This is a genomic window from Bartonella gabonensis (genome assembly GCF_903679515.1).
Classification (GTDB): Bacteria; Pseudomonadota; Alphaproteobacteria; order Rhizobiales; family Rhizobiaceae; genus Bartonella; species Bartonella gabonensis.
In genome coordinates this window covers 1-57,671 of sequence record NZ_CAHOYM010000003.1, presented here as the reverse complement: position 1 = coordinate 57,671, position 57,671 = coordinate 1, and the positions used below count along the sequence as shown (strand labels likewise).

Below are 57,671 nucleotides of genomic sequence, written 5' to 3'. Positions count from 1 at the left end.
CGTTGTGCTATAACTTTCCCTTCAAGACGTTTGTCTGCTAGATCTTCTCTGAACGCATTTAATCTTGGATCTATAGAGACCATTCATTTACCTTCCATTTTTATCTTTAAATAGGTTTACAACAGTTTTACAGGTAGAACCGCTCATCTTTAAATAAAATACAGAACACAATTTAAAGTGATAAGACAATTTCTCTGAGGGTTTAAAATTGTCTATATTTGTGGAAATTTTGTGACTAATTTTTGCTTTTAAACAGATTATAAAGAGCACGAATAGTTTGTGCAGATCCACCAGTAGGAAACCCTGGTTTTTCTTTTGGAATCCAGCCATAGAGATCAAAATGCGCAAAATATTTAGTTTTTTCAACAAAAGAGTTAAGAAATAAAGCGGCAACTATAGAACCAGCAAAGTTATTTCCAGTTACATTGTTAAGGTCAGCAATTGGTGATGGTAACATTTCTTGGTAAGGTTTCCAAAGAGGCATTTGCCAAAGCGGATCGAAAACAGCGTGAGAAGATTCAGAAATTTGTTGTGCCCATAGTGAATCATTACAATAAAATGCGGGAAGATCTGGTCCTAATGCTATACGCGCTGCCCCTGTTAAAGTAGCCATACAAAGCATAAATTGTGGACTTTCTTCATCACCATAGGCGAGTGCATCAGCAAGGATAAGTCGTCCTTCAGCATCTGTGTTGCCAACTTCAACACTTAAACCTTTACGACTTTTGAGAATATCACCTGGTCGGTAAGCATTCGCAGAAATTGCATTTTCTACAGCTGGAATCAAAACACGTAGACGGAAAGGCAATTTTGCGTCCATGATAAGTTTAGCTAATCCCAAAACATGTGCTCCACCCCCCATGTCCTTTTTCATAAGCAACATGTTATTGGCTGATTTAATATCCAGTCCCCCTGTATCAAAAGTTACACCTTTGCCTACCAACGTTATTTTAGGATGATGGTCTTGCCCCCAGTGCAGTTCAATGAGTCGTGGTGCGGTACTACCTGCTCGTCCTACGGCATGAATCATTGGAAAGTTATGGGTTAAGAGATCATCTCCACAAATACTTCTGATATGAGCGCCGTATGTTTTGCCTAGCTGTCGTGCTTCTTTTTCAAGAGTATCAGGGGTCATATCATTGGCTGGAATATTGATGAGATCACGGACGAAAAAGACAGCTTCATAAATACGTTGGAGCTCATCAAAATCAACTGCATCATTGACATAGATCGACAATGTTTTGGAGGAACAGTTTTGGCGATAACGATTAAATTGATAGCTCCCCAGTGCCAATCCAAGATAGGTATTTATTTCATCAGAGGTTTCACCTTCTAAATGCCAGTGACCAGCAGGAAGTTTTTGAGCAAGCAGTCCTGTGATAAAGGGATCGTTCCCATTGCCAATTCCAAATAAAACTTTTTTTAAATGTCCCGTTTCGTGAGGAACAAAGAGTATTTGTCCTGCTTTGCTAGTAAAATCGTTAACTTTTATCCATGCTTTTGTTGATGCATCAAGTGATAAGTTGGCAAGATTTCTTTGACTTACCAAGATGATAGGGCAACTGGTATCGATACGCATTGAACTAAAATGAATGGAGCGCTGTTGCATAGTTGTGAGTTCCTTATAGTCGTCTAAGTGCGACATACTCGACCAAATGATTTTTTCCCTTGCGTAGAATGAGATTGGACCGTGGTCGTGTTGGTAATATATTTTCTTGTAAATTTTTTAAATTAATCGTTTGCCAGATATTTTCAGCGATTTTTAAGGATTCCTCTTCACATAGGAGTGCATAACGATGAAAATAGGATTCAGGATTTTGAAAAGCTGTTTTACGTAAACGTTTAAAACGCTCTAAATACCAGTGTCGAATGATTTCTGTTTCAGCATCTACATAAATTGAGAAATCAAAAAAGTCTGAAACAAAAGGAATAACTTTTCCGTCTTTAGGAAGGTCACTGACTTGCAGGACATTAATACCTTCAATAATTAAGATATCAGGATGGTTAATGGTAATGGTTTTATTTTCCAGAACATCATAGGTCATATGCGAATAAAGTGGAGCGCTAACATTGCCAATACCAGCTTTTATAGCAGAAAGGAAATTCAGCAATTTTTTGATATCATAAGAATCTGGGAAACCTTTACGATTCATACGATTTTTTTTCTGTAAGACAGCATTAGGGTAGAGAAAACCATCTGTTGTGATCAGATCAACTTTAAGGCTAGATGTCCAACGTTTCAACAATTCTTGAAGGATGCGAGCGGTGGTTGATTTTCCTACTGCTACAGAACCAGCAATTCCAATAATAAAGGGCGTTTTTTGACTCTCTTCTTGATGGAGAAACTGTCGACGTTTGTGAAAAAGTTCTTGTACTGCTTCAACATGGCATGAAAGCAGACGCGATAAGGAAAGATAAATGCGTTGCACTTCTTCAAGATCGATAGGATCATCAATAGAGCGTAAACGCTTAATTTCATCAAAAGTCAAAGTAAGAGGTGTGTCCGCACGAAACTCTGACCATTCTTGTGCTGTAAAAACACGATAGGGTGAATATCGGTCAGAAATGGATTTGACCAAATTATCTTCCTGATTAATTTTTTGTATAGTCGTATCAATCATTTTTATTTATCGAGAATTTTTTGCCGCAGCAATTGATGAAGAGCGGATAGGTGATGTTTTGTATTCAATTTATTAACTTATCGTCCAGTCTTTCCAATGTGCACGGATTTGTGCCAACGAGTGTCCTTGTGCTAAAAAAGCCCATAAAAGGAGCCGCGCTTTTACGGCTGATAAATAACCAGACATGAGAGCACCCGAAGCAATCATATCGATTTCTGAACCTTTATAGCCATAAGTTATACGAGTTGTTGAGCCATTACAACAACGACTAGCAATAATAATTGGTATTTTTTTTGCGTACTGTTGTACAAGGTCTGCTTCTTGAAAACTACAATGTCCTGCACCAAAACCAGCGATAACAAGTCCAGCATAAGACCCACTTTCAAGGCAGAGTTTCATTAATTGTGCATCAGATGATAAAGAGGAATAGAGCAGTGCAATTTGATGATCGTAGTTTTGGGGAAGATCAAACGTTGTCGGGAAAAATTTTTTGTCATTGAAATAAATGAGTTTTCCTTCTAAAATAGTTCCTACAATACCTACGAGACCTGATTGAAATGTTTCAACTTTGACGGTATGGCTTTTATAGAGCCAATAAGGTGAATGAATCGTATCATTGATGACAACGAGAACGCCTCTATTATAACTTTTTGGGGCGGCTGCGACACGCGTTGCTGCTAAAATATTAGCGGGACCATCAGCGCCTGCTTCATGAGGCATACGCATAGCACCGGTTATGATGAGTGGTTCAGTTTCCTTCCAATAAAGAGAAAGAAAAAAAGCTGTTTCTTCCAGAGTATCAGTCCCTTGCGTTAAAACAATTCCGTCTGCGCCAGCATTTATTTGTTGTTTTGCCCACTCGATTATTTCAAAGAGAATTTGAAAAGATAAAGATCCACTTGGTATTTGCATTAATGTTTGTGCATGAATATCAGCAATGTTATTTAAATCAGGAACACTTTTTATGAGGTTATCTGAGGTTAAAGTTGGTTGCATATGGCCAAAACGATCAGCGGTCATTGCAATTGTTCCACCTAAGGTTCCTATAGCTATTTTTTTCATAATTTTCCTCTATAAAGGCACAAACTGTTTACATAAAGCTATTTAGCAGTAATTTATATTGACAACAATAATATCATTTTTTCAATTTCAACAAATTGATTGATGCTGAATCATTGTGTTTTTCTGTATATGTTCTTAAATAGGACAATAGTAATTTAGTTTTACATTGTATGAAAAGATAATATTAAAAAGAAAAGTAATATTAAGGAGTCTCCTTATGACAGAACATAAGCCAGACATAATGTATGGTACAACGATTATTACAGTACGAAAAGGTGACAAAGTCGTAATGGCTGGCGACGGTCAGGTCTCTCTTGGACAGACGATTATGAAAGGCAATGCGCGTAAAGTCCGTCGTCTTGGGAAGAGCGGAGTGGTTATTGCTGGTTTTGCAGGTGCTACAGCAGATGCTTTCACATTACTGGAAAGATTGGAAACAAAGCTTGAGCAATATCCTGATCAGCTTATGCGCGCATGTGTAGAACTTGCAAAGGATTGGCGAACAGATCGCTATTTGCGTCGTCTTGAAGCTATGATGCTCGTGGCTGATAAGAAAGTAACTTTAGCTCTAACAGGGCTTGGTGATGTCTTAGAACCAGAAGATGGGGTTATGGCCATTGGCTCTGGAGGAAATTTTGCTCTTTCAGCAGCGCGGGCACTGATGGATTTGGATTTGGATGCCGAGACCATTGCCCGTAAAGCTATGGCTATTGCCGCTAAAATTTGTGTTTACACCAATGATCGTTTTACGATTGAAACATTGGATGCAGAATTATCTTCTTTAGAGAAAGCTATTTAAATGTGTGTTGTATTTTCCCCTCGTGAGACTGTTTCTGAACTTGATCGTTTTATTATTGGCCAAAATGATGCCAAACGTTCTGTAGCTATTGCACTGCGTAATCGGTGGCGTAGACAACAGCTTGATGAGCCGATGCGTGAAGAGGTTATGCCAAAAAATATTTTAATGATAGGGCCAACAGGTGTTGGTAAAACAGGGATCGCACGTCGATTAGCAAAACTTTCTGGAGCGCCTTTTGTTAAAGTAGAAGCGACTAAATTTACTGAAGTTGGTTATGTGGGGCGCGATGTTGAGCAAATTATTCGAGACCTTGTTGAAATTGCCATTTCTCTTGTGCGTGAAAAAAAACGCGATGAAATAAAAGAAAAGGCTCACGTGAATGCTGAAGAGCGCGTTTTAGATGCTCTTGTTGGAAAAACAGCAAGTCCAGCTACTCGGAATAGTTTTCGCAAAAAATTGCGTGAAGGTGAATTGGATGAGAAAGAGATTGAAATTGAAGTAGCTGATAATAACAGCAATAGTGCTTCAACCTTTGATATTCCTGGTATGCCGGGGACGCAAATGGGGATTATGAATTTATCCGATATTTTGGGCAAAATGGGCAGTCGTACAAAAGTCCGTAAAACGATAGTAAGGGATGCTTTTAAACCGCTCATTGATGATGAATCTGAAAAACTCCTTGATCAGGAACAAATTATTCAAGAAGCGCTTCGTGTTGCTGAAAATGACGGTATTGTTTTTATCGACGAGATTGATAAAATTGCAACGAGGGATGGAGGGGGAAGTGTTGCTGTTTCGCGTGAGGGCGTCCAACGTGATCTTTTGCCTTTGGTGGAAGGAACAACAATTTCTACAAAATATGGGCAAATCAAAACAGATCATATTCTTTTTATTGCATCAGGTGCATTTCATGTTTCCAAGCCATCTGATTTATTACCGGAACTTCAAGGACGTTTGCCGATCCGTGTGGAGCTCAACCCTTTAACAAGGGAAGATTTGCGACGCATTCTAACAGAACCAGAAGCAAGTTTGATTAAACAATATATTGCTCTTATGGCAACAGAAGAGGTTCATTTGGAAATTACCGATGATGCAATTGATGCTTTAGCAGATATTGCTGTAGATTTAAATGCAAGGATTGAAAATATAGGCGCACGTCGTTTGCAAACGGTGATGGAGCGCGTTTTGGATGAGATTTCTTTCACGGCACCAGATAAAGCTGGAACATCATTTAAGATTGATGCTGCTTATGTGAGAAAATCTATTGGAGAGCTTGCTGCTGATATCGATCTTTCGCGTTTTATTCTTTAGAAGTATTGCTTGTTTTATTTATCGGCGTGCTTCGATGATTTTGAAACCATGGGCTTGTTCATGTATCAACACTGTGCGGAAAATGTCTTTTAACAATGTTTCATAGGGCAAGTGGCGGTTCGCAACAAGAAGTAGACTGCCACTTGGCCTTAGGCATTTTGCAGCATTTATAATAAAATGTTTTCCTAAGGAGACATCTGTTGTTTGTTGTGTGTGAAATGGTGGATTTGAAATGATTGTGTCATACAGATTTGTGACAGGCTCATGCACAAGGTCATGCCAATAAAAATGAATTGGAAAAGAGGCGGTTATGGGTTTAAGGTGCTGTTTTGCTGCTTTCAAAGCGTTGTAGTCTGCTTCATAGAGATCAAGAGTCGTAAGTTTTACATTGCTTTCAAGTACAACATGAGAAAGATAGCCCCAGCTGGCTCCAAAATCAGCTGTTTTCCCAGAAATAACTTTGGGCAGATAAGAAGCAAGAGCAGCAGATCCTAGATCAATACGACCGTGTGAGAACATACCAGAAGTGGTTTGAAATTTATCAAAAGAAAGCGGTGGTGAGCGCAATTGTGCAATATTTTGTTTCTCTATTTGTGGAGGAACTTGAAGCCAAAATACGAGACCATGATTTTTAGATAATTTATTGGTTATGGGGACAATTGTTTTGACCCATTTCATCATTGAAGCAGCACCAGCTGTTTTATTTCCACTGATCACAATCCATCCACTAGGTTTAACGCATTCTAATAAATCAAGGAAACAATTTTGGTTAAAACCACGATATTTGCTCAGGTGTAAAAGTGCACCATCGTAAATGAGAGTTTTATCTATTTGAGGAGAGCAGTGAAATTGAGCATCGACAAATTTTAAAAAATCTGGTCGCCAAGGCGTGATAACTTTTAAATTTTGCGCCCATTTGGGAGCAGGAACCTCCGTTAAACCAAAACTTAGCCAGCATTGGTTTGGATCTGGATAAGGGAGTGCATGATTTTCAAAAGGTAAAAATGATAACACATATGGTTCTTTCAAAGAAAAATGCCACTCCAATGTTGGGATGGCATTTCATGATTACGATAAGAAGAAAAGATTACTCTTCTTTTTTCTTCCGGTGGCGCTTATTTTCAGGGTGCCTTTTTTTATCCATGCACTTTTCCTCTTTCATCGATTGATCATCGTTGATTTCTTTTCCGGTCTCTTGATCAACGACCTTCATTGATAACCGAACTTTTCCACGCTCGTCAAAGCCCATGAGTTTAACCCAAACTTCATCACCTTCCTTAACAATATCAGTTGTTTTGGTGACGCGTTCTGATGCCAGTTGAGAGATATGAACGAGCCCATCACGAGAACCAAAGAAATTTATAAATGCACCAAAGTCTGCAGTTTTTACAACTGTTCCTTGGTAGATAGCGCCAACTTCAGGCTCATCAACAATAGAATGGATCCAGCGTTTTGCTGCTTCAATGGTTTTAGCATCAGCAGAAGCAATTTTAATGGTACCATCATCTTCAATATTAATTTTTGCTCCAGTTTGTTCCACGATTTCGCGAATAACTTTACCACCAGAGCCGATAACATCACGGATTTTATCAACAGCAATATTCATCACTTCGATTCGTGGAGAAAATTCACTCAGCTCAGCGCGTGCGCTGGTTAAAGCTTTCGCCATTTCGTTAAGGATATGAATTCGTCCATCTTTGGCTTGTTCAAGTGCGATTTTCATAATTTCTTCGGTAATACCGTCAATTTTTATATCCATTTGCAAAGCAGTAATACCATTTTCTGTTCCTGCAACTTTAAAATCCATATCTCCAAGATGATCTTCATCTCCTAAGATATCAGACAGAACAGCAAAGCGTTCTCCTTCTTTAATCAAGCCCATGGCAATACCTGCAACGGGGCGTGCTAAAGGAACACCAGCATCCATAAGAGCAAGCGACGTTCCACAAACCGTTGCCATAGAAGAAGACCCATTGGATTCAGTAATTTCTGAGACAGCACGAATGGTATAAGGAAAAGATTCTTTGGTTGGCAACATGGGATGAATTGCTCGCCATGCTAATTTCCCATGTCCAATTTCACGACGACCAGGAGAACCAAGACGTCCTATTTCACCTACTGAAAATGGTGGAAAATTGTAATGGAGAAGGAATGTTTCCTTATACATCCCTGTTAAGGCATCAACATATTGTTCATCTTCACCAGTTCCCAAGGTTGCAACGACAATCGCTTGTGTTTCTCCGCGGGTAAAGAGTGCTGATCCATGTGTGCGGGGCAAAATACTGACTTCTGATTGGATAGGGCGCACGGTAGAAAGATTACGTCCATCAATACGTTTTCCTGTATCAAGAATATTTCCGCGAACAATTTTTGCTTGCAACTGTTTAAATACGGTTGCAATTTGATCTGTACTAAATTGACAGTCTTCTTCTGTTGCTGGCATAAATTTATCGATGATTTCTATTTTTAGAGCATCAATTGCGGCATAACGTTCTTGCTTATCGGTAATTGTGTAGGCCTTTCGTATACCCTGTTCGGCCATTTTCTGCATTGCTTTTTCCAGGTCAGAAAGATCTTCAGGAACAAAATCACGAGGATCTTTTGCAGCCACCTCAGCAAGCTTTATGATGGCATCAATGACAGGTTGAAAGCCTTTGTGACCAAACATCACAGCGCCCAACATAATATCTTCTGGTAATTCTTGTGCTTCTGATTCAACCATCAATACAGCATTTTCTGTTCCAGCAACCACAAGATCAAGTTTTGATTCAGGCATTTCATCGATATGAGGATTGAGAACATATTGTCCGTTACAATAGCCAACGCGTGCCCCCGCTATAGGCCCCATGAAAGGAACACCTGACAGGGTCAATGCGGCAGAGGAGGCAATCATTGCAAGGATATCGGGATTATTTTCAAGATCATGCTGTATAACGGAAACAATGACTTGTGTATCATTTTTATAACCATCAACGAAGAGAGGACGAATTGGACGATCAATCAAACGTGAAACCAAAGTTTCATTTTCACTTGGCCGACTTTCTCGTTTTAAATAGCCCCCAGGTATTCGACCAACGGCATAGGATTTTTCTTGATAATTAACGGTGAGTGGAAAAAAGTCCTGGTCTGGTTTCGGGCTTTTTGCCGATACAACGGTTGCTAAGACAATGGTTTCTCCATAGGTAGCAATCACTGCACCATCAGCTTGACGCGCTATTTTCCCCGTTTCAAGGGTGAGCGGCCGCCCAGCCCATTCAATTTCTATCTTGTGCGTTTTGAACATTTTTTATCCTTAATGACCAGTTTTTAAATCTTTGATTGCTCACATTCTGGCTTTGCGTAGCATATTTTCAAGCTCTGGGGTGGACAACAAGTTACTTCTATCTTTATTGCGATAAGTAGAGAGATAAATCGCCTTAAATGCAAAATGAGGAGCAGTCCCATCCCATAATAACTTTTCAGTTTTTTAAATTTTTATCTAAAAGAAACATGTTGAAAAAATGGGTGGTTTTTTACACCACCCCATTTTTTCTTTTAGCGACGCAAACCTAATTTTTTGATAAGTGTCTGATAACGATTTTGGTCAACTCCTTTAAGGTAATCAAGAAGGCGCCGGCGTTGAGACACCATCTTTAAAAGACCACGACGAGAATGATTATCTTTTTTATGAGATTTAAAGTGGTTTGTTAAATTAGAAATACGTTCAGAAAGTACAGCAACCTGTACTTCTGGTGATCCTGTATCACCAACTTTATTTGCGTATTCTGCGACAATAGCTTGTTTACGTTCAGCTGTAATCGACATCGTATCATCCTTTCAAAAAACAAAGAAACATAAAGTCACCCATAGCCGAGATGTCGTTCAGCTAGGGTCTGCGAGGAAAATAAGAAGAGTCGAAGACTCTTACCTATTTTCGCTCTTATATAGGAAAGAAGGTTAAAATACTAGTCCTTGACAGTATTTTGAAGTCTTTCTTTAAATAAAAGCTTTTGTTTTGAAATATTGATTTAAATAGGGTTTTATGAGAAGTTTTTTAATATTTATGCATCTTTTTGATACGAAGATTATGAGCGTGTATGGTAACAAAGGTGATAAATACCGATTTGGAGGAAAAAGATGCAGCGCGTTTCAACATTAAAACTTTTTCGTAATTCGGTATTTTGAAATTTATGGTCATCGACTCTTATTTCTAATTTAGGAGGGCTGATACAGGCTGTTAGAGCAGGGTGGTTAATGGCGTTAATTAGTTCTTCGCATTCTATGGTTGGGCTGGTTCAGAGTGCGACAACATTACCGCTTGTTATGTTTCACGTTTTTGATTGGATGTGGCACAGCCTTTTATAATCCTTCTTGGCAAGCAACGATAGGAGATATTGTGAGCAGGGAAAATATTCCTGCTGCTGTTAGTTTAAATAATGTCGGCTTTAATTTGATCGGAGTGTTGGTCCTGCTATTGGGGGGGGCATCATTGCAACTTTGGGGGCATCTGCTGCTTTTTTGTTTAATGCTATAAGCTATATCCCTCTTATTGGTGCATTATTTTTCTGGAAATCGAATTATAAAAACAACCCATTGCCAAGAGAAAGACTGTTAGGAGCTGTCTCAGATGGTTTGCGTTATGTTGCGATGTCACCTAATCTCTTGAGTATTATGGTTAGAGCGTTCCTTTTTGGTATAGGGGCGATTTCGATTTTAGCTCTTTTGCCAATTGTTGCGCATAAAGTTCTCGGAGGAAGTGCCCTTCTTTATGGTACATTACTTGGTTGTTTCGGGTTAGGAGCCATGACAGCAGGGATTATTAATGCATTTGTACGGCATCATTTTCGTTCAGAAACAATTATTGCAAGTGCCTTTATTGGTTTCGCCTTTTCTTGTTTTTTATTGGGAATAAGCCGTTCACTGATTATAAGCCATATTACTTTCTTTCCTGCAGGCCTAAGTTGGGTTTTGGTATTATCATTGTTTAATACATCTGTCCAACTCTCGACACTACGATGGGTTGTTGCACGTGCTTTAGCACTTTATCAAACGGCATCTTACGGGGGGATGGCTATTGGGAATGCAATCTGGGGAATTTTAGCTGATGGTTATTCTCCAACAATTGCTTTGAGTGTTTGTTCTCTATTCTTGATTGTTGGGGCTTTTGTGGGCGTAAAATTTAGAATTCAAGAAATTCCTCAAATAGATTTGAATCCTCTTGATCATTTTAGAAAGCCAGAACTCTTACTCGACCTAAAAGCAAAAAGTGGCCCGATCATGATCATGATCGATTATCAAATTCATGAAAATGATCTAGAAGAGTTTCTCAAAGTGATGACGCGCCGACGCCATATTCGTTTACGTGATGGGGCGCGTCAATGGGTTCTTTTACGAAATCTTGAAAGACCTGAATATTCGACAGAGGCTTATCATATGCCAACATGGGTAGATTATTTACGCCATAATCATCGTCGCACAAAAGCGGATGCTGAAGTTAATAAGCGTTTGCGTCATTTAAATTGCGCTCCTAACGGTATAAAAGTGCACCGCATGATTGAACGACAGACAATACCCCAGGTCAATGAAATGCTTTTAAAAGTCCCTGCTGATCATCTTCCTTAAGGTTAGAGAAGTTTTTTTGTAAAATATTTAATATGGTCATATTATTTTGATCAATGGGTCAGCATAAGCACAAAAAAATGAGTGATCCAATGGTTAATAAATTGATTTATGATGATACTTTTCCAAATGAAACTGTCTTGCTTTTTTAGATATTACTCAAATAGATAATGCTTACTCATATCTGGTATAGAAAATGAAACCGTTTACAAAATACTAAACTCTTTTAATCGTTGTTTCAAATATGCAGCAGCATCAGGATTGAATATTGATTTACAAGCAAGAGAAAAAGTACAATTTTATTGAGTAACAAAGGTCATTAAACAAAAATATACCAACAATGGTTTGGAGAAATATATCAGTTTTTTATTCGATACAAAAAACAACGATAAGATAATGAGCTTTAAAATTTCTTATTCTTTACAGATGTGTTTTGTTTACAAATCCTTTGCATAATATTTATGACGATTAGAATAATGGCCGATTGTAAGCATAATTATACCATTTGTAGGGGGGAACGATCGATTTTTACGAGATAGGTAGGTTGTGCATTATCTTTGTGTTTAAGTTCTAAGGTTTGAATTTTCCTATTTTAAGCAATTCTTTTAGCAAAAAATAGATTGTATACGTCTATTTTGTAAAGACCTAAATAGTGATTTAGAACGATATCAATTTTTGAACTTTTAAGATTGAGTTCAATGAATATGATTGCAATGCATTGATTATAAAAATAATTTTTTGTTTTTTATATTGAATGTAAGAGTCTAAAAATATTATCATAGGGTTATCTCATTTCAAAACTGTTTAGGTTGAAGCAATCCAAATCATTTTCTTGCACATTACAAACCGGGGCTAATGTGTGGATAAAAACGATTGAAAAAGGAATCAAAAAACTCTTATGAAGCTTTTCAAATATGAAGGTTTAAAAATTAGAGGATGGTCAAGTGTGTGATGGTACTAACTTATAGCACTATCTTTAAGTTTTGATATGAATAAGAGAGCGTAGAGAAATGAAAAGCAACATATTTCTCTTAATTTTATAGGGAATAATATCTTTCAATAAGAGATGGTTAGAAGAAAGAAACACTTAAATTGTGAAAATCCGCTTTGGTTTAAATAGACCTTTATCGAGAGTACCAATAGCAAGAAGATGTTCTTTATAGAGAACACAAATCTCCTCTTCATAAAGAAGTGTTTTATGAGCACACAAAGGAATAGAATGCCCTCTCATAACTCTCTGCGCTTGGGTTTCAGTAAGCGGATAATGAGGGAGACAATCTAATGCAGCTCCCGTTTCAATTAACAGTTCATCAAGTATCGAGAAGTCTTTTTTAAAAGAACTCTTATTTTCATCTGTGGTATTTTTATTTAGCGATATTGCTGCTTTTAGTTCGTCCCATTTAATGAGATCGTCTTCATCAAAAGGCGCGACAGCAATACGTCTTAAATCAGCAATATGCCCATAGCATCCCAGATAACGTCCCATATCGCGCGCTAGCGAGCGCACATAAGTTCCTTTTCCGCAGGTTATTTCAAAGACAGAGTACTCTTTGGTAGGCATTTCTATTAACTCGAAAGTTTCTATTTCCACTTCACGGGGCGCAATTTCAAAGACTTCCCCTTCACGCGCTAGATCATAGGCACGATTTCCAGAAATTTTGATTGCTGAAAATTGCGGAGGTGTTTGCAGAATAATACCTGTATATTGAGGAAGAAGAGCAAGTACTTCTTCTTGTGTTGGACGTTTGAGAGATGTTTTTGTTATTTCTCCTTCTAGATCATCTGTTGAACGTTCTTGCCCCCAAGCGATATGAAAACGGTAAGTTTTTTTGCCTTGCATCACGTAAGGAATGGTTTTGGTTGCTTCACCTAAGGCAATAGGGAGGAGACCAGAAGCAAGAGGATCAAGTGTACCTGCATGCCCTGCCTTTTGCGCACGAAAGAGCCATTTGATTTGTGAGACAGCTTTTGTTGATTTCATGCCTTTTGGTTTATCGAATATGACCCAGCCAGAAACAGGACGTCCTTTTTTTTTGCGTTGCCGTGCCATCTCTTTAATCCTCATCTTTATCACTATGAAGATCGCGTGCGACTTCAGGTGATCGGAGTAGGGCATCAATTTTTGAAAAATTATCAAAACTATTATCAAGTCGGAAACGCAATTCTGGCATATATTTCATTTGTCTCAATGCATGACTGATTTCTCCACGGAGAAAACGACTATGTCTATTGAGGGTATCAACGATATCGGTATGGGAAGCATTTTTAAGTGTGCTGAGAGGCGATACAAAGCAAGTAGCAATTTTTAAATCTGTGGACATGCGCACTTCAGAGACAGAAATGACAACATTCTTCAAGATATCATCAAGCAAAATATCACGCTGTAGTATATACGCTACTGCATGACGTACTTGCTCTGCTACCCTAAGTTGCCGTTGTGATGGCCCTGCATTTTTCATCAAAGTTTTATCCTTGCTCCAAGACCTCTTCTTTTGACCATCCAGATAAGGAAAAAAAGAGATATTGTGTATAGAATTTCAATAACTTTGCTCATTTTAAAACAGAGTAAAGTTATTGGATTATTTTATAATGTGCGATTAATATGTTCGATGCGGAAGGTCTCAATGATATCTCCTGCACGCATATCTTCATAATTTTCAAAGGCTATTCCGCATTCTTGACCACTTTGCACTTCATTGATTTCATCCTTAAAGCGTTTGAGTGTTTTTAGCTTTCCTTCGTGAATAACGATATTATCGCGGATAAGGCGAACACCGGCTCCTCGTTCTATTTTTCCTTCTGTAACACGACACCCAGCAACTTTTCCGATTTTTGTAATGTTAAAGACTTCTAGAATTTCAGCATTACCAAGGAAAGTTTCACGCTGTTCTGGTGAGAGGAGACCAGACATGGCCGCTTTGATATCATCAACAAGATCATAAATGATATTATAATAACGGATTTCAATTCCTTGTGTTTTAGCAAAATCACGTGCTTGTTTATTGGCTCGAACATTAAAACCAATCACAGCTGAGTTAGAAGCTTCTGCAAGAGAAATATCACTTTCGGTAATTCCTCCAGCACCAGAATGTACAACACGTGCACGAACCTCATCATTTCCTAGTTTTTCCAATGCTGAAGCGATTGCTTCAATTGATCCTTGCACATCCCCTTTAATAATAAGGGAAAATTCCTTAACACCAGTCGTTTGCAATTTTGTCATCATCTGTTCGAGAGAACCACGCGAACCTGTTTGTCGAGCAACAGCTTTATCTCGTGCTAATCGTTGACGATATACAGAAATTTCGCGTGCTTTTGCTTCATGTGTCACGACAGCAAAACGGTCTCCAGCTTGTGGTGTTCCTTGCATGCCTAAAACTTCAATTGGTGTAGAGGGAACGGCTTCTTTGACATGGCGACCATGGTCGTCAATTAAAGCACGCACACGCCCCCATTCATTTCCGGCAACAATAATATCAGAAGGATGTAATGTACCTTTTTGAACAAGAACAGTTGCAACAGATCCACGTCCACGATCCAATTTGGCTTCAATGACAACACCCTCTGCAGTTCGCTGAGGATCTGCTTTCAGGTCAAGCATTTCAGCTTGAAGAAGGATAGCTTCGAGAAGTTTATCAAGGTTTTGACCAGTTTTAGCGGAAACTTCAACGTCCAAAGTTTCACCGCCCATTGTTTCAACAAACACTTCATGTTGTAGGAGTTCTGTACGCACTTTTTGTGCATTCGCAGCAGGTTTATCAATTTTGTTGATAGCAACAATAATAGGAACACCAGCAGCTTTGGCGTGATTAATTGATTCAATCGTTTGCGGCATAACACTGTCATCAGCGGCAACAACAAGAACGGCAATATCAGTAACACGAGCGCCACGGGCACGCATAGCGGTGAATGCAGCGTGCCCCGGTGTATCAATAAAGGTAATTTTTTGGCCGTTTTGTTCTACTTGATAGGCCCCAATATGCTGCGTAATACCACCTGCTTCACCAGAAACAACATTTGCTTTACGAATAGCATCCAAAAGAGAAGTTTTTCCGTGGTCAACATGGCCCATAATGGTTACAACAGGGGGACGTGGCTGCATATTTTGAGGATTATCTGTTATATTAAAGATACCTTCCTCTACGTCAGATTCTAAAACACGTTTAACAGTATGACCAAATTCAACAGCGATGAGTTCAGCAACGTCAGCATCAATAACATCGCCAGGTTTCATCATTTGTCCTTGTTTCATTAAAAATTTAATGACATCAACAGAACGCTCAGTCATACGTTGTGCGAGCTCTTGAATGGTAATCGTTTCAGGAAGAACAACTTCACGAGAAATTTTTTCTCTTGGTTCTTGGTTTTGTGCACGCTTAAATTTTTCCTGTCTGCGCCGCATTGCAGCCATTGATCGCCCCCGTGCACTCCCTTCTTCGTCCAATGCGCTATTAAGAGTCAGTTTTCCACGGCGCCGTTCATCAGCTCCTTTAACAACTTTTGGTGCACGTATTTCTGATTTAGCAGGATTAGCACGCCGGCTATGCCGTTCCTCCTCTTTATTTTCATCTATTTTGCGTTTTTCAATCACAGTTGTGTTTTTAGGCGCAATGGGAATATCTGTCTTTTCGATGAGGGGAGGTTCAGAGAAAACAGGTGGAGTCTGTACCGGCGATTTTTCTTCCTCTTGTTTTTGAAGTATTTCTTTTTCTTTGATTTCTTGCTTTAAAATTTCTTCACGCTCTTTAGCACGCCTTGCTTCTTTTTCGGCTTGTTCTCGCGTTATTCTTTCTTGGATATGTGCTTCTTCTAACGCGCGAAGTCTTGCTTCTATTTCAGCTGATGAAAGATTGCTTTTGGCCACAGATTCTTGAGGTTTTTTTCCCTCAAAACGCGGTTTAGAGCGTTGGGGAGCCACATGCGGCTTTGTAATAGGCTGAAGGTTTTCTGCTTTTTCATCAGGTCGTGTAATTTTACGTCGTTTGGTTTCGACAACGACAGCCTTCGTACGACCATGGCTAAAATTTTGTTTGACCGTACTCGTTTCCAAGACAGACCGCTTGAGAGTTAGTGTCTTCTTGCCTGTTGTTTTGTCGTTGTTATTTTCACTCATTGTACTTCCTTCACGGCTTGTGCCGTCATCTCACCGTGCTTATTATGCTTGTCATCACGATAGCTGATCAATTTATATGTTGTTTTGAGAAATCCTTCAGCAGCCTTTGTGTCCAATAAGGCTGCGTGCATGACAGGATTAGAGCCAAAAGCCACACGCATTTCATCATTTGTAAATAAAGATATGGTTTTTATCGTCCGATTTGTTTGTTGTTGTATTGTATGAATGGCCTGTGCAATTTTTCGTTTTCCATCTTCTGTTGTTTCTTTAGCATGAAGTACAAGAACAACTTGACCAGAGCGGATAGCAGCATCAACCTTTGTTGCTCCCGTAACAACAGCCCCCGCTTTTCTTGCCATGGAAAGGCTTGAAAGAGCAGCTTTGAGTAAAAGCATATCAACAATATGCACAAGATTTGGTGCAACCTCAACATCTGTTTTAAAACTTTTCTGAAAAGCTTTCTGTTTGATCGCTTTCTCAATAACAGCGTGATGGGCAGAAATCCAAACGCCGCGCCCTGGTAATTTCGCTTTAAGATCAGGAACAATCTGGTTATTGGGACCAATAACAAAGCGGATCAGCGTTTGTGCTGAAGCATTTTGTCGGGTCACAATGCAAGTCCGTTCATTCATTTAAAATGTATCCACATCCAAATCATCTGTTTTTTCATTTTCTGCAGAATTTTCATCTTCTACAGGATTTTCTATAATAAGATCAGTTTTGTTTATCCAGCCTGCTTGTACACGTGCGGCTAAAACCATAGCTTCTGCATCCGCGCGTGTAATGTCAAAAGGGGTTAAAATACCAGAAAAATTTTTTGTTTGACCTTCTTTGCGTTCTCTCCAACCAGTTAAATCATCAACGGCATAGCCAGCGAAATCTTCTATTGTTTTTACACCATCCTCACCCACAGCAACCAGCATAGCACTTGTCATTCCAGGAAGAGTTCGCAATTCGTCAGAAACTCCGAGCTTTTTGCGTTTTTCATCAAGTTCTTTTTCTTGATGATCGAGATATTCATGGGCGCGACTTTGGATTTCAGCAGCGGTATCATGGTCAAAACCATCAATAGAAGCAATTTCTTCAAGATCAATGTAAGCGATTTCTTCAATAGAAGAAAAACCCTCTGATGCCATGACCTGTCCGATCATTTCGTCAACCTCTAAGGCTTCCATAAACAATTTACTCCGTTCAGTAAATTCTTTTTGACGATTTTCCGATTCTTCTTTTTCCGTTAAAATATCAATGTTCCATCCTGTTAGTTGCGAAGCTAAGCGAACATTTTGTCCGCGTCGTCCAATAGCAAGGCTGAGTTGGTCATCTGGTACGATAACTTCAATGCGTTCAGCATCTTCATCAAGGATGATTTTAGAAACTTCAGCAGGTTGCAGTGCATTAACGACAAATGTTGCTGCATCAGGCGACCAAGGAATAATATCAATTTTTTCGCCTTGTAATTCTGCAACAACAGCTTGTACACGGCTTCCTCGCATTCCCACACATGCGCCAACAGGATCAATGGAACCATCGCGTGAAACAACGGCGATTTTGGCTCGTGAACCTGGATCACGGGCAACCGATTTGATTTCTATAATACCATCATAAATTTCTGGAACTTCCATAGTAAAAAGTTTTACCATAAATTGAGGATGTGTGCGTGAAAGGAAAATTTGTGGTCCACGTGTTTCACGGTGTACATCATTGACAAAAGCACGAATACGGTCTCCATAGCGGAAAGATTCACGGGGAATTAATTCATCACGACGCACAATAGCTTCACCACGTCCTAGATCAACGATAACATTGCCATATTCTACACGCTTGACTGTACCAGAAATAATTTCACCAACTTTATTTTTGAATTCTTCATATTGCTGATCACGCTCTGCGTCGCGTACTTTTTGTACAATCACCTGTTTAGCAGATTGTGCTGCGATACGTCCAAAATCCATAGGAGGTAAAAGATCAGCAAAAAAATCACCAATTTTTGCATCTGCTTGGCGTTTGAGTGCATCAGACAAAGTAATTTCCATTGTATAGTCTTCAACAACATCAACGATTTTAAGCAGGCGTTGTAATTTAATTTCACCTGTTTTGGAATTGATTTCAGCACGAATATTGGTTTCTTGACCATAACGAGAACGTGCTGCTTTCTGAATAGCGTCAGCCATCGCAGAAATGACAATTTCACGGTCGATTGACTTTTCACGTGCAACAGCATCTGCAATTTGCAGAACCTCAAGCCTGTTAGCGCTTGTAGCCATCAATTTTCTCCTTCTTGGTGCCTCACGATGGGTATTTCCCAGTGATATTATTTTTAAAATTGAGCGTCTCTATTGAGTCTGTAGGATTATCTTCGGGAATGAATCGTTGACTTAAACCTTTATTTTTTTTTCAATGCATCGCGAATAAGCTCATCGGTAAGCACTAAATGCGCGCTTATGATATCACAAAAGGAAATCGAGGTATACATGGCTTCTCCGTAAGCAGCTTTATCAGTGTTTAAAATAAATCCATCTTGCGTGATATTGGTCAATGTTCCACGAAATTTTCGGCGCCCATCAATCGTTATTTTAGTTTCAATTTTTGCAAGATGTCCTTGCCAATGAAAAAAATCAGATTTTCTTACCAAAGGACGATCAATTCCAGGAGATGAGATTTCTAAATGATATTTGCGTTCAATAACATTTTCCACATCAAGGAGGGGGGAAACAGTTCGACTAACAGTTTCACAATCTTCTACGGTTAGAGAACCATCAGCACGTTCAACCATAATTTGAAGTGTTAAACCATTTTGTCCAAGAAGCTTCACACGAACCAAACGAAAACCTAAAGGCTTAAGCAGTGGTATGACAAGAGCAGCAACCCGTGCCTCGATACCATCTTCTTCAAACAGGCGCCTTTCGTCAAGATTGCTTATTTTTTCAGCTTCATTCATACATTTTATCCAAGTTATTTTCGTCAGTTTTATGATATTAAAAAAGAGCAGGCCCTACGACCCACTCTTCATCATAAGACCAAGAATTTAGCTATTGATACTCTTAAATTCAAAATTTTTCAAGATATTTATGAGAAAAGCATTTAATCATTTATTTCTTGATAAAGGTAAGATAGGTAGGTGTTCTCCCTTCGCGTAAAGCTTTTGCTTCATAGCGGGTTCCTCTCCATAGCGGATAAGGTATTTTCCAATCTTGGGGGCTTTCTGCTTGCCACTCAAAGTGATCATGGTGTGTACAATGATAGAGGGTCCAGTTTACATAACTGTCTATATCACTAGCAAAGCGAAAAATTTTCCCCGTTTTAAGAACGCGAGCAAAACGATTAAGATTTTTTATGTTGATGAAACGTCGTTTCCAGTGTTTCTTTTTCGGCCAAGGATCAGGATAGAAAAGATCTATTCCATCAAGTGAGTGATCAGGGAGCCAATCAAGCAAGCGCGTAGCATCATCATTATAGAGGCGAAGATGATTTTGATAGTGTGTATACTGTTCAAGGGAAAATAATATTTTTGCCATGCCATTGATAAAGGGCTCAATGCCGATAAAACCGGTTTGTGGAAAATGTTCCATTTCATGGAGTAAATGTTCACCACCACCAAAACCAATTTCAAGTCGAACTTCTCTTACTTTACGAGAAAATAAGGATGTAAGGTTTGAGGGAGGAGGGGCATTTAAGTCAATATTAAAATTAGGGAGAAGCATTTTTATACGCGCAAGCTGATTGTTTCGTAGCTGCTTTCCTTGTCGGCGTCCAAAAAAGGCTTCACTCTTGCGTGTGTTCTGTTTAATCATGGGATTTTGATCATTGTTTGAAGTGTTTTCACGAGATCAGTTTTTTCCCATGAAAACGAACCATCATTCTTTGGTTTTCGTCCAAAATGACCATAAGCAGCTGTTTTTGTGTAGATCGGTTTATTAAGGTCAAGATGTTTGCGAATTCCAGTGGGGGAAAGGTCCATTATTTTGCGAATGGCTGCTTCAATAACCTTTTCATTGACTTTTCCTGTTCCATGAAGATTAAGATAAATGGATAAAGGTTGCGCAATACCAATTGCATAGGAGAGTTGAATCGTGCATCGCTCTGCTAAATGAGCAGCAACAATATTCTTCGCCAGATAGCGTGCCGCATACGCTGCAGAACGATCAACTTTTGTTGTATCTTTTCCTGAAAAAGCACCACCTCCATGGGGGGCTGCACCTCCATAAGTGTCTACGATAATTTTGCGTCCCGTCAGTCCAGCATCGCTTTGAGGGCCACCAATGACAAATTTTCCTGTTGGGTTAATATACCAACTGCATTGATCTGCAATGGGAATACCATGTAAAGCTTGACGAATATAAGGTTCAACGACTGTGCGGACTTTATTGGAATTCCAACTTTCGTCAAGATGCTGCGTTGAAAGAACGATGGATGTTATCTCTATAGGTTTTCCATCTTTATAACGTACGGTGATTTGGCTTTTAGCATCTGGTCCTAATTTCCCAGTTTCCCCTTCTCCTTTATGGCGGGCTGCAGCAAGAAGTTTGAGAATCTTATGTGCATAATAAATTGGTGCAGGCATAAGGTCAGGTGTATCACGGCAAGCATATCCAAACATGATACCTTGATCACCTGCTCCTTCTTCTCCATGCCGATCCGTCGCATTATCAACGCCTCTTGCAATATCAGCGGATTGAGGGCGCAAAAGAACATCAATTTTAACAGTTTTCCAATGGAAATCTGCTTGTTCATAGCCAATGGCGCGAATAGCATGGCGCGCTGCTGTACGAAAACGCCTAGGATTAATGAGTGGAAAGCCAGCCTTATCATAGATAAATTTTTTATTTTTATCTTTTTTTAAGAGCGTATCGGGAACACGTACCTCACCGGCGATAACAACACGGTTGACACTGACGAGAGTTTCACAAGCAACGCGCACTAACCACGGATCAGTCCCAGTCTTTTGCGCTTCTCTATAGACCATATCAACGATTTCATCAGAAATACGATCACAAATTTTATCAGGATGTCCTTCCGATACCGATTCGCTCGTAAAAAGATAATCTTGATGCGGCATAGGAACTCCTTCAAAAAAGAAAACCAACAATTCAATTAATTGCGTACTAAAATTGCTACGGTTTGCCAATTCCACAGCAAATCGTCAATGCAAATTTATATAAACAAGAGAGAAAAAATATAATTTTAATTTTATAGCTTATTTGCCAAATCTTCCTCAGAAAGTGCTTTTGCTAAGTCAATGATTTTTCGACGCACTTTAGCATCAGATATATTCGTAAAAGCCCGCATGAGCTGAATACCTTCGCTGCTAGAACAAAAGTCCATAAAATTGTGATCACTTTCAGCAAAACCTTCTACTTGTTGAGAGGTAATCCCTTTATCAAAAAAGTAAGAAACAGGAACATCCATAATTTCTGCTATCGCTTGGAGACGACTGGCACCAATACGGTTTGTTCCTTTTTCATATTTTTGGATTTGCTGAAAAGTAATTCCTAATTTTTCACCTAGTTTTTCTTGAGTAAGTCCTAAAATATTACGACGTAAACGGATACGAGTTCCAACATAGATATCTATAGGGTCAGGTTTTTTTCTAGTTTCGGTCATAATGCAACTCTTTAATTTCCAGCACTTTTCTTTTAAACCAACATCAGATTTATGCGAAGTTGGTTTATCATACAATTAAAATAATATGTAATATTTTTTCCCAATATTACTGGTACACGCAACATAATACCGTACAAGGAGCACTTGAATCATCTAGACTGTTTTGTAAAACCAAAACCAATACGACACAATAGCATAAGGATGAATAAGATAAAAGTAAAGAAAGTTCTGTATTCATGGCTTCCTATAGGAGTAATGGATGATGGAATTTTTGAATCAATAATGCCCACAGCATTTTGTTGAAGAGCTACAACGATTCGTCCATAAGAATCAATAACAGCTGATATTCCATTATTAGCTGCTCGTATGAGGGGTATTCCTAGCTCAATGGCACGAAGCTGTGCTTGTTGAAGATGTTGATAGGGACCTGGTGTTACACCAAACCATGCATCATTTGTAATATTAATGATTGCTTGAGGCGGGGGACCTTTGAAAGTCATTTCATGGGGAAATATTGCTTCATAACAAATCAATGGGAGATAAGAAAATCCGTTTGGCATGACGACAGTTTTTCGCTCATGTGCAGTACTATATCCACCAATATTATCAGCGAGAATACGCAATCCAATTTTTTCCAATAAATTCTGATAGGGAAGATATTCACCAAAAGGAACTAAATGAAGTTTATCGGAAGTGTGTAAAATATTCCCTTGAGCGTTAATGACTGCAATTGTATTGAAATATTGTGTTTGGAAATGAGGGAGATCATCACTAGCGCGTATTGCTCCGATAATAGCCCATTGTTTAGGTTTTAAAAAAGAGGCAATATGCATTGTTATAGATGAGTTATCATAAAGAAGATAGGGTACGGATGCTTCAGGCCATACGATAAAATCGGGTTCTGGATTTTTACCAGTTATTGGAGTTTCACTCAGATGCATATGCGCTTCCAACATAGATTCTCGTGTATTATCGCGCAATTTTATATTTTGTTGGATGGACGGTTGAACAATGCGTACCCAATAATTGCTTTTTTGATCTTCAGCTATATTCTCTATCGTATGGAGGCGATAAAATCCAAAACCACTGTGAATGAATATAAGTGCTAAGCAAAGAGAAAGTGCTACTTTCTTTTTTTCATTTGTGAGTAAAACTGTTGGCAAACTGTAGGTTAAGACAGCAAGAATATTCATTCCGTAAAGTCCCACGATTGCATCAGACTGCATAAACATTGGGGTTGGCATGGCTGTATAGCCAAGAGCATTCCATGGAAATCCTGTGAATAAGAACGCACGAAACCACTCGGCTAATCCTAAGGCAAAAGCTAAAACAAAAAAGCGTGCGCTTCCTTTTGTCCATAATAAACCGACAATAAAACCGGAAAAAAACCAATAAAGAGAAAGGTAGAGAGGAGGAAATAAAATGGCGAGTGGGACTGCCCAACCAAAAGAATCTGGATCTGTCAACAAAGCATTGCAGAGCCACCAAAGTCCACACATAAAATAACTAAAACCAAAGGTTCCGCAGCTTAAAGCGTAGGTAAAAAAATGTTTTTTATTGTTTGGAGAGGGGCGTATTGAGTCAAGTAAAACAATAAAAATAGGAAAAGTAAAAAAGCAAAGAGGTGTTAAATAAAAGGGTGGAAGAGCAAAGGAAGTAAGAGCACCACATAGAAATATCCATGCCTGCCGCTTCCAGCCGGTAACAGAGAACAAAAAAACGATAAAATTGTTTAAAAACGCTCGACTATTCTTTAGGGATGGCATTATTTTCAAGATTCTTATTTTCTGGAATGCGAAAAATGCGCAATCGCTTAATTCGACGTTTATCAGCTTCTAAAATACGGAATTTATAACCAGGGACAGCTTCGACAACTTCACCTTTTGCAGGAATACGATCAAGAATGGAGACAATTAAACCACCAATAGTATCAACTTCATCACCATATTCTCCTACGATAAAATTAGGTCCAAGAGCTTTCTCCACATCTTCTAGTTCGGTTCTTGCATCAACGAGCCATTTATTGTTGTGTTCGCGTACGATAGCATTTTCGACATTATCATGTTCATCTTCGATATCGCCAACAACCAATTCAACAATATCCTCCATTGAAACAAGTCCATCTGTTCCCCCATGTTCATCAATAACTAAAGCCATTTGTGTTCGTGTGGTTTGCATCCGTGTTAATAATTTGCTTGCAAGCATAGAACTTGGAACAAAGAGAACTGTTCGAATTAAATCCAATTCACCGATGGGAGTATGTAAATCTGTATGATTTAATTGCAGAAAATCGGATTTCTGTTCGTTTTTTGGAGGGTTGATAATAAAGCGAGTCATATAGTTAAAAATATCGTGGATATGGATCATGCCACGCGGATCATCTAAAGTTTCAGCGTAAACAGGTATGCGAGAATGACCAATTTTTGCAAAAAATTTAAGGGCTTCTCCAAGTGAGGTGTTTATTTCCAATGCTTCAATTTCAGAACGTGGTATCATAACATCATCTACGCGTGCTTCACGCAAGTGTAAGATATTATGCAGCATAGTACGTTCTTCAGGTGAGAAGGGAGCAGTATCTTTTTCGTTGTCAGTAGTGAGAGCAACGGTAAGATCATCGCGCAGTGATGTAGGTGCACAATTACGACCCCGTAAAAATGAAAATAAATGATTTATCAGGGAGTATTTTTCTGTATGATTCGTATTTTGAGAGGGATCTTTTTCATTATTAGAAGATGTTTGATTATTATTTTGTACATTTATTTTGTTTGCCATGGTTTTAAAATCTTCTAAACTTTCTTTTTATGATAGGTGAATGAGAGGCTTTAAACGGTATGCTCGTGATATTGATTTTAAAAGTTAAATTTTATCATTTATAGATAACTCAGCGTAAGGATCTTTTATAGAGAGCTTTTGAAGAATTTCTCTTTCGAGCTTTTCCATTTGATGTGCTTCATCATCAGTTTCATGGTCATAGCCAAGCAGATGCAAGATACCATGAATGATCATATGCGTTAAATGGTCTTGAAATGTTTTTCCTTGTTTTTTTGCTTCAAGAACAACAGTTTCTCGCGCAATAATAATATCACCCAGCATGGGACCAGGAGGATTTCCAGCTTTAATTGGAAAAGCAGGAAAGGATAACACATTGGTGGATTTGTTTTTACCACGCCATTGTGTATTGATTTGTGCCATATGTTTATCATCCGTAAAAAGCAGGCTGATCTCACTTATAACATTTTCCAATGAAACATGATGCATCACTGCCGTTAATGCTTTTTTGGTGATATCATAAAGCATTTTTTCATCATTCCACCCTGAACTTTTAACCATTATATCAATAATAATCATGATGAATCAAATTCATTTTTTAATGTATCGCACGCGAGTGATTTTTTTTTATTTTGTATTTCAGAATTACGATCATAGGCATGAACGATAGCGGCAACAAGCGGGTGGCGTACAACATCTTTTTCATCAAAGCGTACAATTGCAATATTTTCTACATTTGAAAGAATACGGATTGCTTCAATAAGACCTGATTTTTGCCCTATAGGCAAATCAATTTGGCTTACATCACCAGTAACAATCATACGTGTTCCTTCTCCAAGACGTGTAAGGAACATTTTCATTTGCATGAGCGTAGTATTTTGTGCCTCATCAAGAATAACAGCAGCATGAGCAAGCGTTCGTCCGCGCATAAAGGCAAGAGGAGCAATTTCTATGACTCCAGAAGCTAAAATACGTTCTATTTTTTCAGCGGGCATCATATCATAAAGAGCATCATAAAGTGGTCTTAAATAGGGATCGACTTTTTCTTTGAGATCACCGGGAAGAAACCCCAGATGTTCTCCAGCTTCAACAGCAGGACGTGAGAGAACAATTCGCTCAATGATACCACGTTCTAGAAGCATTGCAGCATGAGCAACAGCAAGATACGTTTTTCCTGTTCCTGCTGGTCCTACACCAAACACAAGTTCAGTATGCTCCATAGCGCGTATATAAGCATCTTGTGTTGGAGTCCTTGCATGAATTATTTTTTTATGGGTGGTCAACCGTGCCGGTATATGTTTCGTTGCAGATTTGTGTGTTATTGTGTCTTCTTTCTGCTTTTGTGGTATACTTGCCATAGCAATCGCTCCTTTTATATCTGATAAAGTGAGCTCTTGATGTGTTTTGGCACGTTCATAAAGCTGTTGCAATATATATCGTGCACGCTTTATAACAGAAATATCTCCATGGATTAAGATTTCATTACCACGCGGATGAATACTAAGTTTGAGTTTTTTTTCGATATAAGCAAGATTTTCGTCAAATTTACCAAAAACTGCTTTTGCATATTTATTATTTTCGAAAATCAAAACAACTTGACTCGTATCTGAAGCGCTTGCTTGTTCCAAGGGATCATGTTTTTCAATGTCAGCATTTATTTTTTTAGTTGAAGCTTTCAGCTTATTCTCCATATCTACATAAATATTAAACATTTTTTTGAGTAAACTCTATAAAAGAAAAATTTTCTTTCATAAAAATTTATGCTTTAGATGTAATCATTTTCTTTGAAAATAAAAGAGTTTTCCAAAATCTTTATTGTGAACAATATGATAGAGGTATATTTATCTATTTGTCACTTCACCGACAAAACTATTTGAGCTTGCATTTTTAATATGAATTTCTATCACGCTACCTGTAGAGGATTCTGTATCGACAACAACAGGTAAAAGCCAAGGGGAACGGCCCACCATTTGCCCTGAGTGTCGTCCAGGCTTTTCGATAAGAACATCTGTTTTTTGACCAATTTTAGAACATAAAAATGTATTTTGCTGTTCAAGGAGAAGAACTTGTAAATGTTGAAGCCTAGCATCTTTTACAGCTTCATCAACATGATTGTTCATTGTGGCTCCCACTGTTCCAGGACGGGGGGAATATTTAAAAGAATAAGCTGAACTGTATTGTACTTGTTGAATGAGCTTAATAGTTTCTTCAAAGTCTTCATCTGTTTCTCCTGGAAACCCTACAATAAAATCACTTGAAAAGGCAATATCTGGCCGTGCAGCCCGAATTTTTTCGATAAGATGAAGATAATAAGAGCTTTTGTGTTGGCGATTCATCGCTTTTAAGATTCGATCAGATCCTGATTGAACAGGCAGATGGAGGTAAGGCATTAACATATCAAGATCTCGATGCGCGGCAATAAGACTATCATCCATATCACGCGGGTGGCTGGTTGTATAACGCAAACGCTTTAAACCATCGAGTTTTGCCAGATGATAAAGAAGATCACCAAGACGCCAAGTTTTGCCATCAGCACTTTGCCCATGCCAACCATTGACATTTTGTCCAAGCAACGTAATTTCTTTAACTCCCGCTTCAATGAGTTGACGGGCTTCTTCGGTAATTTGCTCGACGGAGCGCGATATTTCAGCACCCCGCGTATAGGGAACAACACAAAAAGTGCAAAATTTATCGCATCCTTCCTGTACTGTTAAAAACGCGCTAACACCCCGTTTTCTTACTGCACGTTTATTATGAGGTGGTAAATGGGCAAATTTATCTTCAACAGCATAATCCGTTTCGATAATTTTTTTGCCTTGTTTGGCTTTTTCTAATAAGTCTGGCAAGCGATGGTACATTTGCGGACCAATCACGAGATCCACTGTTGGAGCACGACGCAAGATTTCACTTCCCTCAGCTTGTGCAACACAACCCGTTACACCAACCATTAGAGGTTTATCAGGTGTTCTCTCTTGACGCATAACGCGCAAACGGCCGAGATCAGAATAAAGTTTTTCTGCTGCTTTTTCACGAATATGACAGGTATTAACAAGAATAAGATCAGCATCATCGGGCGTTTGTGTTGTCACATAGCCTTGAGCACTGAGACTATCAGTCATCCGTTGGCTATCATAAACATTCATTTGACACCCATAGGTTTTGATAAAAACCTTTTTAGAAGCAACAGGAGATGTATTTTTAGGATTTACTTTATTCATAGTGCTTGTCTAAATGTTTTTTACACAAATCTCAATCTATTTGCTTAAAAGTTTTTTGCATGATAATTGCATCTCCGCGACCATTTTGTGACGGGTAATAGGCCAGACGTTCAGAAATTTTTTGAAATTCAAGGCGTTGATAAAGCTTTAAAGCAGAAAGATTTGTGGCTTCTACTTCCAAGAATAATTTCATAGCGTGCTTATCGTGAAGATGATGAATTGTATGATCGACAAGTAAGGTACCAATTCCTTGTTGACGATAATGAGGGTGGACAGCAATTGTGATGATTTCTGCTTCATCAAGAATGAGACGGCATAGGCAAAAGCCTAAAATTTGATCAGATTGATCAAAGAGAAAGACTTTGTATCCAAAGATAGAGTGATCTGTTAAAAAGGTATCAAACGCTTGTTTCCCCCAAGCAGGGGTAAAACAATGTTGATGGATTTGCTGAAGGGAAGCACTATCATTAACTTGTAGTGGAGCAATTCCAAAATGCTCATTTGTCAATGAAAATTTAAACATTATTTTTTCGTGGTAAAGCAAAATTGGTTTGTTGTTTTGCATCAGCGCTGCGTAGATAGAGGGGGCAAGGAGAATTTTGGGGTTGTTTGTTCGCAGCAAGATAAGCATAGTTTACAATATCCGCTGCTTCGTAAGGGATTTTTTCTAGGATAATTTTTTCGTTTATTTTATAGTTTTCAATATGCTGCATAACGATATCAGTTGCAGGACCAATCAATTTTGTTTGTTGTGGTAAATCTTCGATGATATCTTCAATTGTTTTTAATCCTGATGCTCCTAAAGGAGTCAGATCTGCGTTAAAGTTTTGATGGTAGAACATGCCTCTTCCTGCTTCAATGACAACAGTGATTGCTGATGCAGTATTTTTATTAATTATTGTCTGTGATGCTAAAGCTTCAAGGGCGCTCACCCCAATAGCAGGTATTTCAAGCGCTAATGCCAAAGCGCGTGCTGTTGAAACCCCCACACGCATACCAGTGAACGATCCAGGTCCAATATTAACTGCAATACGATCAATTTGATCAAGCGCTATATTGGACTGCATCATTACATGTGCAATGTATCCAATAAGTTTCTCAGCATGCCCTTTGTACATGCGCTCACTGATACGCGCAATAACAGATTTATGGCGAATGAGTGCAACAGCACAATAAATTGAAGCAGTATCGATAGCAAGAATAAGCATAAGAATATTTTAGTTGAATGATATGAGAAATAAAAGATCTACTGTATTTTTAAATTTTTCCATTTTTTGGTAATTTTTACAATATCTTAGAAAATTTGCAAAACTAAAAGATATCAATATTTTACTATAGGAAGCCAAATTTCAAGATGTTTTTATCTCTATATAGAAGATCAATCAATAAGACAGAGTGAGCTTTTTTACAAAACGCAATAGCTTTTTTTATTGGGTTTTATGAGGTTTGATTGAATCTTGACGATATTTTGTTGACCAACAGAATAAGCAACACACATTTGCAAGTAGCTAAGTCACAATATTACATTTGTTATTTCTCCTATAAAAGCATGTTTCGCATTTTTTGTAAAAGCTTTATTTTTATGAGAGAAAATAAAAAATAGGCCTGTTTTTGTGAGATTATGTTTCCAGTATCATGGCACTCTGCTACAAGCAATAGTTTATGAAGAAAGAATTTGTTTAAAGGAGTTTATCATCTTGTTACGATATTAAAGAGGAAAGTGAAAACGATCTTTTGACAAAATTTTAAAAAGTTTCTTGAAATTTTGTCATTATTGAGCAAAAAATATTGCGTATTCATAAATGCCTTTGAAGTTATTCGGTAAATTTCAGTAAAAAGGGAAAAAATAACTTTAGGGGTTCTTTTAAAATGTTATTTGGTTTAAATTAATTAATTGTATCATAATAAGGCTACAAATACCGAGAATAATGATGGAACAAGTTGAAGCCAAAATAACACGCCATCCTGCTTTTTTAAATGAACGGATATCAACACCTAATCCTAATGCTGCCATTGAAATGATCGTTAATACTTGAGCAGTTAATTTAATGGGGTTGATAGCTTCGCCAGAAATAAGTTCACTTGAGCGAACAAGCATCATCATAACAAAACCAATGATAAACCATGGTACAAGAGTGTGCCAACGCAAGCGTGTTTGTGATGAGCGATGGTAGATGATTGAAAGAGCAAAAATAAGAGGACCTAACAACAAAACCCGCACCAATTTAACAACTGTTGCAATTTGGACACTTACAAAGGATATAGATGCTGTTGCGGCTAAAACTTGTGGTACAGCATAGACAACCATACCAGCAAGTATCCCATATTAACTAAATGACAAACCCAGAAGTGGATGGAGAAAGGGAAGAAATAAAATAATAAGAATACCCAAAAGATAAGTAAAAGCAATTGATGCGGCGACTTCATCATGTTTTGCTTTAATGACAGGCGCAACGGCAACGATAGCTGAATTGCCGCAAATAGCATTTCCACAAGCCACCAACATTGCTAAATGAGAAGAAAGCCCAAAAAGTCTACCGATGAAAAAACTGATAAGAATAGTTATGAATATAATGAATATGATGCTAGCAAGCAAACTCCAGCCGGTTGAAAGAACAGCGTGAATACTAATGCTTGCTCCTAAAAGAACAATAGCAATTTCAAGAAGTGTTTTTGCACAAAAAACTATCCCTTTTTGGAAATATGTTGGTAAAAGAAAACAACTACGGGTGATTGATCCTAAGAGAATTGCTAAAACAAGCCTTTCAAGCCATGCTTCGGAGAAGAGTTGTTTCTCTATGACTTCTAAACCGTAAGCTAAGGCTGATATAAGTAAACATGCTAGAATACCAGGACCAAAGTCGTTTAAAAGTGACAGATTTTTTTGATCATTTTAGAATTTCCCCCCATAAGAAAGAGTTAAAAAAGTTTTAAAGATTTGTTCTTGCTTGTAAGGCTGCTGCTAAAGTTCCATCATCAAGATAATCAAGTTCACCACCTACGGGAACACCATGGGCAAGTCGAGTAATTTTAACGGAAAAATTAGAAAGCTGGTCGGTGATGTAGTGTGCTGTTGTTTGTCCCTCAACAGTCGCATTGACAGCGAGAATAATTTCCGTGATTTGGTTTTGTAAAACGCGCTGGATCAAGGAGGCAATATTGAGTTCGTCAGGACCTATTCCATCTAAGGGGGAGAGTCGTCCACCCAATACATGATAACGTGCGGCTAAAGTTTTTGCGCGCTCAAGAGCCCACAGATCAGCGATATCTTCGACAACAATAATTGTTGTATCATCGCGGCGTAGATCAGTACAAATCGAACAAGGATCAACAGTATCGACATTTCCACAAACAGAACAAATGCAAACTTTATCGACAGCAATTTGTATTGCTGCTCCTAAAGGTTCCAACAATGTTTCCTTTTTTTTAATAAGGTGAAGTGCAGCACGACGAGCAGAACGTGGTCCAAAACCTGGCAACCGTGCCAAAAGCTGAATGAGATGCTCAATTTCAGGCCCAGCAATGTATTTAGACATATTCTTGTCTCATGAGATTAAATAAAACCTGCTTCATTAGAGTGGTAGTTTAAAACCTGATGGAAGCGGTAATCCTGCTGTTATACTTTTGGTTTTTTCTTCTATGGCTATTTCAATTTTTGTTCTTGCTTCATTATAAGCTGCCATAATGAGATCTTCAAGAATTTCAGCTTCCTCAGGTGTAAGTAATGAAGGATCAATTTGAATTGCTGTTATAATATTTTTGCCATTTAAAGTGATACTGACGAGATCACCCCCTGCAGTCCCAGTCGCTTGCAGATTAACTATTTCCCCCTGAATTTTCTGCATTTTCTCTTGCATTTCTTTGGCTTTTTTCATCATGTTCATCATTTCACGCATGGGAATAGGTATCCTTATTCATCATTACTATCATTTTCATTGTTAAAGAGATCAGTATTTTTAAAGGTATCGGGGGGTAAATCAAGATCATTTTCTTTGCTATTGAGTCGAATATCGACAATTTTTGCTTCTGGAAAATGGTTGAGGACTTTCGCGATATCAGGATCTGTCTCTGCATGGGAAAAAAGAGTCTTTTGAATCGCGACACTTTCTTCTTGTAAGGTTGGACCGCCTCCTGCATTAACAAAAGTTATCACATAGCGTTTTTCAGTCCATTGAGAGATTTTTTTTTCGATATCATGAGCAAAAAATTGAGGGGTATTTTCAGAAAGCCTTAAAGTAATATGCCCAGTTTCAAAAGAAACAGGATGAACAAATTCTTTAACAAGAAGTTTGAAAGGCACGTCATTATGTTGTTCGGCTAATTTAACAATATCGTGTAAAGAATTAATCACGAGAGTTTTAGGCTCAGTAATTTCTCCTGTTATTTGCATGACAGAATGTGATAAATTTGCAATATTTTCAGAAAAGTTAGTAGATTGAGAAGTTTCAAGAGTTTCTGTTACTTCTAGGGCTTTGGTGTTGTCAGGTATTTGACTTTTAATGAAATTTTCTGGTTTTAAGGAGTGATCTAATTGGTTTTGCAAGGATGTTTTTAAATCTGACTGATTTGGTAATGTATGTGAAAAGCTCGAGGAAGAATGGACATCAATTGTTGTTTCTTGTGTTATGTTATTTGCATTTATCGATTCTTTATGAGAAGAGTTTGTAACGAGCGTGAGAGGTGTTTTTTCTTGTGTAAGTTTTTTTAAAGCTTCATCAAGAGTAGGGAGATTAGCTGTGTGTGCAAGACGGATTAAAAGCATTTCAGTTGCTTGAAGTGGACGTGCAGTTTGATTAACTTCTTGTAAACCTTTGAGTAACATTTGCCAGCTTCGAGATAAAACAGGAACGGAAAGTTTTTTTGAAAAGTCTAAACTTCTTAAACGTTGTTCTTCAGTTAGTGAGAAATCTTCCACTATTTCTGGTGTGAAACGTAAACGTGTAACCAGATGATTAAAATCGGCTAATTCTGTTAATATTGTAAGAGGATCAGCGCCTGCATCATATTGACTTCGTAATTCATGTAATGCATGGACAACATCGCCCTTCATGATAAATTCAAAGAGATCAATAACACGTGCTTGATCTGCTAATCCTAACATTGTACGCACTGCAGTGGCATTAACATTGCCATTGCTATGGGCAATTGCTTGATCAAAAATGGATAATGCATCACGTGCAGAGCCTTCTGCAGCACGAACAATCATAGAGAGTGCTTGCTCTTCTACTTCGACCTTTTCATATTTCGCAATTTGGTGCAAATGCGCACACAAAGCTTTTGATTCAATTCGTCGCAAATCAAAACGTTGGCAACGCGAAAGAATTGTAATGGGAACTTTGCGAATTTCTGTTGTGGCAAAAATAAATTTTACATGGAATGGAGGTTCTTCAAGAGTCTTCAACAAACCATTAAAGGCTTGCGTTGAGAGCATATGGACTTCATCGATAATATAAACTTTATAGCGCGCAGAAACAGGACGATAGCGTATTTGTTCGATAATTTCACGAATATCGTCAATGCCCGTATGAGAAGCAGCATCCATTTCTATAACATCAATATGGCGTCCTTCGATAATTTGTGTGCAATGTTCACCAAGAGAGTCCAAGTTAGTTGTTGGTTGGTTAATATCTTTGGTTTTATAATTAAGCGCACGTGCCAAAATACGGGCTGTTGTCGTTTTCCCTACACCACGAATCCCTGTTAACATCCACGCTTGTGCAATACGACCTTTTTCAAAGGCATTGGTGAGAGTACGCACCATAGCTTCCTGACCAATGAGGTCAGAAAAATTTTGAGGTCGATATTTACGAGCAAGAACACGATAGGCTGCTTCTACCGGTGCATTTTCCATGAATGTTTCCAACTTCGAAGTTCTTTATGCGTAGTACATTTTGATCATACACAAAGCATAGGTCAATCCTGTACTTCCATATAAAAGGATTTTTTTTCAATCAATTTATTTTTATGGGGTCATTTGCTTAAAAATAACCAAATCCCTTTACCTACTGCATACAAATGCTGCTCTGAAGATTAAATACCTTGCAAAAACATAGCATAAAAATAACCTCTTCAGAAAAATAGGAGGCCGGCACGATGACCCGTACCAGAACTCGTTGGGGCTGCTTCTTTCCAGACCTGACCCAGTTGGCGAGTAGTTCGTCCACCACCAACCTCCCAAATTCATATTGTCGATTTGGAATGAAAAATCAAGATCAGAAACAAAAAATATCATAAGAACGAGAAAGAATTTTTCTTTTGTGTTTAATTTATTGAGACATAAACAACCAAAAGATTGAGGATTTATCAGTTTTCATAGCAGTCGCTGTTCATATTTCTTTTGTCTGAAATATTCGCTTCGTTTAAGAGAATGAGAGGTTATCAGGATACTTTCATTCACTAAAACCTGTAAAAGTTTGGGGATAGATATATCTATTCTAAAACTATGAAATTAAATCATTGGAAAATTTGCAACAGTAACAAAGGCCAATAAAGCATATAAATTATGCATGAGTTAAAGTAAGAAAGTTAGAAGAAGAGTACAGTTCATGAATATTATAACATATTGATTGAATAGCATTATTCTCCTTATGCAAAACAGAACACCCCAAATAGCATAACTTAATATTATCCATTCACATGTTTTTTTAAGAAATATTATTAATCATAATCTCCTGTATCACAATTTGTTCCAATCACTTTTCTTTTCGTAATATTTTTAAAAATATAATTTCCTGATGAAGGAAAGCTGATATGAAGAGATTTTATATCTTTCAATGTAAAGATCTTCTTTTCCTTATCGTGGATTATTTTCTTTTCATCATCAGCAACAATTCTCAATTTGTTTAAATCAGAAGCGGTGGAGTACGATAAAGTAAAAGATACTTTTTTCGGTTTAAACACCTCGCAAGAATATTCAACTCCTTGACGGATTATATCGGAGGAGATAATTGTAACACTTTCATCTGGCGCAAAATTCCATTCTCTCTCACCAAATCCAGCAAATGCAACACTAGAGCAGGCGAGAATATTTGCAGCTAATAAGCCTTGCGTGAAGATTTTTTTCATTATCCTCTCCATTTTTCCTAAAGTAGAATGAATCATAAATCAGTTTTTATAAATAAAAAAGTTCAAACGTAATACAAAAAATATGGTTAAACGAATCTTATAACTTTATAAAATGCACTTTAAAAATTACCTAAATTTAAGAGGTTTGAAATATTTATTATCTCAAATATACTCTGATGATAAGTTAAATTGTTTTTATGAGCTAAGTTAGAAGTTTGTTATCTTTATTGAGATAAACAGCTATAGGAAATGATATGTTGTCTTCAGGATCTTTCTTTTATATGAGGTAAAATGGATGGTACAAGTGCTTTCATTTTCGGTTGTTGTGTTTCTTTAGGTAGGTTTTTGTACGCGTTGAACTGCTTTTATTATAATGTAATTTGTCAAAAAACATTATCAAAGCAATTTATATATTTCGTTATTGGATGTAATTATCCTTTTTCTACTTTAGCTTCATGATGAAGCGCGTTTAGCATAAAAAATGAGTTTTTCCACAACACATAGCATTATAGGATTTTTAGAATGCTCTTCGAGATCAGCGAAAAATGATGGTGGTTTTGTTGCTTCTATATATATGATGTTCGATCGTTTTGTGCTGGATAAGTACCGATAATACGCAATTCGGCAGAAAAGAAAGACAATTCTTCTAAGGCAAGTTTCATCATGGGATCTTCAGGATGCCCTTCAATGTCAACAAAGAATTGTGTTGCATTGAAATTTCCACCAATTTGATAGCTTTCTAATTTTGTCATATTGATACCATTTGTTGCAAATCCTCCCATAGCCTTATAGAGAGCAGCCGGGACATTGCGTACTCGAAAGAGAAGACTGGTGATAATTTTTTCTCCATTTGTAGGTTTTGGAACATGTCGTTTAGAACGTGAAAGGATGACAAAACGGGTAATATTATGAGAGTTATCTTCAACATCTCTTTCAAGAATATTAAGCCCATAGAGTTCTGCTGCGATCAGAGGTGCTAAGGCAGCTTGTGAACGTTGGGCACTTTTTTTAATAAATTTTGCAGCTCCAGCGGTGTCCGCAGACACAACAGGTTTCCAACCGTTGTTTCGTATGATGTTTCGGCATTGTGCAAGGGCATGCGTATGACTGTGGACAGTTTTAATTTCGTCATGGGTAACGCCGGGCAAAACCATTAATTGAAAATGGATAGGCAAAAAATATTCATCAATAATATAAAGTGATGATTGTGGTAAAAGATGATGGATGTCTGCAACACGTCCAGCAAGAGTATTTTCAATAGGGATCATAGCAAGATCAGCTTCCCCATTTTCCACCAAATTAAGGGCGTCCTCAAAAGTAGCAGAGGGCACAGCATCCATATTGGGAAACATATTAGAGCACGCAATATGGGAATTAGCTCCATATTCTCCTTGGAAAGAGATTTTATTGGTTTTTTTGAGTGTTTTCATGCTAAAATCTTACGTATTCTATCGAGATCACGTTGCGTGTCGACACCTAAAGGAATTGTATCGACTATTTCCACATCGATACGCATATTATGCTCTAATGCACGTAATTGTTCAAGTTTTTCACGCATCTCAAGTGTAGAGGGTTTGAATGATACAAACTTCTCAAGTGCTTCGCGCCGATAGACATATATTCCAATATGATGATAAAGAGGACCATCCCCATAGGGAGCCGTGGCACGAGTGAAATAAAGAGCACGAAGGCGATTTTGAGAAAGCGGTGTCCCAATGATTTTGACAACATTGGGATCTCTTTTTTCATTTTCTTCAATGATGTGAGCCCCCAAAGTTGCGATATTAGTAAAGCTATTTTCTAAAGGGCGTAGCGCACTAATAATTTCACGAGGCGTTATTGTTGGGAGATCACCTTGTATATTTAAAATAGCATTGTAGCGTTGCTCAGGATCAATACGCATTAAAGCTTCATAAATACGATCAGATCCAGACTTATGATCACTTCGTGTCATAATACATTCATGCCCATACTCTGCAACAGCTTTGGCGATATCATTGTGATCTGTTGCAACGATTGTACGCCCTATTGCCGCTTTTTTGGCTTGTTCTACAACATGAACAATCATCGGCTTTCCACCGATTTCAGCGAGAGCTTTTTGGGGAAGGCGGGTTGAGCTTATACGGGCAGGAATAAGAATAATTGGTTCAAGAGCCATTGCAAGATTCCAAATGTTGTTTGTGATGCATTTATGATGTTGTGTGGTATAAAGAAAAAGCTTAAACTCAAAATGGTAATGAAACCGTGAACATTTGAGTTTTTATGAATCGCTCGAAAGTTATCTATTTTATTTGTGCGTGTTTATGTGTGCTGGTCATTGTTGTAGGAATTTCCACACTTAGCGATATCGTTTATGATCGTTCTCCATCAGTTGAATATAATCATACTGTTGCCAAGAATGATACATTTAAAGAACAACAGGAAAAAACAGCTGTTTCTCTATCACTAAATAGCCGCCTTCAACAAGGTAATTTTGAAAATGGTCGTAAAATTTTTCGTCAATGTGCCATATGCCATACTTCTGGACGCAATCAAGCAGGGCGCGTTGGTCCAGTTCTTTGGGAGATTGTCAATCGTCCTTTGGCATCAGCAGCAGGTTTTGCGTATTCACGGGCGTTGCGTGCACATTCTGATCAAAAATGGGATTTTGTAACGTTAGATCGTTATCTGCATTCTCCAAATAAAACATTTCCTGGGACTATTATGTCTTTCCGAGGCATTAAAAATGACCAAGATCGAGCTGATCTTTTGCTTTATTTACGCAGTTTATCCGATCATCCTGTTCCCATACCAACGGATAATCATAAAGCAAACGAGCCAAACCAACCTATACCGTAGATGGCTCATTTTTTTATCGAATGAGCTCTATTGATGTCTTGATAGGGAAAACTCTCCCACGTAAAATAGAATACACTTAAACTTTGCATATTTCCCCGCTTGTTTTAAAGAGATATTTTGAGAAAATGCACTCTTTACACTGTCATCTGCCGATTGGTTTTCAAGATCATTTTATTTACTTTTTCAACATATGCTTGTCTGTGAAATTATCGCTGAAAGATTATCCATTCATGAGCAAGAGTTTTCTGCTTCTGAATGCAATATTGCAATAATTGTGTGATTAAAGCTTTCCATGAGTTTTATCTTAATCCTTCTATAACAACATCAATTTCCATGTGTTTTTCTCACTAGACAGAAACAATTGGTTATTCTTATACGTGCAATAATCTTAAGCTGCATTTTATGATGCTTGATGAATAGACATTTTTTCTTGAGGTTAGAGGTGGAGGTAATGATCATTGACCTTGTTATAGTATCGATAACTAAAATATGACTAAGATTATTTATGGGGTATGGTTTGAAGGAAGCATTTTCGTGTCGATGATTTGCGGTAAAACATCAGTATTCCAGTTTCAATACATATCGCGAGAGCCTTGAAAGTTAGTAGGGATGAAATCATGATTCTCCAGGCTTTTTAAGGCTATGTATTTTCTTTGGAATTTGACCGTTTATAGGTAATAACATTAAATTGCGCTAATAATCCATTATAGAGAAGAATCTTTCCTACTAATGGTTCTCCGATGTTTGTGATTATTTTAATCGCTTCCATTGCTTGTAGGGTTCCAATAACGCCGGGTAAAACACCAATGATGCCAGCTTCAGCACATGTTGGAATAGTATCGGGTGCAGGAGGGGTGGGGAATAAATCACGATAGTGAGGGTTATTGTCTTTATACGGCATAAGGACGGTTAATGAGCCATTAAAACGTTCTACAGCACCGCTGATTAAAGGCTTTTTGCATTGGGCCGCGTGATCAGCAAGAAGATAGCGTGTGGTAAAATTATCACTTCCATCAACAATGATATGGTAAGCATTGAGCAATTTATCCACATTACTTTTATCTAAGCGTAGGGTGTGCTTTTCAACCATAACATGGGGATTTATTGCTTTTATAGTGGTTTCAGCACTCTCTGTTTTGCTTTGTTTGATGGCATCTGTCTTATGAATAACTTGGCGTTGTAAATTGGAAAGAGAAACGGTGTCGTTATCGACAATTCCAAGGGTTCCAACACCTGCGGCAGCCAAATAAGTTAAGACAGGCGCCCCAAGACCACCAGCACCCACAACAAGAACCCGCGCTTTTTTGAGCTTTTGCTGCCCCGCACCACCAATTTCCGGCAAAATGATGTGGCGTGCATAGCGTTCGATTTCTTCGTTATTGAATTTTGTATCTGTTTCTTGTGTCATGAATTTTCTCTTGTCATCGTTATTTTATTGTTTACTAAGTTTATGATGCACAGACCAGTCTGCTTTTAGGATAAGGGAGGATTTATTTATGAAAATTGCCATTCAGATGGATCATATTGCAACAGTTCGGATTCAAGGAGATACGACATTTGCCCTCGCTTTAGCAGCGCAAGAACGTGGACACTCTCTTTTTCATTATACTCCAGATCGTTTATCTTTGTGCAATGGTTGTGTGATTGCACGACTAGAATCATTGACTGTCCATGATGAAGAGGGGAACCATTATCAGTTAGGAAAGCCTGTTCGCACGGAATTAAAAGATATGGATGTGGTTCTTTTGCGCCAAGATCCGCCTTTTGATCTCAATTATATTACCACCACACATTTGTTAGAACGTATTCATCCTAAAACACTTGTTTTGAATGATCCGGCATGGGTACGCAACAGTCCAGAAAAAATTTTTGTGACAGAATTTTCTGATTTGATGCCGGAAACGTTAATTACCAAAGATATTGAAGAAATAACTGCTTTTAGAGAGAAATTTGGCGATATTATTGTGAAACCACTTTATGGGAATGGGGGCGCTGGTGTATTTTATTTAAAACAAGATGATCGCAATTTAGCATCGTTGTTGGAAATGTTTACAGACATTTATCGCGAACCTTTTATTGTTCAGCGTTATTTAGAGGCCGTACGAAAAGGAGATAAACGGATTATTTTGCTTGATGGTACGCCTGTTGGAGCCATTAATCGAATTCCAACGAAAACAGATGTACGTTCGAACATGCATGTTGGAGGGCGTGCGGAAAATGTTGAGTTAACAAAACGTGATTATGAAATTTGTGAACGCCTTGGTTCATCCTTAAAGGAACGTGGTCTTCTTTTTGTAGGGATTGATGTGATTGGAGGTTATATAACAGAAATTAATGTAACGTCTCCTACGGGCATTCGTGAAATTAAGCGCTTCTGTGGTACAGATATTGCGCATCTGTTTTGGGATGTTATTGAGTCCAAATGTTCAAATTAATTTATACAGAATCCAAGCATGCTTTTGTGAAAAAAATGATCCATATTGTTTTTTTATATTTGTTATGTTGCAAATGTGAATTAGAATGACCGTATGGTATAAAGTAAGAGGCTTTATTCTCAATGTTTAGGGAGTTTATAGATGAGCAGAGTCTTATCAATTGGAATGGGATTGGTTTTTGCGTTACTGCTGTCAGTAAATATAGGTAGCGCACGCGATCAAATACAGGTTACTGGCTCATCTACAGTTTTACCTTATCAAAAGATTGTCGCTGAGACATTTGGAGAAATTTATCCCCATTTTAAGGTTCCTGTTATCGAATCGGGTGGGACAGGAGCAGGAATTAAGGAATTTTGCCGCGGTATTGGGGAGAACACTGTTGATATTGTTAATGCTTCACGAGCAATGAAATCGAGTGAATTGCAATCTTGTTTTGATGCTGGTGTGAAAGATGTTGAAGAAATACGCATTGGGTATGATGGCATTGTTCTTGCAACAGATATTAACGGTCCTGATTGGAAATTACAGCCGTTAGATGTTTATAAGGCCCTTGCGGCTCGAGTTATTATAGATGGAAAGTTACAGCTCAATAATGTTTCGAAATGGAGTGCCATCAATAGTGCTCTTCCTGATTGGACGATAGCAGTCTATATTCCTGGAGAAAAGCATGGAACGCGGGAAGTTTTTGAGGAAAAATTACTCGCTGTGGGCTGTAAAGAGAGTGGGGCAGTTGAAGTGATGAAGTCTTTAGGAATGGATGATAAGCAGATACACGCTGCTTGTATTGCGGTCCGTAAGGATGGAAAAGCGGTTGATATTGATGGTGATTATTCTGAAACATTTGCGCGTCTAACTTCGAATAAAAAAGGGGTTGGTATTTTTGGTTTGTCTTTTTATCAAAATAATGCTGATAGGCTAAAGGTTGCCGATATTAACGGTTTTGCGCCGACAGTTGAGACAATTTCTAGTGGACAATATTCAGTTTCTCGTCCACTTTTTTTCTATATTAAGAAAGCACATTTAGATATTGTTTCAGGTTTGCGAGAGTATATTGATTTTTTCCTTTCTGATCAAATGATTGGTCCGGATAGCCCTTTGGCTGAATATGGCTTGATTGTTGCTCCTGAAAAGGAGCGCCAAGCACAGCGTTCTGATTTTTCTGCTGGTCGGGTAATGATGTTGAAATAATTTTCTGGGAATAATTTATTGGATTGCCGGAGTAGGCGTTTTCGGTGCTATTTTTTTATAAAAACTGAAAGATAAAATGCGCATTTCCTTCATTGTTTTTTTGTTATTGCTTCTTGGGTTTTGTGGCTTTTGTATTTCTTATATGCGAGCGCGCACTCTTGAATACAAACATCATAAAATGCATTCTCGTGCGTATTATTATGGTTGGTGGACTTTTTTGATTACTGTTATTCCAGCTTTTATTTTTTTAATTTTGTGGGATGCTGGGAGTACAATTTATTTAGAATATAATGCCTCTCGAGAGTTTTGGGCATATAGCGCGCATATAACAGAATCTATCAATCATGATCTCCTTTGGGAGACTCTTCGAAGTATCATCAAAATGATTGATCACTTTGAAGGGGATCTTTCCACCACTTCCTATAAGGAAGTGCAGGCACAATTACTGTCCAAAGGATTGATTTTACCTCATGACGTATCGGATGATGTGTTCAAAACAGCACGGTCATGGATATTTTCTTCTGAAAAGCTTCAATTTATTGGTCATAGTTTCCTTTTTGCTGTTGCCTCCTTTGGTTTTATCTGTGGAATGATACAAATTGCGCCTCATCAACGTGCACGCAATAAGGTTGAATCTTTAATTATTATTGGGTTGGCGTGTGCTTCTATCGTTGCAGTCTTGACGACAATAGCCATTGCACTTTCTCTGTTTTTTCAGACAATAAGCTTTTTTCAGTCTGTATCCATTTCAAATTTCTTTTTAGGAACGGTTTGGGATCCGCGTTTTTCCGCGAGCAGTTTAAGCGATGAAGGTGGACAATTTGGTTTAATACCGCTCCTTGCTGGTACGCTTTATATTGCATTTGTCGCTATGCTTTTTGCTGTACCTATAGGCTTATTTTCAGCTCTTTATATGGCCGAGTATGCTTCTGCACGCTTGCGCGCAATTGTAAAACCATTATTAGAAGTTCTTGCTGGCATCCCAACCATTGTTTATGGTTTTTTTGCTTTGAAGATTGTAGGACCCTTTTTACGTGATCTGTCTGTTTCTCTATCAGGAGGGAGTGGTTTTATTATGGCACAAAGTGTTTTAACGGCTGGTATTGTAATGGGAATTATGTTGATTCCTTTTGTTTCTTCTTTGTCGGATGATGTTATTACAGCCGTTCCACGCATTTTACGTGAAGGTTCTTATGGTTTAGGGGCAACGCAATCTGAAACAATTAAAAAAGTCGTTATACCAGCAGCGCTTCCCGGAATTATGGGGGCTATTTTGTTGACGGCATCGCGTGCAATTGGGGAAACAATGATTGTGGTTTTGGCGGCAGGTGTTGCAGCAAACTTAACTCTTAATCCTTTTGAAGCAATGACCACCATGACGGTTAAGATTGTTAATCAATTGACCGGTGATTTTGAGTTTAATTCTCCACAAACTCTGGTGGCTTTTGCCTTGGGAATGACACTCTTTGTGATGACACTCTTGATGAATATTTTAGCTCTTTATATTGTGCGTAGATATCGGGAACAATATGAATGAAAGAAGATTTTTTTCCTCGTCGCAATATTAGCCTTAAGCGTCGGTATAGGGCTGAACGTCGTTTTCGTGCCTATGGTTTGATTGCTATTTTTATTGGTTTGTTTTTTTTATTTGCGCTTTTATGGTCTATTATGAGTCAAGGCTATACAGCTTTTTTTCAAAGTGAAATGACATTATCGATTTATTTGGATGAAAAGATCATTGATCCAAGTGGTCAACGTCAAACAAAACCACAAATCCTCATGACAGCGAATTATCCGCTTCTTGTACGCAATGCTTTAGCAAAAAAACTTGATGTTAATCCAAATGATCGAGCCTCTTTGCGGGACATTAACCGTATGTTTTCAAATGGTGTCCGTGTTCAACTACGTGAAATGGTGACAAAAAATCCTAAACTGATTGGCACAATGCAAAAAATAAAAGTTTTGGCAGCCGCGGATATTGATTCTGCTTATAAGGGACAGATTGATCTGCAGGTAGAAGAAAAAAACCGCAAAGTTTCTAATCGACAAGTGGAATGGATAAAGCGTTTAGCGCATGATGGTACGCTTTATAAGACATTTAATACTGGTTTTTTTACATTTGGCGCTTCAAGTCGTCCTGAGACTGCGGGATTAGGTGTTGCGATCATTGGTTCTCTTTATATGATAGGCATCGTTTTATTGATTTCACTCCCGATAGGCATAGCAACGGCTCTTTATTTAGAAGAATATGCGCGCAAAAATAAATTTATAGATTTTATTGAGGTTAATATCAATAACCTTGCCGCTGTTCCTTCGATTGTTTTTGGTCTTTTAGGACTTGCAGTTTTTGTTAATTTTTTAGGATTACCACGTTCAGCTTCTTTTGTTGGTGGTCTTGTTTTAGCGCTCATGACTCTTCCCACGATCATTATTGCAACACGTTCTGCTTTGCGTGCTGTTCCTCTCTCTATTCGTGCGGCAGCTTTAGGGTTGGGAGCATCAAAAACACAAATGATTTTTCATCATGTTGTTCCTTTAGCAGCGCCGGGTATTTTAACGGGTACGATTATTGGAGTAGCTCAGGCTTTGGGTGAAACAGCACCTTTGCTTTTGATTGGAATGGTTGCTTTTGTTGTTAATATTCCTACGACGCCCATGGATCCGGCAACAGCTTTGCCTGTTCAAATTTTTATGTGGGCGGGTGGGGCAGAGCGCGCTTTTGTTGAAAAGACATCGGGGGCTATTATTGTATTAATGATTTTTCTTGCAATCATGAATATTTCTGCGGTTTTTTTACGTCGACGATTTGAACGCCGCCAGTAATTTTAATAAATAACAACTTCGATAAGGTTTTTGTAAGGTGAGTTTTTGTAATGAAGATTAAAATGCGTGGTCAGGATGTAAAGGTTTCTTATGGAGAAAAAGAAGCACTTCATGGTATTACCCTTGATATTCCTGAACATCAAGTCACTGCTTTGATTGGTCCATCAGGATGCGGGAAGTCGACCTTTTTGCGTTGTTTCAACCGTATGAATGATACGATTGAAGGGGCTAAAATAACGGGTCTTATCACTTTAGATGGAGAAAATATTTATGACCAGAGAATTGATGTTGTAGAATTACGAGCCCGTGTTGGAATGGTTTTTCAAAAGCCTAGCCCTTTTCCAAAATCTATATTTGAAAATGTTGCCTATGGACCGCGCATTCATGGTTTGGTAAAAACACGTTCTGAATTGCATGATGTGGTTGAAAAAAGTTTGAGGCAGGCGGGTTTATTTGAAGAAGTAAAAGACCGTCTTCATGATCTTGGAACAAGTTTATCCGGAGGACAACAACAGCGTTTATGTATTGCGCGTGCCATTGCGGTTAGTCCCGAAGTTATTTTGATGGATGAGCCTTGTTCAGCTCTTGATCCCATTGCGACGGCTCGGATTGAAGAGCTTATCGATGCGTTACGGCAAAATTATACAATTGTTATCGTAACACATTCCATGCAACAGGCAGCACGTGTTTCTCAATATACGGCTATGTTTCATTTAGGGCATTTGGTCGAAGTTGGTGCAACTGAAATGATTTTCACTTCACCAAAAGAACAACGGACGCAAGATTATATTACTGGGCGTTTTGGATAGGTGAATTGAGGAAACTAAGATATGTCTATGAACCATACTGTTCGTTCTTATGATGCGGAACTAAAATATCTAAAAGCAAGGATTACAGAAATGGGGTGCCATGCGGAAAGAATGATTGAACGTTCTGTTGCATCAGTTGTCTGTAGTGATCTTCAACTTGCAACGGCAGTGATTGCCGATGATGTGTTTTTAGATGAAGCAGAACGTGATATTGATGAAAAAGCGGTTGCTATTATTTGCAAGCGTCAACCGATGGCTGTAGATTTGCGTGAAATTATAGGAGCCATTCGTATTTCTTCTGATCTTGAGCGGATTGGGGATATGGCCAAAAACATTGCTAAGAGAACAGTTGCCCTTTCAGAAATACGTCAAGCTGCGTCTTTTTATCATGGGCTTGAAACAATTACAGCTCTAGCTCTCAATCAATTAAAAGAAGTTTTAGATGCTTATACGAGTCGCCGATTAGAGCGTGTTGACGCTGTGCGTGAGCGTGATGAGAAGATTGATGCTTTGTATACTTCTCTTTTTCGTGAACTTTTGACATATATGATGGAAGATATGCGCAATATTACGGTTTGTACGCATTTACTGTTTTGTTTAAAGAATATTGAACGAATTGGTGATCATGTTACCAATATTGCTGAAATGTTGCATTATATCATAACGGGTTATCATATGTCTTCTGATCGTCCTCGTGATGACCTTACGTATAAAGTTGGTATAGATGAGAAGAAAAGAGATTAAATTTTTCTGAGATATCTAAAAGTAAGCTTGTAGATACATTGAGCATTTTCTTACAATACAAAGCTCTAGAAAGAATATAAAAAGAATATAATGACCATATTATGAAAAAGTACAAAGAAACAACAAAGAGTTTTTTCAGGCGAACAGGATAGATTGTTAACTCTTGATGTGACATATTTATATATTGAATGATATCATCATCCATATTATGGCTGTATGGGGGGCTTTCTGATCATTTTATTAAAATTTATATAATTTATATTAAGGGGGATATCTGTATTATTTTTTCAATATTGATGCAAAGAGTTTTAATATCCAAATATTTTTCGCCCAATCTTTTAGTATGGAGAATGAGTGTTCATATTATTTTATTGCGATTGAAAGGCGTAGGATTCTAGAGGTCCATATTGTGCCATGAGGAGCGACGATATTGATCTATAAATTAAGAATATTTTATTTTTTATTTCGCATAGATAGTTTTTGATTACCATTTGTATTAAAATTTTACTGAGTGGTAACAATTAGCGGTGTACTTTATTGAGAGATACATTTAAAGTTCATTTCAAAATTTGAATAGCTCAGAGATTATAGGAATGTGTTGCCTAAGATGAAAAAAAATCGTTGGAATGTTTTTGTTACCTGTTGCGTAGCACCGTTGGTTGTTGTGGGGTGTGCTGCAAATCATTTAGATGCTGGAAAAGTAAATAATAAGGAGACAAAAACAGTTACGTATCCATTGACAGAGCGCCAATGTCTTATGCGTGCGATGTATTTTGAATCAAATCGCTCAAGTCGTGAAGGAATGATTGCCGTTGGAACGGTTGTTATGAATCGTGTTAATTCAACTGCCTATCCCAAGACAATTTGTGGTGTTGTTGGTCAATATAAGCAATTTGCTCCTGGTGTTTTAACGCGTCCCATGACGGAGAAAGCATCTGTTGCTCGTGTAAGAGAGGCTGCTGATGCTGTTTTACGGGGTGAACGAGATAAGAAAGTTAAACACGCTAAGTTTTTTCATACCGCAGGTTTGTCTTTCCCTTATAAAAACATGCACTATGTTCATGTTGCAGGAGGTAATGCTTTTTATGAAAAACGATCCCGTGATGGATCACTTCAAGTTCCTACGGATAATCGCCCTTATAATGTTGCTTATGCTTTTGCTCAGGAACGTTCTGATTATGCGCCAAGCTTTATTGATAAAGGTTTAGAAAGTCAGGGAGTAAAGGCAGAGAAAAATGCATCTCCTTCAACAACAGCAGCACAGTCCAAGACGGTACAGCCTACGTCTTTTGCTATGGTCCAGCTTGATAAAGTTCCTATTCCAGCTTATGCGCCTAGACATCTAGCTCAGAAAGAGGAAAATAAAACAGGTATGGCGTTGCCTTCATCAGATCAGTTAAATGCAATTGTTGCAATGTTAGAAAAACGACACAGAAACTGGTAAGTTTTTTGTGTGACCAAAGAAGATTTTACACTCCATTGCGGTTTATGAATTCAGTGAGCTCTTTAGTAAGAGTGATGCGTATAAATAGACGTAGAGAAAGTATATTGAAAGGACCTGGAAAAACAATTTAGAATATGGTGGCGTAAGGAACGCATTTTATTTAAAGAAGGGTATGGGTAATGTATTTTGATATTCATGAGACAATTTCACCTGAAATGCTTAATCGTCTTGCAGAAGTTACGGTAAAAGTAGGGTTAAATTTACAAGAGGGGCAGGATCTTGTTTTGACTGCTCCAGTTTCAGCATTACCTTTTGTTCGACGTATTGCGTATCATGCTTATAAGGTTGGTGCTGGTGTCATTACACCACTTTTTAGTGATGATATGTTATCGCTTACACGTTTTGAAAATGCCCATACGGCTAGTTTTGATTGTGCCCCTTCTTGGCTCTATGAGGGAATGGCGAAGGCTTTTGAAAATGGGGCTGCACGTTTAGCGATTGTTGATGATAATCCTTTGCTTCTTTCCAATCAAGATTTTGATAAGATTGCGCGGTTAAATAAGGCGACTTCGCTCGCTTACCAACCTGCTCTCAAAAAAATATCGAATTTTGCTATCAATTGGTCGATTGTTGCTTATCCAACAGCGGGATGGGCTGAAGCAATGTTTCCTTCTTTACCGCTTAATGAGGCGATTAAAAAATTAGCTGATGCAATTTTTTCTGCTTCCCGTGTGACAGGAGAAGATCCAGTGCATGCGTGGATTGCTCATAATGAAAATTTGAGGAAACTATCATCTTGGCTTAATGAGCAGCGTTTTTCTGCTTTGCACTTCACAGGACCAGGGACTGATTTAACAGTTGGTTTGGCAGATGATCATGAATGGCATGGAGGTGCATCCGTTGCTCAAAATGGTGTTGTTTGCAATCCTAATATTCCGACAGAAGAGGTTTTTACGACTCCTCATGCTCATAGGGTTGAAGGTTTTGTTCGTTCAACAAAGCCCCTTTCCTATCAAGGAACACTGATTGATAATATTGAAGTGCGTTTTGAAGCAGGGCGCATTGTTGATGCCCATGCATCAACAGGCGAGGCAGTTTTTCAGCGGATTTTGCAAAGTGATGAGGGTGCAAGCCGATTAGGCGAAGTTGCTCTTGTCCCTCATTCTTCACCAATTTCTAAGAGCGAGCTTCTTTTTTATAATACCTTATTTGATGAAAATGCAGCCTGTCATATTGCTTTAGGGCAGTGTTACTCCAAATGCTTTTTAGAGGGAGCCTCATTGACATCAGAAGAGATTGCAGCACGTGGTGGTAATAAAAGTGTTATTCATATTGATTGGATGATTGGCTCTGGTGAAATTGACATAGATGGTATTATGCAAGATGGCGTAAGAGTTCCTGTATTTCGTAAGGGTGAATGGGCTTAATCCTGTTATGCTATAAAAGTAAAACACACGTCATTTAAGGTCGATAAGTTTTCTTGACAGGGCAAGTACTTTTAGAGTACGCGAATGAATATTCGAGAAAGGGCTTGACCGTAGAGCCTTTCGTTAAGTGAGTCATATCAGTATGAAGTCAAGTGAAGGTTATTGATAGACCAAATAGGGTTAAGAATTTTCGTTTTTGGAGAGCGGGAAAGAGATCAATTGATGAGTTATACGACCGGAAAGTGCATAATTATTAAAGAGGAGTAATGCCTGAGCTTCCTGAAGTAGAGACGGTACGTCGTGGACTCGAATCTGTTGTCACTGATGCAAAGATAGTATCTGTTAAGCTTAATCGTAGAGATTTGCGTTTTCCTTTTCCTGAGGCTTTTTCTGAAAGGCTTATTGGCAGAAAAATTCTAGAACTTGGTCGGCGTGCGAAATATTTATTATTTCATCTTTCTCAGGATGAAACGATTTTAAGCCATTTAGGAATGTCAGGGTCATGGCGTATAGAGAATAATCTTTTAAGAAAAGCTTTTTCAACGACCAGTAAATTGGTTAAGCATGATCATTTTATCATGGATATTCAGACAAGAAGTGGTGAAGTTTATCATCTGATTTATAATGATGTACGTCGCTTTGGGTTTATGCTTTTAGTTGATACGGACAAGCTTTATAAGCATCCGCTTTTAAATAAGTTAGGGCTTGAACCGATGAGTCATGAATTTTCTGGTCGTTATTTACAAAAGGCTTTTGTTAATAAAAAAATGTCTCTCAAAGGTGTTTTACTTGATCAGTCTATCGTTGCGGGACTTGGAAACATTTATGTTTGCGAGGCACTTTGGCGGAGTCGCTTATCTCCACAGCGTGGTGCATTTACATTGGCATCAAAAACTTTATATGCACGTGAACTTGCAGATTCTTTAGCACAGAATATACGCAATGTAATTTCTGAAGCTATTTTATCTGGTGGCTCTTCTTTACGTGATTATATGCATATAGACGGTTCACTTGGTTATTTTCAACATGCTTTTTCAGTTTATGGACGAGAAGGCAAGGAATGTTTGGAATGCGGAACGCCTATTATCCGTATTTTACAGGCTGGGCGTTCAAGTTTTTACTGTTCACAGTGTCAAAAATGAATAAGATCTCTTGCAAAATCCTACAAGAGGCTTAAAGTCAGGATCTTACAATTATACAAATATATAAGGCTTGAGAGGTTTTTTTATGCTGAATAAAGTGCTAACACATCTTGATGAGAATATAGAAAAGAGCCTTGAACGCCTTTTTTCTCTTTTACGTTTTCAATCTATTTCGACAGACTCGGCTTATAAGGATGCATGTCGTCAAGCAGCTGATTGGTTAGTAGAGGATTTAAAAACCATTGGTTTTGAGGCTTCTCGCCGTGACACACCGGGTCATCCAATGGTTGTTGGGCATCATCCAGGACCTTCAGAGGATTGTTTACATGTGTTGTTTTACGGACATTATGATGTTCAACCTGTTGATCCGTTGAGTTTATGGGAGGAGGATCCATTTACACCTTCTTTAAAAGAGAGAGATGGAGAGAAAGTTATTTGTGCTCGCGGTGCTTCAGATGACAAAGGTCAGCTTATGACATTTATTGAAGCCTGTCGTGCATATAAGAAAGAAACAGGACAGCTTCCTATTAAAGTGACTATTTTATGTGAAGGTGAGGAAGAGTGTGCTTCTTCTTCGCTTATTCCCTTTTTAAAAGCAAATAAAGATGAACTTAAGGCAGATTATGCATTGGTTTGTGACACGTCAATGTGGGATGCGGATACCCCCTCTATTGCTCTTTCTCTTCGGGGGATTATGGCAGAAGAGATTATTATCACTGCGGCGGATCGTGATTTACATTCTGGTTATTTTGGAGGAGTAGCAGCTAATCCCATTCGTATTTTAGCTAAAATTTTGGCAGGACTTCACGATGAAAATAATAAAGTGACACTTCCTGGTTTTTATGATGGAGTAGAGGAAACACCACCACATATTTTACAATCATGGAATGCGCTTAATTGTACGGCTGAAAGTTTTCTTGGTCCGATAGGGCTTTCCGTTCCAGCTGGTGAAAAAGGGCGGAGCATTTTAGAACTTGTATGGGCGCGTCCTACCATGGAGTTTAATGGTATTAGTGGGGGCTATGAAGGAGAAGGGATGAAAACGGTTATTGCTTCTCAAGCGAGTTCAAAAGTTTCATGTCGTTTAGTCCATAAGCAAGATCCAGAGAAAATACGTCAAGCGTTACGTAATTATGTATGCAGTGGGATTCCTGCTGACTGTACAGTTGAATTTAAGAATCACGGTTCTTCTCCGGCACTTCAGCTTTCTGATGATGCATCCTTTATCAAGGAGGCGAAGGATGCTTTATCACAAGAGTGGGAAGTTCCTGCTGTCTTGACAGCTATGGGGGGCTCGATTCCAATTGTCGCGGATTTTCGGTCAATTCTTGGTATGGAAACTCTTTTGATTGGTTTTGGATTGGCTGATGATCGTATTCATTCACCTAATGAAAAGTATAATTTAAAATCGTTTCATAAGGGTCAGCGGTCTTGGGCACGTATTCTTACTGCTTTAGCAAATAGGAGGGTAAATGGCTGAGATTCGCGTTCATCAAGGTGATTTGCCAAGTTTAGACAATTATAAAACTGATGCCATTGCGATTGATACTGAGACTTTAGGATTACAACCACATCGTGATCGTTTATGTGTTGTTCAGATTTCTTCTGGAGATGGGACTGCTGATATTATACAGATTGCTAAAGGACAAAAGAGCGCGCCTCATTTGGTCAAGCTTCTTAAAGATAACGCAGTCACCAAGATATTCCATTTTGGGCGTTTTGATCTTGCTATTTTAGCGCATACATTTGGTGTTATGCCAGAGGCTGTTTTTTGTACAAAGATTGCTTCAAAACTTACGCGTACCTATACGGATCGTCATGGCTTGAAAGAAATTTGTAATGAATTGCTAAATGTGAATATTTCTAAACAGCAACAATCTTCAGATTGGGCGGCAGAAACCTTATCACAGGCACAAATTGAATATGCTGCGTCGGATGTGTTATATTTGCATCGTTTAAAGGTTATATTTGAAGAACGTTTAAGACGCGAGGAACGAGAAAGTGTTGCCAAGGCATGCTTTCAATTCTTGCCTATGAGAGCAAAGCTTGATCTTTTAGGATGGTCGGAAGTTGATATTTTTGCCCATAGCTAACTGTAAAGGTTGGCTTTTAATAGAAGTGAATTATTGATGAAAAAGGACAAAATGCCCATCTTATCGGCATTTTGTCCTTTTTCCTCTCATCTTTTTACGATAAGAATTATAATGACATAAGTACTCTTTGATTTGAAGTTTGGGCAATAAAAGTTCTTTTAAAGAGAGGCTAGAAATATACGATAGGTTTGATGCTTAAATCTCTGAAACTAGTATATAGCCTAATTGGGGGAAAATATGAAGGAAACAATTTAAAAAACAATACCCATCCTTACCATCATTAATGCTATTTTTTGCTTTTCAAAAATATCTAAAGCAATGTCTGTTAAGGAATGCATATGACGCATTGCCTTACGCTTTGTGTTTTACACATTCTTTAGCGGAGTCACGTCCCTCATGCAAAATAAAACGCTCTCAACGGAATATATTTAGATTGCTCATTCATGTGTTTTTTTAAGAAACTTTTTTCTCAAGACTCCCAAGCCCATTACACGGTGGCGCTCATGAATGGTGTAACGATCAAGCCTTCCTATGATATAAAAAATCTATTGAGCACTCCATCTTTATGCTTATGAAGTAACAAGCTGCTACCATCACACACTTTGCCAACACACAATTTATGACAGTTCTTGGTTCGATTCATAAAAGGCATTCTTATTGTACAGTTTTACTCTCCGTAGGCTTTCCCACTTGTAATGTGCACACAAATGGTTTTGGTTGATTTAATATGAGAGAGTTTTATGGTATTCGGGGTTCATAATTCAATATGAATAACGCATATTATCATTATAAACCAATATATTGTAGGATTAATATATAAAGATTGTCCACGATTACACGGAACAATACAAAGAATGACACCTAGGCAAAGGGTACCAAAAACAAGCGAGCAGGAGCATGCTTTTGATCAAGCCAAAATGTTATAATAACTTTAGCGTTTAAATGATTTTATAAAAAAAACGCTTTTTCCCGGAGTTTTATCCATATATCAACCTCATTTATGACATGTAAGCGAATAATTTTGTTTCATATATTACGAACAAGTTTGAAATGAGAGTATCTTATGATACTGAAAGCGTTCATTGAATAGGGGAATTATAAATTATGTTTATAAGTCAATATGTTGTGATGATATTTGTGTAGTTTATTGCCTCTAGACAAGAACTTCGTATTTTTATTCATTACCAAATAAGTGATTTCTATGCTGTCCGAGCAGGGTAATTTGCATTTATTTTAAAATTAAAATGCTTCAAAGCTTTGTTTTTTGAGGATTTTCAATTTTTATCTCTAAACATGCTATTTTTTCTGGAAATTTTCAATGAAGACACTAGGTAGAATCCATTATGGATATTTCTATGAGGTTAAATTTATGAACATAAAATATTTTATTACAGCTTTTGCTACTTTTTTTTCAATTTCTTTTGCACAGGGTGCGAGCTTTTTATCTTCTCAAAGGTTCATAGAAGGTATATCTTCTGTTGTTCCTTCTAGAGATTTTTGTTCTAGGGCACGGTTGAGCAAGATCTTATCTGAAGTTGTTCAAATGGAACTTTCTTGCAAAAATAACGGCCAATACATAACAGCAGCTAAGTTAGTACCTGTGTCACATTCTGGTAAAAAAAAGTTTCAAAAGCCTAAAAAAGGGCTAGGAAAAGGAAAACGGCCAAACCTATTTTCACGAAATCCAATGAGTTATTAAAAAGTGAGAAAACAGCATAAAAGGGTGGATGTTTGGGTATTGAATAAAGAAGATATTTTTTATCACTTAAAAACAGGGGGCGTTATTTGCTTTCTAAGGGTGTTATGATTATGCGTGGAGTTATGAATAGTGCTGTTCGGAAAAGGTCGGGGCAGGGAGATTTCTGTAAAAGAATACACTGTGTAATGGGCGATTGTTTATTGCAAATTTCATGAAATTATATAATGTGTAGATTTTAGATTGCTCTATTATATTATGTCGCAAATTCCCTCATTTGAGGTGTGGTTATATAAGGTATATAGAGCTCATTTATTTAAGTGTTTTTAGGATACGGGGTGGATCAAGAGTAGGGCTTGGTCCATAAAGCTTTGAATTAAGTAAATCACATGGCGGTAAATCAAGATAAATCCGCTTGACAAGAATCAGGGCTGTTTGCAGACAGAATCTGATAAGTTTTCTCCATCAAAATCGAGGAGTAAGCCTGTGGTGAAGGATAACAAAGCTTTATTTGAATATTAAACTTTTGAGTTTTGTTGGGGTGTTTCGACTATAGATAAAATATTCTTTAATTTGTCTATTTAAAATATCAAATATCTTTTCTGCAAAATTCATGAATTTTAAAGCAAGGTTTTGTTTGAAAACTTGCAGAAAATTTTTCATTTTTTCAGCTTTAGGGAGAGTTTTTATATAAGTTTCAATGTTTATCATGTCAGTTGTTTGTCATGAGTTTTTTTTCAATGTAGGTTATAAAAGAGTATGAAATTGATCGCCTACAAAGAAGGCTAAAGCTTTAAAAAAGATTTTCTATAAGGTTAAGATAAAAAATGGTCAATCTTTCAAAAACAATAAGTGCCTAAAGTAAAAACAAAGAGTAGGTAAGTTGAACGTGATCTTTTTGCAATCATGAAGTATTCGAAACTTTGTTTATGTGCAATACACATTCTTTACAGTAAAAAAACAACCAAAGAGCTATACGCATTTGATCAAGCAGAGGCTAAAAACATTGTTTGTATAAATTTATTTGTATAAATTTAAATAGAACGGTTACATTGGCTTTTGTTTTTTTATGAGTGTGTCATTTTTGCTACAGATATCTGAAGGTAGGGCTCTATATGAAGTGACGTGTTCAAATAAATATTCAGCTATGGAGAGAAAATATGAATATGAAATGGTTAATAACAGCTTCTACTTTCGCTTTTGTTTCAGTTTCAGCGGCGCAGGCAGCAGATGTTATTGTTCCCCCGAGTCCAACACCTGTTGCTCCCGTTGTTGTTGCACCAACTTTTTCTTGGACAGGTTTATACCTTGGTGGGCAGATTGGTGGTTTTTCTAGTAAAACGAAGATGGATATTCTTGCTAGAGGACAAAAGATTCCTGTAAATAAAGATATTTTGCCTAAATTATCTGGTTTCATGGGTGGTCTTTACGCAGGTTCCAATATTGATCTTGGCAATGGCCTTATTCTAGGTGTTGATACAGATATCATGTGGGCTGATAAAAGCGATACGAAGACAGGAGAAACATTTCTCATTGCCGCAGACCACATCAATTATATTAAGAAGATGTTAAAAGACGCTTCAATTAATATTGGTGAAAATGTACTTAAACCTGATTCTAAACAAACACACAGTTTCACTTTTAAACAACAGTGGTTTGGAGCAACACGTGTGCGTATTGGTTTTGCTGCTGAGCGTATTATGCCTTATGTTGCTGGCGGTATTGCTTATACACAGCTTCAAGATACAGCATCGATTTCAATAACAGATGCAGATTCAGACAAAGTCATAGCTTCTGGTATTCTTACTGATGAAAAAAAGACCTTTATTGGTTACACCCTTGGCGCTGGTGTTGATTTAGCAATGACCAATAATATTATTGTCCGTGCGGAATATCGTTACTCCGATTTTGGTAAAAAGAAATTCTCAAATGATAAATATGAGACTTCTTACAAAACCAATGATTTCCGTGTTGGTGTTGCTTACAAATTTTAACAGATGAACAGTTAAATAACGAAGCGGCTCTATCCCTGATAGAGCCTCTATTATTTTGTGTTGCTATATTGTCACACATCCTATATTTTATTGTGGATGTAAAAAAATGTTATTAAGAGTGTATTAACAAAAAATCATTAAACAATACATTTAAAATCAATAAGTTATTTATATGTATAGTTTGTAGTTTCTCGTACAAGACGAAACTATAAAGTCCTTTTATCTTGGGTGAGCTGCCTATTTCCTGTGATTGTGTCATTTTTACTACAGCTTTTCTCCGTGCAATCTTGTAGCATTGTGTTCATAAATAAATTAGGAGCAAAGTTTATGAATATAAAATCTTTAGTAACAACTTCTATTATCGCTATGGCTGCAGCTTCTGCGGCACAAGCTGCTGATGTTATCGTCCCTCGTGAAACAGCCCCAGCAGTTATCACAGCAGCCCCTGCCTATTCTTGGACAGGTTTTTATCTTGGTGCTCAGATTGGTGGCCGTTCATTAAGATCTGACAAATTTTTAGACGATTTTAAGCTTTCCGGTATGATCGGTGGCCTATACACAGGTTACAATGTTGATCTCGGCAATGGTGTGATCTTCGGCTTGGATACAGATGTCTCTTTTGTTGGTAAAAAAGACACAGTTGATGGCGTTGCAAAAGAAGTTGGAGGAAACAATCATAGTGTTGCAAAGATTAATGAAATCCTTGATAGTGCTAAAATCAAACTGAAAGATAATCTAACAGTTGCAGACGGAGATAAATACACTGAAAGTGTTACTCTGAAAGAAAAGTGGTCTGGTGCTACACGCGTTCGCATTGGTTTTGCTGCTGATCGTATCGTGCCTTATATCGCTGGTGGTGTTGCTTATACGCAAATGCAGGGCATTTCTGCAATTGAAGTGAAAAAGTCTTCTAAAAAATCTTCTATTGATGCTACTAATGCTAATAAGGTTTTTGCTTCTGGTAACGTATATGATGAAACAAAGACCCTTGTTGGTTACACTCTTGGTGCTGGTGTTGACTTCGCATTGACAGACAATGTTCTGTTGCGTGCAGAATACCGTTTCTCAGACTACGGTAAAAAGAAATACTTTAAAGACACAGCTGAACTTCAGTACAGCGTTAATGACTTCCGTGTAGGTGTTGCTTACAAATTCTAATTTCGTAAAAAACAAAATGATGAACATAAAATAAATTTCTCAGAGGCTCTGTCAAAAACGGAGCCTCTATTTTTTATGATTATATTATTTTTACGACAGCATTTCTTCATTTAGACTTATAACACTGTGCTCATAAATAATTGCACAATTAAAAAGATTAGGTCTTTCAGAAAGTTTCTAGCCATTGCTGGCGTCTCTTTGACTCATTCAATGCCAGTATAATATGTTTCTTATCAATCGCTTGGTATGGAATATTTCTAAAGAATTGCATATCTTCATCAGGATGTACTCCCTCTGTTTTTTTGTGGATTTAGAAAGATTATACCATCAAATTTAAAATTAAACTTAATGATCTTACTCCATCCATCAATAGAGACGACAGGGATTATACCAGCGCTTTTTAGGGAGATCATATAGATTTCTTTGGTTAGAGGATTGATAACATGTAAGTATTTGCAATAAAAAGAAAGATCATTAATTCTTCATTAGAGATGTTTTCTGCATTTTTATTGCTAATACAAGTTTTCATAATAATCTTTTGAAATTTTCAATACCATACGTTTAAAGATCACAGCTTGTTTTAAAGATTGGATTGTTATCGCATAAAAAGAAACAAATTAACGTTCGCCAAAATTGGCGAGCGCAAAATCTAAAGAATGTTATAGTAACTTTAAGAAAGTAATCATTTAAAACTTTTATAAGCTTATAGATTTTCATTTATTA

Annotated in this window: 46 protein-coding genes, 1 other RNA gene and 3 pseudogenes (1 of these 50 running past the window's edge); 18 read left to right on the top strand and 32 right to left on the bottom strand. The window is 37.8% G+C overall.

Annotation, left to right across the window (positions count from 1 at the left end; all coding sequences use genetic code 11):
• From HWX04_RS01515 to HWX04_RS01500, 4 genes are all read right to left on the bottom strand, one after another.
• Nucleotides 1–83, bottom strand: partial view of a C40 family peptidase gene (locus HWX04_RS01515; protein ID WP_175868482.1) — the beginning only. The gene continues 784 nt to the left of window position 1, outside the view; only the first 83 of its 867 coding nucleotides appear in the window; the start codon lies at nt 81–83; the stop codon falls past the left edge of the window.
• A gap of 152 nt (nt 84–235) precedes the next feature.
• Nucleotides 236–1,609 (bottom strand): leucyl aminopeptidase family protein, encoded by a 1,374-nt coding sequence (locus HWX04_RS01510; protein ID WP_175868481.1) that lies wholly within the window; start codon nt 1,607–1,609, stop codon nt 236–238.
• A gap of 13 nt (nt 1,610–1,622) precedes the next feature.
• Nucleotides 1,623–2,567 (bottom strand): type I pantothenate kinase, encoded by a 945-nt coding sequence (gene coaA / locus HWX04_RS01505; protein WP_246257293.1) that lies wholly within the window; start codon nt 2,565–2,567, stop codon nt 1,623–1,625.
• Nucleotides 2,568–2,693: 126 nt separating this feature from the next.
• Nucleotides 2,694–3,683 carry an asparaginase gene (locus HWX04_RS01500; protein WP_175868479.1) on the bottom strand — a complete coding sequence of 330 codons (990 nt, stop codon included), beginning with the start codon at nt 3,681–3,683 and terminating at the stop codon, nt 2,694–2,696.
• A gap of 217 nt (nt 3,684–3,900) precedes the next feature.
• Between HWX04_RS01500 and hslV the strand changes: the two genes are divergently transcribed.
• Together hslV and hslU are read left to right on the top strand one after the other, a co-directional pair.
• On the top strand, nt 3,901–4,482 hold the full coding sequence (gene hslV / locus HWX04_RS01495) for an ATP-dependent protease subunit HslV (protein WP_246257292.1): 582 nt from the start codon (nt 3,901–3,903) through the stop codon (nt 4,480–4,482).
• Nucleotides 4,483–5,793, top strand: coding sequence for an ATP-dependent protease ATPase subunit HslU (gene hslU / locus HWX04_RS01490; protein ID WP_175868478.1), 1,311 nt, complete (start codon nt 4,483–4,485; stop codon nt 5,791–5,793). It begins immediately after the preceding gene.
• Nucleotides 5,794–5,811: 18 nt separating this feature from the next.
• Here hslU and HWX04_RS01485 read toward each other — a convergent pair whose 3' ends face one another.
• The 3 genes from HWX04_RS01485 to rpsO form a co-directional block, all read right to left on the bottom strand.
• On the bottom strand, nt 5,812–6,807 hold the full coding sequence (locus tag HWX04_RS01485) for a class I SAM-dependent methyltransferase (protein ID WP_175868531.1): 996 nt from the start codon (nt 6,805–6,807) through the stop codon (nt 5,812–5,814).
• A 73-nt stretch (nt 6,808–6,880) separates the two neighbouring features.
• On the bottom strand, nt 6,881–9,076 hold the full coding sequence (pnp, locus tag HWX04_RS01480) for a polyribonucleotide nucleotidyltransferase (protein ID WP_175868477.1): 2,196 nt from the start codon (nt 9,074–9,076) through the stop codon (nt 6,881–6,883).
• Nucleotides 9,077–9,327: 251 nt separating this feature from the next.
• On the bottom strand, nt 9,328–9,597 hold the full coding sequence (rpsO, locus tag HWX04_RS01475; RefSeq protein ID WP_175868476.1) for a 30S ribosomal protein S15: 270 nt from the start codon (nt 9,595–9,597) through the stop codon (nt 9,328–9,330).
• A 312-nt stretch (nt 9,598–9,909) separates the two neighbouring features.
• On the opposite strand from rpsO, the pseudogene HWX04_RS01470 reads away from it, so the two are divergent.
• Nucleotides 9,910–11,394: pseudogene (locus HWX04_RS01470) on the top strand (MFS transporter).
• A gap of 1,084 nt (nt 11,395–12,478) precedes the next feature.
• On the opposite strand, the gene truB reads toward HWX04_RS01470, so the two are convergent.
• The 24 genes and pseudogenes from truB to HWX04_RS01350 form a co-directional block, all read right to left on the bottom strand.
• Complete coding sequence (gene truB / locus HWX04_RS01465; RefSeq protein WP_175868475.1) at nt 12,479–13,441, bottom strand: tRNA pseudouridine(55) synthase TruB; 963 nt, start codon at nt 13,439–13,441, stop codon at nt 12,479–12,481.
• Between the two features lie 4 nt (nt 13,442–13,445).
• A complete protein-coding gene (rbfA, locus tag HWX04_RS01460; RefSeq protein WP_175868474.1) occupies nt 13,446–13,850 on the bottom strand; it encodes a 30S ribosome-binding factor RbfA in 405 nt (134 codons plus the stop codon).
• A gap of 125 nt (nt 13,851–13,975) precedes the next feature.
• Entirely contained in the window at nt 13,976–16,504 is a 2,529-nt protein-coding gene (gene infB / locus HWX04_RS01455; protein WP_175868473.1) for a translation initiation factor IF-2, read from the bottom strand.
• Nucleotides 16,501–17,136: an RNA-binding protein gene (locus HWX04_RS01450; RefSeq protein ID WP_175868472.1), complete on the bottom strand. Its 636-nt coding sequence runs from the start codon at nt 17,134–17,136 to the stop codon at nt 16,501–16,503. The genes infB and HWX04_RS01450 overlap by 4 nt, the downstream gene beginning before the upstream one ends.
• Nucleotides 17,137–18,768 carry a transcription termination factor NusA gene (gene nusA, locus HWX04_RS01445; protein WP_175868471.1) on the bottom strand — a complete coding sequence of 544 codons (1,632 nt, stop codon included), beginning with the start codon at nt 18,766–18,768 and terminating at the stop codon, nt 17,137–17,139.
• A gap of 22 nt (nt 18,769–18,790) precedes the next feature.
• Nucleotides 18,791–19,442, bottom strand: a pseudogene (gene rimP, locus HWX04_RS01440) (ribosome maturation factor RimP).
• A 151-nt stretch (nt 19,443–19,593) separates the two neighbouring features.
• Nucleotides 19,594–20,295 carry a tRNA (guanine(46)-N(7))-methyltransferase TrmB gene (locus HWX04_RS01435; RefSeq protein WP_175868470.1) on the bottom strand — a complete coding sequence of 234 codons (702 nt, stop codon included), beginning with the start codon at nt 20,293–20,295 and terminating at the stop codon, nt 19,594–19,596.
• Complete coding sequence (gene metK / locus HWX04_RS01430; RefSeq protein WP_175868469.1) at nt 20,292–21,560, bottom strand: methionine adenosyltransferase; 1,269 nt, start codon at nt 21,558–21,560, stop codon at nt 20,292–20,294. The genes HWX04_RS01435 and metK overlap by 4 nt, the downstream gene beginning before the upstream one ends.
• Before the next feature lie 131 nt (nt 21,561–21,691).
• Complete coding sequence (locus HWX04_RS01425) at nt 21,692–22,105, bottom strand: helix-turn-helix domain-containing protein (protein WP_175868468.1); 414 nt, start codon at nt 22,103–22,105, stop codon at nt 21,692–21,694.
• Between the two features lie 149 nt (nt 22,106–22,254).
• Nucleotides 22,255–23,871, bottom strand: coding sequence for an apolipoprotein N-acyltransferase (lnt, locus tag HWX04_RS01420; RefSeq protein ID WP_175868467.1), 1,617 nt, complete (start codon nt 23,869–23,871; stop codon nt 22,255–22,257).
• A complete protein-coding gene (locus HWX04_RS01415; RefSeq protein WP_175868466.1) occupies nt 23,852–24,877 on the bottom strand; it encodes a hemolysin family protein in 1,026 nt (341 codons plus the stop codon). The genes lnt and HWX04_RS01415 overlap by 20 nt, the downstream gene beginning before the upstream one ends.
• Nucleotides 24,878–24,961: 84 nt before the next feature.
• Entirely contained in the window at nt 24,962–25,453 is a 492-nt protein-coding gene (gene ybeY / locus HWX04_RS01410; RefSeq protein ID WP_175868465.1) for an rRNA maturation RNase YbeY, read from the bottom strand.
• Nucleotides 25,450–26,586 (bottom strand): PhoH family protein, encoded by a 1,137-nt coding sequence (locus HWX04_RS01405; protein ID WP_175868464.1) that lies wholly within the window; start codon nt 26,584–26,586, stop codon nt 25,450–25,452. Before HWX04_RS01405 ends, ybeY begins: the two co-directional genes overlap by 4 nt.
• 129 nt (nt 26,587–26,715) lie before the next feature.
• Complete coding sequence (gene miaB, locus HWX04_RS01400; protein WP_175868463.1) at nt 26,716–28,092, bottom strand: tRNA (N6-isopentenyl adenosine(37)-C2)-methylthiotransferase MiaB; 1,377 nt, start codon at nt 28,090–28,092, stop codon at nt 26,716–26,718.
• A 31-nt stretch (nt 28,093–28,123) separates the two neighbouring features.
• Nucleotides 28,124–28,615: a ribosomal protein S18-alanine N-acetyltransferase gene (gene rimI, locus HWX04_RS01395; RefSeq protein ID WP_175868462.1), complete on the bottom strand. Its 492-nt coding sequence runs from the start codon at nt 28,613–28,615 to the stop codon at nt 28,124–28,126.
• The gene (gene tsaB / locus HWX04_RS01390) at nt 28,608–29,300 is read right to left on the bottom strand and encodes a tRNA (adenosine(37)-N6)-threonylcarbamoyltransferase complex dimerization subunit type 1 TsaB (protein ID WP_175868461.1); all 693 of its coding nucleotides are present in this window, start codon (nt 29,298–29,300) and stop codon (nt 28,608–28,610) included. Before tsaB ends, rimI begins: the two co-directional genes overlap by 8 nt.
• A gap of 656 nt (nt 29,301–29,956) precedes the next feature.
• Nucleotides 29,957–30,970: pseudogene (locus tag HWX04_RS01385) on the bottom strand (YeiH family protein).
• Between the two features lie 52 nt (nt 30,971–31,022).
• Nucleotides 31,023–31,628, bottom strand: coding sequence for a recombination mediator RecR (gene recR / locus HWX04_RS01380; RefSeq protein WP_175868460.1), 606 nt, complete (start codon nt 31,626–31,628; stop codon nt 31,023–31,025).
• Nucleotides 31,629–31,664: 36 nt separating this feature from the next.
• Nucleotides 31,665–31,988, bottom strand: a complete 324-nt coding sequence (locus tag HWX04_RS01375) for a YbaB/EbfC family nucleoid-associated protein (protein ID WP_175868459.1) — start codon at nt 31,986–31,988, stop codon at nt 31,665–31,667.
• A 14-nt stretch (nt 31,989–32,002) separates the two neighbouring features.
• On the bottom strand, nt 32,003–33,943 hold the full coding sequence (locus HWX04_RS01370; RefSeq protein WP_175868458.1) for a DNA polymerase III subunit gamma/tau: 1,941 nt from the start codon (nt 33,941–33,943) through the stop codon (nt 32,003–32,005).
• Between the two features lie 226 nt (nt 33,944–34,169).
• An RNA gene (gene ffs, locus HWX04_RS01365) (signal recognition particle sRNA small type) lies at nt 34,170–34,267 on the bottom strand.
• A 482-nt stretch (nt 34,268–34,749) separates the two neighbouring features.
• Complete coding sequence (locus HWX04_RS01360; protein ID WP_175868530.1) at nt 34,750–35,157, bottom strand: hypothetical protein; 408 nt, start codon at nt 35,155–35,157, stop codon at nt 34,750–34,752.
• 566 nt (nt 35,158–35,723) lie between these two features.
• Nucleotides 35,724–36,587 carry a prephenate dehydratase gene (locus HWX04_RS01355; protein ID WP_175868457.1) on the bottom strand — a complete coding sequence of 288 codons (864 nt, stop codon included), beginning with the start codon at nt 36,585–36,587 and terminating at the stop codon, nt 35,724–35,726.
• On the bottom strand, nt 36,584–37,315 hold the full coding sequence (locus tag HWX04_RS01350) for a 3-deoxy-manno-octulosonate cytidylyltransferase (RefSeq protein WP_175868456.1): 732 nt from the start codon (nt 37,313–37,315) through the stop codon (nt 36,584–36,586). The genes HWX04_RS01355 and HWX04_RS01350 overlap by 4 nt, the downstream gene beginning before the upstream one ends.
• 104 nt (nt 37,316–37,419) lie before the next feature.
• Here HWX04_RS01350 and HWX04_RS01345 point away from each other — a divergent pair, with 104 nt between their 5' ends.
• A complete protein-coding gene (locus HWX04_RS01345; protein ID WP_175868455.1) occupies nt 37,420–37,995 on the top strand; it encodes a c-type cytochrome in 576 nt (191 codons plus the stop codon).
• Between the two features lie 640 nt (nt 37,996–38,635).
• Here HWX04_RS01345 and HWX04_RS01340 read toward each other — a convergent pair.
• Nucleotides 38,636–39,403 carry a molybdopterin-synthase adenylyltransferase MoeB gene (locus HWX04_RS01340; RefSeq protein WP_175868454.1) on the bottom strand — a complete coding sequence of 256 codons (768 nt, stop codon included), beginning with the start codon at nt 39,401–39,403 and terminating at the stop codon, nt 38,636–38,638.
• A gap of 88 nt (nt 39,404–39,491) precedes the next feature.
• Between HWX04_RS01340 and gshB the strand changes: the two genes are divergently transcribed.
• From gshB to HWX04_RS01270, 14 genes are all read left to right on the top strand, one after another.
• On the top strand, nt 39,492–40,430 hold the full coding sequence (gshB, locus tag HWX04_RS01335; protein ID WP_175868453.1) for a glutathione synthase: 939 nt from the start codon (nt 39,492–39,494) through the stop codon (nt 40,428–40,430).
• Between the two features lie 141 nt (nt 40,431–40,571).
• Nucleotides 40,572–41,618, top strand: coding sequence for a PstS family phosphate ABC transporter substrate-binding protein (locus HWX04_RS01330; RefSeq protein WP_175868452.1), 1,047 nt, complete (start codon nt 40,572–40,574; stop codon nt 41,616–41,618).
• A 76-nt stretch (nt 41,619–41,694) separates the two neighbouring features.
• Complete coding sequence (pstC, locus tag HWX04_RS01325; protein ID WP_175868451.1) at nt 41,695–43,155, top strand: phosphate ABC transporter permease subunit PstC; 1,461 nt, start codon at nt 41,695–41,697, stop codon at nt 43,153–43,155.
• Complete coding sequence (gene pstA / locus HWX04_RS01320; protein ID WP_175868450.1) at nt 43,152–44,441, top strand: phosphate ABC transporter permease PstA; 1,290 nt, start codon at nt 43,152–43,154, stop codon at nt 44,439–44,441. The genes pstC and pstA overlap by 4 nt, the downstream gene beginning before the upstream one ends.
• A 50-nt stretch (nt 44,442–44,491) precedes the next feature.
• Nucleotides 44,492–45,250, top strand: coding sequence for a phosphate ABC transporter ATP-binding protein PstB (gene pstB / locus HWX04_RS01315; protein ID WP_175868449.1), 759 nt, complete (start codon nt 44,492–44,494; stop codon nt 45,248–45,250).
• Nucleotides 45,251–45,271: 21 nt separating this feature from the next.
• The gene (gene phoU / locus HWX04_RS01310) at nt 45,272–45,994 is read left to right on the top strand and encodes a phosphate signaling complex protein PhoU (protein ID WP_175868448.1); all 723 of its coding nucleotides are present in this window, start codon (nt 45,272–45,274) and stop codon (nt 45,992–45,994) included.
• A gap of 607 nt (nt 45,995–46,601) precedes the next feature.
• On the top strand, nt 46,602–47,438 hold the full coding sequence (locus tag HWX04_RS01305; protein WP_175868447.1) for a cell wall hydrolase: 837 nt from the start codon (nt 46,602–46,604) through the stop codon (nt 47,436–47,438).
• 179 nt (nt 47,439–47,617) lie between these two features.
• Nucleotides 47,618–48,865 (top strand): aminopeptidase, encoded by a 1,248-nt coding sequence (locus tag HWX04_RS01300; RefSeq protein ID WP_175868446.1) that lies wholly within the window; start codon nt 47,618–47,620, stop codon nt 48,863–48,865.
• Nucleotides 48,866–49,131: 266 nt separating this feature from the next.
• Entirely contained in the window at nt 49,132–50,007 is an 876-nt protein-coding gene (gene mutM, locus HWX04_RS01295) for a bifunctional DNA-formamidopyrimidine glycosylase/DNA-(apurinic or apyrimidinic site) lyase (RefSeq protein WP_175868445.1), read from the top strand.
• 85 nt (nt 50,008–50,092) lie between these two features.
• A complete protein-coding gene (locus HWX04_RS01290) occupies nt 50,093–51,487 on the top strand; it encodes a M20/M25/M40 family metallo-hydrolase (protein ID WP_175868444.1) in 1,395 nt (464 codons plus the stop codon).
• The gene (locus HWX04_RS01285) at nt 51,480–52,100 is read left to right on the top strand and encodes a ribonuclease D (protein WP_175868443.1); all 621 of its coding nucleotides are present in this window, start codon (nt 51,480–51,482) and stop codon (nt 52,098–52,100) included. Before HWX04_RS01290 ends, HWX04_RS01285 begins: the two co-directional genes overlap by 8 nt.
• A 1,369-nt stretch (nt 52,101–53,469) precedes the next feature.
• Nucleotides 53,470–53,799, top strand: coding sequence for a hypothetical protein (locus HWX04_RS01280; RefSeq protein ID WP_246257291.1), 330 nt, complete (start codon nt 53,470–53,472; stop codon nt 53,797–53,799).
• A 1,157-nt stretch (nt 53,800–54,956) separates the two neighbouring features.
• Nucleotides 54,957–55,790 (top strand): outer membrane protein, encoded by an 834-nt coding sequence (locus tag HWX04_RS01275; RefSeq protein ID WP_175868441.1) that lies wholly within the window; start codon nt 54,957–54,959, stop codon nt 55,788–55,790.
• A 327-nt stretch (nt 55,791–56,117) separates the two neighbouring features.
• A complete protein-coding gene (locus HWX04_RS01270) occupies nt 56,118–56,948 on the top strand; it encodes an outer membrane protein (RefSeq protein ID WP_175868440.1) in 831 nt (276 codons plus the stop codon).
• Nucleotides 56,949–57,671: the final 723 nt, after the last annotated feature.

What these genes read in the sequence shown, in the direction of transcription:
- HWX04_RS01435 (WP_175868470.1), bottom strand. Translation starts at nt 20,295, where the DNA reads ATGATTAAACAGAACACACGCAAGAGTGAAGCCTTTTTTGGACGCCGA.
- pstB (WP_175868449.1), top strand. Translation starts at nt 44,492, where the DNA reads ATGAAGATTAAAATGCGTGGTCAGGATGTAAAGGTTTCTTATGGAGAA.
- metK (WP_175868469.1), bottom strand. Translation starts at nt 21,560, where the DNA reads ATGCCGCATCAAGATTATCTTTTTACGAGCGAATCGGTATCGGAAGGA.
- HWX04_RS01360 (WP_175868530.1), bottom strand. Translation starts at nt 35,157, where the DNA reads ATGAAAAAAATCTTCACGCAAGGCTTATTAGCTGCAAATATTCTCGCC.
- recR (WP_175868460.1), bottom strand. Translation starts at nt 31,628, where the DNA reads ATGTCTAAATACATTGCTGGGCCTGAAATTGAGCATCTCATTCAGCTT.
- miaB (WP_175868463.1), bottom strand. Translation starts at nt 28,092, where the DNA reads ATGAATAAAGTAAATCCTAAAAATACATCTCCTGTTGCTTCTAAAAAG.
- HWX04_RS01415 (WP_175868466.1), bottom strand. Translation starts at nt 24,877, where the DNA reads ATGGCAAACAAAATAAATGTACAAAATAATAATCAAACATCTTCTAAT.
- HWX04_RS01340 (WP_175868454.1), bottom strand. Translation starts at nt 39,403, where the DNA reads ATGACACAAGAAACAGATACAAAATTCAATAACGAAGAAATCGAACGC.
- HWX04_RS01270 (WP_175868440.1), top strand. Translation starts at nt 56,118, where the DNA reads ATGAATATAAAATCTTTAGTAACAACTTCTATTATCGCTATGGCTGCA.
- HWX04_RS01285 (WP_175868443.1), top strand. Translation starts at nt 51,480, where the DNA reads ATGGCTGAGATTCGCGTTCATCAAGGTGATTTGCCAAGTTTAGACAAT.
- HWX04_RS01510 (WP_175868481.1), bottom strand. Translation starts at nt 1,609, where the DNA reads ATGCAACAGCGCTCCATTCATTTTAGTTCAATGCGTATCGATACCAGT.
- pnp (WP_175868477.1), bottom strand. Translation starts at nt 9,076, where the DNA reads ATGTTCAAAACGCACAAGATAGAAATTGAATGGGCTGGGCGGCCGCTC.
- gshB (WP_175868453.1), top strand. Translation starts at nt 39,492, where the DNA reads ATGAAAATTGCCATTCAGATGGATCATATTGCAACAGTTCGGATTCAA.
- HWX04_RS01275 (WP_175868441.1), top strand. Translation starts at nt 54,957, where the DNA reads ATGAATATGAAATGGTTAATAACAGCTTCTACTTTCGCTTTTGTTTCA.
- rimI (WP_175868462.1), bottom strand. Translation starts at nt 28,615, where the DNA reads ATGTTTAAATTTTCATTGACAAATGAGCATTTTGGAATTGCTCCACTA.
- lnt (WP_175868467.1), bottom strand. Translation starts at nt 23,871, where the DNA reads ATGCCATCCCTAAAGAATAGTCGAGCGTTTTTAAACAATTTTATCGTT.
- pstC (WP_175868451.1), top strand. Translation starts at nt 41,695, where the DNA reads ATGCGCATTTCCTTCATTGTTTTTTTGTTATTGCTTCTTGGGTTTTGT.
- hslV (WP_246257292.1), top strand. Translation starts at nt 3,901, where the DNA reads ATGACAGAACATAAGCCAGACATAATGTATGGTACAACGATTATTACA.
- HWX04_RS01425 (WP_175868468.1), bottom strand. Translation starts at nt 22,105, where the DNA reads ATGACCGAAACTAGAAAAAAACCTGACCCTATAGATATCTATGTTGGA.
- HWX04_RS01280 (WP_246257291.1), top strand. Translation starts at nt 53,470, where the DNA reads ATGAACATAAAATATTTTATTACAGCTTTTGCTACTTTTTTTTCAATT.
- HWX04_RS01405 (WP_175868464.1), bottom strand. Translation starts at nt 26,586, where the DNA reads ATGTTTAATATTTATGTAGATATGGAGAATAAGCTGAAAGCTTCAACT.
- HWX04_RS01330 (WP_175868452.1), top strand. Translation starts at nt 40,572, where the DNA reads ATGAGCAGAGTCTTATCAATTGGAATGGGATTGGTTTTTGCGTTACTG.
- HWX04_RS01500 (WP_175868479.1), bottom strand. Translation starts at nt 3,683, where the DNA reads ATGAAAAAAATAGCTATAGGAACCTTAGGTGGAACAATTGCAATGACC.
- ybeY (WP_175868465.1), bottom strand. Translation starts at nt 25,453, where the DNA reads ATGATTATTATTGATATAATGGTTAAAAGTTCAGGGTGGAATGATGAA.
- mutM (WP_175868445.1), top strand. Translation starts at nt 49,132, where the DNA reads ATGCCTGAGCTTCCTGAAGTAGAGACGGTACGTCGTGGACTCGAATCT.
- HWX04_RS01345 (WP_175868455.1), top strand. Translation starts at nt 37,420, where the DNA reads ATGAATCGCTCGAAAGTTATCTATTTTATTTGTGCGTGTTTATGTGTG.
- HWX04_RS01375 (WP_175868459.1), bottom strand. Translation starts at nt 31,988, where the DNA reads ATGCGTGAAATGATGAACATGATGAAAAAAGCCAAAGAAATGCAAGAG.
- rpsO (WP_175868476.1), bottom strand. Translation starts at nt 9,597, where the DNA reads ATGTCGATTACAGCTGAACGTAAACAAGCTATTGTCGCAGAATACGCA.
- HWX04_RS01305 (WP_175868447.1), top strand. Translation starts at nt 46,602, where the DNA reads ATGAAAAAAAATCGTTGGAATGTTTTTGTTACCTGTTGCGTAGCACCG.
- HWX04_RS01300 (WP_175868446.1), top strand. Translation starts at nt 47,618, where the DNA reads ATGTATTTTGATATTCATGAGACAATTTCACCTGAAATGCTTAATCGT.
- hslU (WP_175868478.1), top strand. Translation starts at nt 4,483, where the DNA reads ATGTGTGTTGTATTTTCCCCTCGTGAGACTGTTTCTGAACTTGATCGT.
- tsaB (WP_175868461.1), bottom strand. Translation starts at nt 29,300, where the DNA reads ATGCTTATTCTTGCTATCGATACTGCTTCAATTTATTGTGCTGTTGCA.
- phoU (WP_175868448.1), top strand. Translation starts at nt 45,272, where the DNA reads ATGTCTATGAACCATACTGTTCGTTCTTATGATGCGGAACTAAAATAT.
- rbfA (WP_175868474.1), bottom strand. Translation starts at nt 13,850, where the DNA reads ATGAAAAATGCAGGGCCATCACAACGGCAACTTAGGGTAGCAGAGCAA.
- pstA (WP_175868450.1), top strand. Translation starts at nt 43,152, where the DNA reads ATGAAAGAAGATTTTTTTCCTCGTCGCAATATTAGCCTTAAGCGTCGG.
- nusA (WP_175868471.1), bottom strand. Translation starts at nt 18,768, where the DNA reads ATGGCTACAAGCGCTAACAGGCTTGAGGTTCTGCAAATTGCAGATGCT.
- truB (WP_175868475.1), bottom strand. Translation starts at nt 13,441, where the DNA reads ATGGCACGGCAACGCAAAAAAAAAGGACGTCCTGTTTCTGGCTGGGTC.
- HWX04_RS01370 (WP_175868458.1), bottom strand. Translation starts at nt 33,943, where the DNA reads ATGGAAAATGCACCGGTAGAAGCAGCCTATCGTGTTCTTGCTCGTAAA.
- HWX04_RS01355 (WP_175868457.1), bottom strand. Translation starts at nt 36,587, where the DNA reads ATGAAAACACTCAAAAAAACCAATAAAATCTCTTTCCAAGGAGAATAT.
- HWX04_RS01290 (WP_175868444.1), top strand. Translation starts at nt 50,093, where the DNA reads ATGCTGAATAAAGTGCTAACACATCTTGATGAGAATATAGAAAAGAGC.
- HWX04_RS01350 (WP_175868456.1), bottom strand. Translation starts at nt 37,315, where the DNA reads ATGGCTCTTGAACCAATTATTCTTATTCCTGCCCGTATAAGCTCAACC.
- infB (WP_175868473.1), bottom strand. Translation starts at nt 16,504, where the DNA reads ATGAGTGAAAATAACAACGACAAAACAACAGGCAAGAAGACACTAACT.
- HWX04_RS01450 (WP_175868472.1), bottom strand. Translation starts at nt 17,136, where the DNA reads ATGAATGAACGGACTTGCATTGTGACCCGACAAAATGCTTCAGCACAA.